30 protein-coding genes are annotated in these 42371 nt (G+C 38.1%); 22 read left to right on the top strand and 8 right to left on the bottom strand.

Annotated features, from left to right (window positions below; genetic code table 11):
• Window positions 1–20: 20 nt before the first annotated feature.
• Window positions 21–1301, bottom strand: a complete 1281-nt coding sequence (gene purD / locus VB797_RS12245) for a phosphoribosylamine--glycine ligase (RefSeq protein WP_323237962.1) — start codon at window positions 1299–1301, stop codon at window positions 21–23.
• Window positions 1302–1786: 485 nt separating this feature from the next.
• Between purD and VB797_RS12240 the strand changes: the two genes are divergently transcribed.
• Together VB797_RS12240 and ilvB are read left to right on the top strand one after the other, a co-directional pair.
• Window positions 1787–2734, top strand: coding sequence for an NAD-dependent epimerase/dehydratase family protein (locus VB797_RS12240; RefSeq protein ID WP_323237961.1), 948 nt, complete (start codon window positions 1787–1789; stop codon window positions 2732–2734).
• 229 nt (window positions 2735–2963) lie between these two features.
• The gene (ilvB, locus tag VB797_RS12235; protein WP_416350860.1) at window positions 2964–4853 is read left to right on the top strand and encodes a biosynthetic-type acetolactate synthase large subunit; all 1890 of its coding nucleotides are present in this window, start codon (window positions 2964–2966) and stop codon (window positions 4851–4853) included.
• Window positions 4854–5083: 230 nt separating this feature from the next.
• Here the strand turns inward: ilvB and VB797_RS12230 are convergent, their stop codons facing one another.
• Window positions 5084–5674: a TetR/AcrR family transcriptional regulator gene (locus VB797_RS12230; RefSeq protein ID WP_323237960.1), complete on the bottom strand. Its 591-nt coding sequence runs from the start codon at window positions 5672–5674 to the stop codon at window positions 5084–5086.
• A gap of 145 nt (window positions 5675–5819) precedes the next feature.
• Between VB797_RS12230 and VB797_RS12225 the strand changes: the two genes are divergently transcribed.
• Complete coding sequence (locus VB797_RS12225; protein WP_323237959.1) at window positions 5820–7283, top strand: amidase; 1464 nt, start codon at window positions 5820–5822, stop codon at window positions 7281–7283.
• 98 nt (window positions 7284–7381) lie between these two features.
• A complete protein-coding gene (locus tag VB797_RS12220; RefSeq protein WP_323237958.1) occupies window positions 7382–8851 on the top strand; it encodes an amidase in 1470 nt (489 codons plus the stop codon).
• A 38-nt stretch (window positions 8852–8889) separates the two neighbouring features.
• Here the strand turns inward: VB797_RS12220 and VB797_RS12215 are convergent, their stop codons facing one another.
• Window positions 8890–9255: a DUF1823 family protein gene (locus tag VB797_RS12215; RefSeq protein ID WP_323237957.1), complete on the bottom strand. Its 366-nt coding sequence runs from the start codon at window positions 9253–9255 to the stop codon at window positions 8890–8892.
• 87 nt (window positions 9256–9342) lie between these two features.
• Between VB797_RS12215 and VB797_RS12210 the strand changes: the two genes are divergently transcribed.
• The gene (locus VB797_RS12210; RefSeq protein ID WP_323237956.1) at window positions 9343–9636 is read left to right on the top strand and encodes an acylphosphatase; all 294 of its coding nucleotides are present in this window, start codon (window positions 9343–9345) and stop codon (window positions 9634–9636) included.
• Between the two features lie 43 nt (window positions 9637–9679).
• On the opposite strand, the gene VB797_RS12205 is transcribed toward VB797_RS12210, so the two are convergent.
• The 3 genes from VB797_RS12205 to VB797_RS12195 all read right to left on the bottom strand — a co-directional run bounded on the left by VB797_RS12205 (window position 9680) and on the right by VB797_RS12195 (window position 15308).
• Window positions 9680–10942: a proton extrusion protein PcxA gene (locus VB797_RS12205; RefSeq protein ID WP_323237955.1), complete on the bottom strand. Its 1263-nt coding sequence runs from the start codon at window positions 10940–10942 to the stop codon at window positions 9680–9682.
• A 503-nt stretch (window positions 10943–11445) separates the two neighbouring features.
• Window positions 11446–12591, bottom strand: a complete 1146-nt coding sequence (locus VB797_RS12200) for a serine/threonine-protein kinase (protein WP_323237954.1) — start codon at window positions 12589–12591, stop codon at window positions 11446–11448.
• 458 nt (window positions 12592–13049) lie between these two features.
• Window positions 13050–15308: a hypothetical protein gene (locus VB797_RS12195; protein WP_323237953.1), complete on the bottom strand. Its 2259-nt coding sequence runs from the start codon at window positions 15306–15308 to the stop codon at window positions 13050–13052.
• Window positions 15309–16061: 753 nt separating this feature from the next.
• On the opposite strand from VB797_RS12195, the gene VB797_RS12190 reads away from it, so the two are divergent.
• From VB797_RS12190 to VB797_RS12135, 12 genes are all read left to right on the top strand, one after another.
• Window positions 16062–16490, top strand: a complete 429-nt coding sequence (locus VB797_RS12190) for a hypothetical protein (RefSeq protein ID WP_323237952.1) — start codon at window positions 16062–16064, stop codon at window positions 16488–16490.
• A gap of 369 nt (window positions 16491–16859) precedes the next feature.
• On the top strand, window positions 16860–17219 hold the full coding sequence (locus tag VB797_RS12185; protein ID WP_323237951.1) for a hypothetical protein: 360 nt from the start codon (window positions 16860–16862) through the stop codon (window positions 17217–17219).
• Window positions 17220–17519: 300 nt separating this feature from the next.
• Window positions 17520–17723 carry a hypothetical protein gene (locus tag VB797_RS12180; protein ID WP_323237950.1) on the top strand — a complete coding sequence of 68 codons (204 nt, stop codon included), beginning with the start codon at window positions 17520–17522 and terminating at the stop codon, window positions 17721–17723.
• 447 nt (window positions 17724–18170) lie between these two features.
• Window positions 18171–18704: a Dps family protein gene (locus tag VB797_RS12175; protein ID WP_323237949.1), complete on the top strand. Its 534-nt coding sequence runs from the start codon at window positions 18171–18173 to the stop codon at window positions 18702–18704.
• Between the two features lie 60 nt (window positions 18705–18764).
• Window positions 18765–19529: a ChaB family protein gene (locus VB797_RS12170; protein ID WP_323237948.1), complete on the top strand. Its 765-nt coding sequence runs from the start codon at window positions 18765–18767 to the stop codon at window positions 19527–19529.
• Between the two features lie 223 nt (window positions 19530–19752).
• Window positions 19753–20625 carry an SDR family oxidoreductase gene (locus VB797_RS12165; RefSeq protein WP_323237947.1) on the top strand — a complete coding sequence of 291 codons (873 nt, stop codon included), beginning with the start codon at window positions 19753–19755 and terminating at the stop codon, window positions 20623–20625.
• A gap of 132 nt (window positions 20626–20757) precedes the next feature.
• Complete coding sequence (locus VB797_RS12160; protein WP_323237946.1) at window positions 20758–22311, top strand: GMC family oxidoreductase; 1554 nt, start codon at window positions 20758–20760, stop codon at window positions 22309–22311.
• 32 nt (window positions 22312–22343) lie between these two features.
• Complete coding sequence (locus VB797_RS12155; protein ID WP_323237945.1) at window positions 22344–23336, top strand: RNA polymerase sigma factor, RpoD/SigA family; 993 nt, start codon at window positions 22344–22346, stop codon at window positions 23334–23336.
• A gap of 172 nt (window positions 23337–23508) precedes the next feature.
• On the top strand, window positions 23509–23973 hold the full coding sequence (locus VB797_RS12150) for a TspO/MBR family protein (protein WP_323237944.1): 465 nt from the start codon (window positions 23509–23511) through the stop codon (window positions 23971–23973).
• Between the two features lie 162 nt (window positions 23974–24135).
• A complete protein-coding gene (locus tag VB797_RS12145) occupies window positions 24136–25179 on the top strand; it encodes a mechanosensitive ion channel family protein (RefSeq protein ID WP_323237943.1) in 1044 nt (347 codons plus the stop codon).
• Complete coding sequence (locus tag VB797_RS12140; protein WP_323237942.1) at window positions 25176–26519, top strand: DUF2254 domain-containing protein; 1344 nt, start codon at window positions 25176–25178, stop codon at window positions 26517–26519. The genes VB797_RS12145 and VB797_RS12140 overlap by 4 nt, the downstream gene beginning before the upstream one ends.
• A 272-nt stretch (window positions 26520–26791) precedes the next feature.
• Entirely contained in the window at window positions 26792–27514 is a 723-nt protein-coding gene (locus VB797_RS12135; protein WP_323237941.1) for a hypothetical protein, read from the top strand.
• On the opposite strand, the gene VB797_RS12130 is transcribed toward VB797_RS12135, so the two are convergent.
• Window positions 27482–28099 carry a 4Fe-4S single cluster domain-containing protein gene (locus VB797_RS12130; RefSeq protein WP_323237940.1) on the bottom strand — a complete coding sequence of 206 codons (618 nt, stop codon included), beginning with the start codon at window positions 28097–28099 and terminating at the stop codon, window positions 27482–27484. The two genes, VB797_RS12135 and VB797_RS12130, sit on opposite strands and share 33 nt — an antisense overlap.
• A gap of 434 nt (window positions 28100–28533) precedes the next feature.
• Here VB797_RS12130 and VB797_RS12125 point away from each other — a divergent pair, with 434 nt between their 5' ends.
• Together VB797_RS12125 and VB797_RS12120 are read left to right on the top strand one after the other, a co-directional pair.
• Complete coding sequence (locus VB797_RS12125; RefSeq protein WP_323237939.1) at window positions 28534–30015, top strand: hybrid sensor histidine kinase/response regulator; 1482 nt, start codon at window positions 28534–28536, stop codon at window positions 30013–30015.
• 70 nt (window positions 30016–30085) lie between these two features.
• Complete coding sequence (locus tag VB797_RS12120; protein WP_323237938.1) at window positions 30086–37801, top strand: PAS domain S-box protein; 7716 nt, start codon at window positions 30086–30088, stop codon at window positions 37799–37801.
• Window positions 37802–37942: 141 nt separating this feature from the next.
• Here the strand turns inward: VB797_RS12120 and VB797_RS12115 are convergent, their stop codons facing one another.
• The gene (locus VB797_RS12115) at window positions 37943–38386 is read right to left on the bottom strand and encodes a hypothetical protein (RefSeq protein WP_323237937.1); all 444 of its coding nucleotides are present in this window, start codon (window positions 38384–38386) and stop codon (window positions 37943–37945) included.
• Window positions 38387–38907: 521 nt separating this feature from the next.
• Here VB797_RS12115 and VB797_RS12110 point away from each other — a divergent pair.
• From VB797_RS12110 to VB797_RS12100, 3 genes are all read left to right on the top strand, one after another.
• The gene (locus VB797_RS12110; RefSeq protein ID WP_323237936.1) at window positions 38908–40653 is read left to right on the top strand and encodes a DUF389 domain-containing protein; all 1746 of its coding nucleotides are present in this window, start codon (window positions 38908–38910) and stop codon (window positions 40651–40653) included.
• 115 nt (window positions 40654–40768) lie between these two features.
• Window positions 40769–41662: a YihY/virulence factor BrkB family protein gene (locus VB797_RS12105; RefSeq protein WP_323237935.1), complete on the top strand. Its 894-nt coding sequence runs from the start codon at window positions 40769–40771 to the stop codon at window positions 41660–41662.
• 94 nt (window positions 41663–41756) lie between these two features.
• Entirely contained in the window at window positions 41757–42263 is a 507-nt protein-coding gene (locus VB797_RS12100; RefSeq protein WP_323237934.1) for a DUF4112 domain-containing protein, read from the top strand.
• The last annotated feature ends 108 nt before the right edge of the window (window positions 42264–42371 follow it).

The raw sequence follows: 42371 nt of genomic DNA, 5'->3' as shown, positions 1-42371 counted from the left end.
TAACTCTTTTAATCCAAAATCTAAAATCTAAAATCTAAAATTCCATGTCCGATATCTCGCCGATAATACATTCCTTCAAAATCAATTTGTTCAATACCGGCGTATGCTAATCGTAATGCTTGCTCGAAGTTTTCTCCGATACCCGTTACATTCAAAACTCTACCTCCATCTGTAATTAATTGTTGGTTTAAGGTCGTCCCGGCATGAAATACGTTTGCTCCTGCTGCTTGGGCTGCGGCGATACCTGTAATAACTTTACCTTTTTCGTAGGTTCCAGGATATCCTCCAGAAGCAGCAACTACGGTAGCACAGGCTCCTTGTTTCCAAGCTATGGGGGGCATTTGTTCTAAACGCTGCTCGACGCAGGCAAGCATTAATTCTTCTAATGGCGTTTCTAATAATGGTAATATTACTTGGGTTTCCGGGTCGCCAAAACGACAGTTAAATTCTAAAACCTTGAATTCACCGTTGGGATTTATCATCAAACCAGCATAAAGTATGCCTCGATAATCAATTTTCTTAGCTCTTAACGCATTTATAGTTCTATTTAGAACTTGTTTTTGGACTCGTTCCATTAAATTAACAGTAGCAATTGGTGTTGGTGCGTAGGCTCCCATCCCACCTGTATTTTCTCCCGTATCACCTTCACCGATGCGTTTATGGTCTTGGGCTGGTAATAAAGGTCTTATGGTTAAACCATCTGTTAATGCTAAAACCGATACTTCCTGTCCGGTCAAGCACTCTTCAATAACTACAAATTCCCCGGCACGACCGAACTGACCGCGAAAAATTGCATCGACTGCCTCCACGGCTTGATTTAGCGTTGTTGCCACCGTAACGCCTTTACCCGCAGCCAAACCGTCAGCCTTGATAACAATAGGTACTCCGTGGCTTTTGATGTAGCTTTTTGCCGGTGCTGCCCGGTTGAATACCGCACTATTAGCAGTCGGAATATTCGCTTCCTGCATCAGGGTTTTTGCCCATACTTTGCTTGCTTCTATTTGCGCTCCGGCTTTATTGGGACCAAATACCTTTAATCCTTGAGATTGTAAATAATCTGTAATTCCTTGCGCTAAAGGCACTTCGGGACCAATTACGACGAGATCGATCCCCTCTTGCAACGCAAAATTACTTATCCCTTCAAAATCATCCACCGACTTGGAGAGATTTTGACAGCGATTCAAACTAGCCGTACCACCATTTCCCGGTACGCAGAAAACTTGTTCAACTTGACTTGATTGAAGAAGTTTCCAAGCCAAAGCGTGTTCTCTTCCTCCACTACCTACAACTAAAATTTTCACTCTTATTCCTCGAAGTCCCTTAATGATGCGCTTTATTTTTTCACCAATTTTAATACTTATCCAGGTTGAAATTTTGGATTTTAGATTTTGGATTTTGGATTGGGAGTTATAGGATTTTGGATTTTAGATTTTAGATTTTGGATTAGGAGTTGGGATTTTAGATTTTGGATTAGAAATCTTTCTCCTTGTCTCCTTGTCTCCCCATCCAATATTCTCTTTGTCTTCAAAAATCATCGGCATTTATACGGTAGTTTTTTCCGAATAAATTAGGTTAGTTAGTAAAAGTATGGAAATAAATTAACTTTTTATCAATATAAATACTGAGTTTTTTTTTACAATTATTTAGCATGATAAATAAAAAATATCAACTAATTGTTTCAAAGTTAATATATGTAAAAATACTTTTAATAGTTTGTGGCAACTACCCGTCTATACGGATTAACCTGTGAATACTGAGTTAAGAAAATATCTAAATAACAAGAAACATGACTAAAAATATTGTTACTGGTGCGGCGGGATTTATTGGTTCTCATTTAGCCGAAACATTGCTAAAAAAGGGAGAAGAAGTAATTGGTATTGATGAATTCAACGATTACTACGACCCTGCATTCAAACGTAAAAATGTTACATCTTTGCAAAGCTATAGCAACTTTAAATTGATTGAAGGAGATATTCAGTCTTTAGATTGGCGATCGCTATTACAGGATATTGACGTTATTTACCATCAAGCAGCACAAGCTGGGGTTAGGGCAAGTTGGGGACAAGGTTTTCGTTTTTACACGGAACGCAATATTAGCGCTACTCAAGTTTTACTCGAAGCAGCCAAAGACGCGAAAAATTTGCAAAGGTTGGTTTACGCTTCGACATCAAGCGTGTACGGTGATGCGGAAACTTTACCAACTAGCGAATTAGTTTGTCCCAAACCAGTTTCACCTTATGGAATCACAAAGTTAGCCGCTGAAAGATTGTGCGGACTTTATCACAAAAACTTTGACGTTCCTTTCGTCGCGCTACGTTACTTTACAGTTTACGGCCCCCGTCAGCGTCCGGATATGGCATTTCACAAATTCTATAAAGCTGTGATCCAAGATGAAGCGATTCCTGTTTACGGTGATGGATTACAAACCCGCGATTTTACCTTTGTGAGCGATGCTGTTGCAGCTAATTTGGCCGCAGCGACTGTAGAAGCTGCTGTGGGAGAAATTTTCAATATCGGTGGTGGTAGTCGGGTAGTTTTAAAAGAAGTTCTCGAAACAATGGAAGAAATTGTTGGCAAACCCATCAAGAGAAACCATATTGAAAAAGCAATGGGAGATGCACGTCATACAGCTGCGGATGTTTCTAAAGCCAAGCAAATTCTAGGCTATGAACCTTCTGTAGGCTTAAGAGAAGGATTAACCAGAGAATGGGAATGGGTTAAGGGGCTGTATTAAGGGGAAATGAGGGGATGGGGGGACAAGGGGACAAGGGGACAAAAAGACAATTTAAATTCTTAACTCCTAATTCCTAACTCCTAACTCCTAACTCCTAACTATTCCCTATGCCCAATTCGCAATTCCTTGATTTAGAGGGAAAATTTTGAGTAGAGTATTAGAATGAAGTTTTAACTACAAAATTTTATTTGCGTTTTTACGTCAAATTAGCCAATCACTGAGGTTTGCCGTGTCAACTCCATCCCAAATCACTGTTCCACAAGTATCTACTTCTTCTCAAGTTTCTATTCCTGAATCAAATATCCCTAAACGTGCTTCGGGCGGTTTTGCGTTAATTGACAGCCTTAAACGACATGGGGTTGAATATATTTTCGGTTATCCGGGTGGCGCTATTTTACCTATTTACGATGATTTATATAAAGATGAAGCTAGTGGTAGTGGTGTTAAGCATATCCTAGTCAGACACGAACAGGGTGCAGCCCATGCGGCTGATGGTTACGCCCGCGCTACTGGTAAGGTTGGTGTTTGTTTTGGTACTTCTGGCCCCGGTGCAACTAATTTAGTTACCGGGATTGCTACGGCTCACATGGATTCGATCCCGATGGTTGTTGTTACGGGACAGGTGACGCGAGCGGCTATTGGTACGGATGCGTTTCAAGAAACTGATATTTACGGAATTACCCTACCGATTGTCAAGCATTCCTATGTAGTGCGTGATTGTAAAGATATGGCGCGAATCGTGGCGGAAGCTTTTCATATCGCTAGTTCGGGCCGTCCGGGTCCTGTTTTAATTGACGTTCCTAAAGATGTAGCTCTTGAGGAGTTCGATTACATTCCTGTAGAACCAGGTTCGGTAAAATTACCTGGATATCGTCCCACGGTAAAGGGAAATCCTCGACAAATTAATGCCGCGATAAAATTGATTCGTGAAAGTCGTCGTCCTTTACTTTATGTAGGTGGTGGTGCAATTAGCTCTGCTGCTCATCCGCAAATTCAAGAATTAGCCGAATTATTCGCGATTCCCGTTACCACTACTTTAATGGGTATCGGTGCCTTTGACGAACATCATCCCCTTGCTTTGGGAATGTTGGGAATGCACGGTACGGCATACGCAAATTTTGCGGTGACTGATTGCGATTTGTTGATTTGCGTTGGGGCAAGATTTGACGATCGCGTTACGGGTAAGTTGGATGAATTCGCTTCCCGCGCTAAGGTAATTCACATCGATATCGATCCGGCGGAAGTAGGTAAAAACCGCATTCCAGAAGTGCCGATTGTTGGAGATGTCAAAAGGGTTTTAACTGAGTTGCTGCGTCGGTGTAAGGAAAGAAGTATCAACCAAGCGCCAAATCAAACTCAAGAATGGTTGAATTTAATCAATCGCTGGAAGGAAGATTATCCTTTGGTAGTACCGCACTATGCGGACAGTATTTCTCCTCAAGAAGTAATTTCCGAAGTCGCTCGTCAAGCACCTTACGCTTTCTACACTACGGATGTCGGACAGCATCAAATGTGGTCGGCGCAATTCCTCAAAAATGGCCCCCGTCGCTGGATTTCTAGCGCTGGTTTGGGGACAATGGGTTTTGGTGTTCCCGCTGCGATGGGCGCAAAAGTGGCGTTTCCGGATGAGGAAGTTATCTGTATCAGCGGCGATGCTAGTTTCCAAATGAATTTGCAGGAGTTGGGAACGCTAGCACAGTACGGAATAAATGTCAAGACCATAATTATAAATAATGGCTGGCAAGGAATGGTGCGTCAGTGGCAGCAAGCGTTTTTCGGGGAACGTTATTCTAGTTCCAATATGGAAGTAGGAATGCCGGATATTGAGTTACTTGCTCAAGCTTACGGTATTAAAGGCATGGTGATTGATAAGCGAGAACAGCTTGAAAGCGCGATCGCCGAAATGATTGCTCATGATGGGCCGGTTGTGGTAAATGCCCGCGTTACTAGGGATGAGAACTGTTATCCGATGGTTGGTCCGGGTAAGAGTAATGCTCAAATGGTTGGTTTGGCTAAGCAGCCTCCGAAAGCTGATTCGGAACCAAGTTATTGCAGTAATTGCGGTGCGAAGAATCTTTCTACAAATAATTTCTGTCCGGAGTGCGGGACGAAGTTGTAGGGTTGACTAACTTATTAGGTTCTTTGTGTCGCTTAATTGTGGGAAAAACCCGGAGTTGGGGGATTCTCCCCCAAACCCCCGATGGGGGGACGGCTGCGTCCCCCAAACCCCCTCCAGAAGGGTTGATCTGTTTTTGTTGTAGGTAATTGATTGTGCTTTATCTCCCCTCTCTTTACCAAGGAGAGGGGCTGGGGGTGAGGTTTTCATAGTTATGCCGTATGCCCAATCCCCTATTCCCTATTCCGAATATGCGCGATCGCAAAGATCAATGCGTCGAGCATAATTTCATAACTTGCGTCGGTTGAACGTTCAAAGGTCATCATTCCTGATTGTTCGATGCTAATAAAACCGTAAGTTGCAGCGTTAACCATTCGCATTGCGTCAATCAGTTGATTTTTACTTAAATCGTAGCCTTGTATTCCCTTTTGAAACAAACTTAAGGCTTCTCGAATCACTGCACTCGCATCTGCATCTGTTGGATGTAATTGGTATTGCATCATGACTTTATAACGTGCTGGGTATAGTTTGGCAAAGTTACGAGCAGCCATTCCCCCTGCTTTGAATAATTGTGGCAATTCGTTGATTTTTTGGGTTTTTTCTCGACAATACGCTAAAAATTGTCGCCAAATTCTTAAAACTACGGCTTTTCTCAATTCTGCGTTTCCATTGAGATGTTTATAAATCGCGGGTGGTTTTATACCTAATTCTCGCGCTACCCGATTCACTCCTAAAGCAGATTCCCCCTCTTTATCTAAACAGGCGATCGCAGCTTCAATTACATCTTGGGGAGTTAGAGAATTTTCTTTTGTCGGACGACCCATATGCTATTGTATAATTTAGTTAACTAAATTAACTAAAAGTGAATATAATTAACTTTAACCGATCTTGTAACAAGATCCGGCACCCTTTTCCTTAATAAGGAGAGGGGAAGGAGGTGAGGTTCCGTCAGTATTGCACCTAAATAGAATGAATAAATTAGTATTTACACCTGCATATCAGTTGGCTCGAATGATAAAGGAAGGTCAAGTTTCTGCTGTTGAAGTTACACAAGCATATTTGAATCAAATTTCTCAATATAATTCTCAACTAAATGCAGTTTGTACTCTTAACCCAGACGCTTTGGAAACTGCAAAACAAGCCGATGCAGCTTTAGCTAAAGGTGAAAATTGGGGAGCGCTGCATGGTGTACCGATAACAATTAAAGATATTTTTGAAACAGCAGGACTGCGTACTACAGCCGGATATAAACCGCTAAAAGATTACATACCAACTAGTGATGCTACGGTGGTGGCGCGTTTGCGTGGTGCGGGGGCGATTATTTTGGGTAAAAGCAATACTGCCGAACTTGCGGGAGATTATCAAAGCGCTAACGAGCTTTTTGCTGCCGTCAATAATCCCTGGAACCTCAACTGCACTGCTGGCGGTAGTTCTGGGGGAAGTGCGGCGGCTGTAGCGGCGGGTTTTTCCAGTTTGGATATCGGGAATGATGTTTCGGGTTCAATTCGTCAACCCGCGCACTTTTGCGGTATTTATGCTTTGAAACCGACGGATCGACGGGTATCTACAGCCGGACAAATTCCGGAAGTTCCGGGACAGCCTAAATGTATTCGTCAAATGCAAACTGTAGGACCTTTGGCGCGGTGTGTAGAAGATTTGCGGTTATGTTTTACACTTGTGGCGGGCGCTGATGTACGACAGCCGGATGTTCCACCAGTTCCCTTTGATACACCTTCGCAGAAGTCCTTGCCAGATTTGCGGGTGGCTTGGATAGATGGTTGGGACGAACTGACGGTAGCTGCGGAGATTAAATCTGCAATGCAAGCTGTAGCAAGTGATTTAACTGAAGCTGGTGTAAGAATTGAAAGTTGGATACCACCACTTGATATAGAAGAAATATTGCAGTTGTGCGATCGCCTAATCGCATATAATTTCGTTTACTCTCAACCTGTGTTTGCGACTGTAAAACAGCGAATTCCGATGATATTTCGAGAAATGACGCAGGGGGAAAAGAAATTAAGAGAAATTAGTAATATGGGACATTATTTACCCCAATTATTCAACCCTACTTTGAAGGGATATTTTGCAGCTTTGACAGAGCGCGATCGCATTATTTCTCAAATGGATCGAGTCATGGATGCGTGGGATGTTTGGTTATGTCCGGTAGCTATGACTTGTGCATTTACACATCGTCCTATGGGTACATTTATAGATGTAGATGGTAGAAAAGTACCTTATTTGTTAGCGAATGGTGCTTATACTTCATTATTTAATCTTACGGGACATCCGGTTGTAGTGATTCCGATTGGTTTTACTAAGGATGTACCCATAGGAATGCAGATTGTCGGTAAAAGATGGAAAGAGATGGAGTTGTTAAGTATTGCGGAGAAATTGGATCGAATTATCGGCGGTTTCCGGCTTATCTCTTTATAAGCTCTGCCTCTAATTATACGGTTGGCAGAGCTTCCCTAAATGGGTTCTTAGCCAGAGATTAGGAACCAGTCAACGGTTATATTTAGCACCTAAATAAAATGAATAAATTAGTATTTACACCCGCATATCAATTGGCTCGAATGATAAAGGAAGGTCAAGTTTCTGCTGTTGAAGTTACACAAGCATACTTAAACCAAATTTCTCAATATAATTCTCAACTAAATGCAGTTTGTACTCTTAACCCAGAGGCTCTGGAAACTGCAAAACAAGCCGATGCAGCTTTAGCTAAAGGTGAAAATTGGGGAGCGCTGCATGGTGTACCGATAACAATTAAAGATACGTTTGAAACAGCAGGGCTGCGTACTACTGCGGGTTATGAACCATTAAAAGATTATATTCCCACCGAAGATGCTACAGCAGTTGCGCGTTTAAGGGCTGCTGGAGCGATTATTCTCGGTAAAACTAGTCCTTCTCAATTAGCGGGTGATTATCAAGGAATAAACGATCTATTCCCCCGTGTAAATAATCCTTGGAATTTAGAATATACCTCTGGTGGTAGTTCTAGCGGGGGAGCAGCAGCAGTTTGTGCAGGTTTGTCACCGCTAGATTTGGCTTCTGATAATGGTGGTTCGATTCGTCAACCCGCTCATTTTTGCGGATTGTACGGACTCAAGCCAACGGATCGGCGGGTTCCGACTACTGGACATATTGGGGATACTACGACTATGGATTTTCGCTGTATCCGCCAAATGTTCACTGTTGGCTGTCTGGCGCGTTCGATTGAAGATTTGAGTTTGTGTATAAAATTGATTGCTGGGGCAGATGCGCGTCAACCGGATATTCCTCCCGTTCCTTTAGATATTGAGGAGAAAAGTTTAGAAAATCTGAGAATTGCTTGGATAGATCAAATTCCGGTGTATCCTGTTGCGGAGGAAATAAAATTTGCAATGCAAGGGGTAAGGAAGAAGCTTGCAGATGCTCTAATTAATGTTGAAAGCTGGGTACCAAAATACGATTTTGCTCATGCTTGGGAGGTTTTTTATGCAGTGGGTACCTATAACCTGATATATACTCAACCCACCGATTTAAAAAGCGTTCGGGAACAGATGGCATTTTTGTGGAGGGAAGCAACGCAAGGTGATAAATCATTGCGAAAAATCAGTAAAGTACCGAATATTTCTCTGCCAATATTTTTACAACCATCTTTGAAAGGTTATTTTGCAGCTTTAACAAAAAGAGATAATTTGATTGCTCAAATGGATCGAGAATTAGAGCAATGGGATGTGTTGTTATGTCCTGTAGCGATGACAACTGCATTTACCCATCGAGCTAAAGGTGCAGCGATTGAAATCGATGGTAAAAAAGTTCCTTATCAAATGGCTAATGGTGCTTACATAGTTCCTTTTAATCTTACGGGACATCCGGTTGTAGTGATTCCAATCGGTTTTACAAAAGATGTACCGATAGGGATGCAAATTGTGGGTAAAAGATGGAAAGAGATGGAGTTGTTGAGTATAGCGGGGAAATTAGATCGAATTATCGGGGGTTTTCGGCTTCCTGATTATTGAAAAGGATTGTTTTACGCTTTTACCATATCTAAATATCCTCAAAGTTGATTAATTTTCATATAGCTTAATAACCAATTTGCAGCCGTTGCTCTCCGTGTTTCCCTGGGTCCAAATTCGCCTATTTTGTAACCTTTAAAACCCAGTTGCTCTTTAGCGATTTGTTTATTTTCTTGGGGAATCGAGCGAGTTAACTTAACTGTTGGGGGACGATTCGCGATAAAATCTGGTGGTTCTGGATATTCTGTACGCCATTCTTCAGATACGTTACTTGCATCCCATTTATTTGTAGATTCGTCGTAGCGATAACCTAAGTAGTACCATACCAAGTTGTTAACTGTGGTATCATCAATCTCTTGTTTGAGAATTGCCCAAATTGTGTCGGTGTTGAGGGGAGGTAATTCCATTTTGGATTTTGGATTTTAGATTTTGGATTATGTTTAAGTGTTGATTTTAATATTCGCATTTGATGGGGCAATATAAAGTAAAAAGTTATGCTAAATTCTACTCTACCAAAACAAGTTCGCGCTCATGCATTTATATCTGGGAAAGTCCAAGGTGTAGGATATCGTTATTCTACGATGAATGCAGCAAAGAATTTGGGTTTAAACGGATGGGTACGAAATCTTGCTGATAATCGTGTAGAAGCAGTATTTGAAGGTGTAACGGAAGTTGTCGAGGAAATGATTCGCTGGTGTCATGGTGGACCAACTAACGCGATCGTTAAAGATGTTCAGGTAGAGTATTCAGAAGTAGAAGGGTTGCAGGGGTTTGAGATAGTCAGTTAAAAGCTAGGAGTGAACAATTACCAATTACTACTCCTCTAACATATTACTCATTCATTTCTTTAAATGTAGCCAATGCTGATGGTGAAATTCGACTTAAGTAACGAAATACCCAGTATTTAGAAATAGTATCTAAGATTACGGGAACGGTGGCAATAAATAGAAATATGATGTTATTAGTTAGTACAATACCCAAATGTTGTGCAAAGCCTTCCAGAAGTACTTCCCATCCTTCGGGTGAATGGTACCCGACAAACATATCTGTTAATAATATAATTAAGAAGGCTTTGGCACTGTCGCTAAGTCCGTAGACTGTATCATCAAGAAATAACTTAACTATTGCTATTTCTCTTTTACTCGTAGCAACTATTAATACAAATACGGTGAATGAAATTAGATCGGCAAATATATTTGCGATCGCACTGTTGTTTTGACGATGAAATTCTTCTGCTATTTCAATTGCTTTCTGTTTTTGTTTTTGCTGTATGACTTCCGATGATAATAGTGGAGCTTGCAAAATTAGTTTCTCAAATCTTAGTTCTTGCTGATAAATTCTGAATTCATCCAGCACTTTCTCTTCAATCTCATTATTTATAAAAGTATCGGTAGTAGCATCGTTTCTAATACTTTCTACTATTGGATAAATTAATAATTGTTTTGATAATAAATAAGCTAAGAATGGTAGTATTATTAAGATTGTTAAAAACTTTAAAGAAATCTTTGTTCTTTTACTTGATACTCGAAAATCTTGAACAGCTTTTTCTTGTGCGTTTGGCGATAATTCTCTAATAATCTTTTGGAAACTTCTAGTAATAGACCCTGGAAATAAACCTGTTTTTTCAGATATAGGTCTAACTTTCATTTTACCTACATCCGAATCATCGGATTGAGCATTTACCTTCAGATTTTGAAAATTAGATTCTGGATTAACTGCTAATCTGCGTGAAGGAAATTCTTTATCAAGAGCATATTTCGCTGTCACTTGATCGATAAACTTTAATCTATCTAAAAAAGTTTGATCGTATACAGTTAATAAAGAGCGGCTCTGTTGAAATTCTGCTAACCTCAAGTTGATACTCTTAAGGTTTTTTTCAAGTTCTGCTTGCCAATAAGATGAAACATTTGTGGTAAGCTCGCTTGAATCAGAAATTTTTTGACCATTAAAATGTTTTTCTTCAATATCTCGAATTTTTAAAGCTGCTTCATAAGCTAATAACAGCGCTCTTTCGGGAGTCTTTAAGAACCATTTGTTTACAAAACCCCAATTCTGTTGAAGTTTCTGAAAAAGTGATTTTCTAGGTTTACTCATACAAATTAATCTCTTTCTCTTAAATTGGATAAATGACTGTGAGAGGGGATAAACTTTATTTTCTAATAGATTTAACTTTTTTTCAGCAGTTATATGTTCTTGACTTCATATTTTTTTCATAATATGAAATTTTATCCTACATCTGTTTGCTACTCAGTAATACTGATAGACTAACTTCTATTTTAATATTTTTATACAAAAAAAATAGGTTTAATTTAAGGTACAATAAAAATATAAAATTAAGCTCTTAATAATATCTAAATTCCTAAATGTAGTTATAAAACTATTTGGTTCTTCAGTACATAGTATGCTAAAAGTATCGGTCAAAAGCTTACTGGATAAAGGAAACAAGCTGTATAAATTGAGATTAATAGTTAATACTAAATTTTATTCCCTATTCCCTATTTTGATTATTTTTCTAGCATACTAAATACGGATGAGCCAACTATTTCTATAAATAAAAACTTATGATATTTCACTATTAATAACTAATACTCAATACCCTAAGAATTATTCCCGTATTTCTTTCTCAATTCTTCCAACTCATCATCTATCTTGCTATTCTTAGCTGATTGTTGCGTATTTTGAGCAGATGAAGTGGAATTTTTATTCTGGGACTTTTTATTTGTAAATATCGTCTTCATCTCTTCTAATTCCTTTTCTATTTGACTCGGAGAAGATGAAACAATAGTTGGTGGAACTGGTTTTGATGGTGTTGGAACTGGTTTTACAAAATTTCCAGTTTGGGCAATTAAAGTCGGTAAAGAATTCAAATCTTTTAATACTTCATCCGCAGTTTGATAACGACGTGCGGGAGTAGTTGCCAGCATTTTATCTAAAATACGGCTCAAATCTCGATCTACATTAGCTTGGAGATAATCTCTCCACAGCCAAACATCATTATTGACATCATACAAATCAAATGGTGATCGCGCTGTCAACAAATGAATGCAGGTAACTCCTAAACTGTAAATATCGCTAGCAAACAGCGCTTTACCTCTAATTTGTTCTGGAGCGACATATTCAGGACTACCGATACTCGTACCCGTCTGATGCATGGAAGCTTGAGTCACAACTTTGGAAGCACCAAAATCAACTAATACAATTTGTCCCCTCAACTTGGGGGGATTGTAACGACGAATAATATTTTCGGGTTTAATATCGCGGTGAATAACTTGTTTCTGATGACAAAACTGTAAGATTCTTAACAATTCATTGAGAAATTGCTGAATTTGAGCTTGATTGTAAACCCCATTTTGCTTTAATTCCTGAGCTAAATTCAAGCCATCGATAAATTCTTGCAGCAAATATTGGCGATCGTCTTGAGTAAAATACGCTAAAAGTTCGGGTATTTGTCGATGCTTTCCCAACTCATCCAAACGCATCGCTTCCTGGTTAAACAATTCAATCGCTTTAGCTAAAGTACTCGTACCTTGAGCTTGCGGATAAAACTGTTTAATTACACACTCAGGTAAAGACGGTTTATCCTCATCTCTAGCTAAAAAAGTCCTACTAAAACCACCTTGTCCGATAGGTCTGATTGCACGATAGCGTTGTTTGAGAAGTAACTTAGAACCACAACTCAAACAAAACTTTTCACTATTAGTATTCTGTGGATTCGGACAACTAGGATTAAGGCAGTAGCTCATTTTATAAAGGCATCGAATGCTCAGACATATCTCTAATTGTGCCTTGTCTGAGATATATGGTGTTTTCTTAAGATTTGTCAAGGATAAAACGATTTTGGATTTTAATTAACACCCTCAGCCTAGAAGGCTGGGGCTACAATTACAAAGCCTGCCTCCGCAGGCTAAAAATACCTAGTTTCTTACAGCCCACGCAGGTGGGCTTCGTTTGTGTAGCCGCACCCTTCTAGGGTGACGGTTGTTAGCGTAGCGTGTCCGTAGGACATAGACATAGTGCATAGTGTAGGGAAGCATTTCAATAACACCCTCAGCCTAGAAGGCTGGGGCTACAATTACAAAGCCTGCCTCCGCAGGCTAAAAATACCTAACTCCTTACAGCCCACGCAGGTGGGCTTCGTTTGTGTAGCCGCACCCTTCTAGGGTGACGGCGATTTTGATAACAAACCTGATAAATTCCAGAATTACCCAACTTCTACCAAAGCTTTAGTACTGTAATATTCAACCTTCTCATAAACCCCAATTAAACTATCACCAACTTCAAAAAATAACCCTTCTCCCTCATCCTTAGAAAAATGCAAATTGGGATATTTCGCAGCAAGTTGAATTGCACTCATCGCTTTCCCTTCCATACAATCAGGTAAAAGTCCGGTGGAACCAATATAAAATACCAAAGGTGAAATTCTATCTTGATAAATCTTCTCTACATATTCTTCTAATTTGATTTTTGCTGCGGTTAATGCTGCAATTCTTTCTTGTTTCTTTAATTTCGTAGTGCGAGCATCTTGCTCGCTAAAGATTCCCTTATATTGCTCGCTAGAGATTCCCTTATATTGCTCGCTAGAGATTCCCTTATCTTGCTCGCTAAAGATTCCCTTATCTTGCTCGCTAAAGATTCCCTTATCTTGCTCGCTAGAGATTCCCTTATCTTGCTCGCTAGAGATTCCCTTATATTGCTCGCTAGAGATTTCCTTATCTTGCTCGCTAAAGATTCCCTTATCTTGCTCGCTAGAGATTCCCTTATATTGCTCGCTAGAGATTCCCTTATATTGCTCGCTAGAGATTCCCTTATATTGCTCGCTAGAGATTCCCTTATATTGCTCGCTTTGATTAAATCTAGGGAGCAAGATGCTCCCACTACTAGTATTTTCAAGATTTTGGGATGCTTTATCTTGCAATATCTTTAATAAGCTTTCATCCCCAACCTTTGCTAAAATCCCCGCAACCTTACCGTTAATTTCAATTCCTAAAAAGTCATCAAAAATCGGTTTCATCAGTTCATCAACCTTAGTTATTTTCATCCTCGATGATAGTGACTTTTGACGAACGGCTATATTTTCTCTCAAAGTCATTTCCAAGGTAGGTTTACCGAATATTTCGCCGGTTTCGGTGTCGTAAAGCTCGTATCTTCTTTCCAGGAATCTATTTGCAGAATATAGTTTACCTAAGTTGAGAATATCTTTACTACCGATATCTATTTTATAGCTAATTCGCGTATCAACCGTACCTTCAGCTTTAGTTGTCGGAAAATTCAGGTAAAGATGTTGAGATAAATAATGTTTTTTCAATTCATCTAACTGTTCGGGTACAAAAGTGTCCGATTCCTGTTTTAAATGCGCGGAAATAATGCTCGCAAGAATTTTTACTTCTGCAATTTGATTAAATAAACCGTCAATATTGCTGTATTCTCTATCTAGGGGTACTAACGGTAAGTTTAAATCAACTGTATAACAACAACGAAAATCAAATGTTTCGGCATCAATTACGCCTTTTTGTCGCAACACATCAAAGGTTTTTTTGCTGCTAATTTTCACCTTGAGCGATTTTATATTTATTTCACCGTCGCCAACTATTGTATAGTTGTTATAACTGGTCAAATCATTAGCCAATAAACCCGCGATTTCGATTATGGGGGTCTTATCTGACGCTTTCACAAGTTTTACTTTACGAGTTACCAGCATATTTATTGTGGCAGTGTTGCGGTTCATTTCAAAGCTACCCATTCCCACATATTCACCATCATCAATATATTCTGTCGTCAGCCAAGGTTTAACTAAATTACCGTTTGCATCTCTAATTCCTTTTAACATTTGAACGCTTTTGTATCGGTAATTATCCCGTAAATGCTTCAAGTTAACTATAATATTATGACGATGTTCTTCTAAAATTTTAATTAGTTCTAACAGAGAAATTTTGGCGTTTTTTTCCATGTCGATAAGTTGCGATCGCCGTATTTCTTCTGGCTCAAATATTGCAATTTCAACATCGCTTGCAAAGTTCGCTAGCTGTTGATTTGTCAAGGCTTTACTATGTCTTGCTATTAAATTCGCGTTACCAGTACTGAATAAAGCATATTTAGCAAAATTCAAATTACCTTCTACCAAATTAGCTTTTACAAAAGCATAAACTGCTTGATGATTTTGCACTACGGGTATTTCTAATTGCCTATAAGTTTCTTGGCTAATTTGCTTATATTTATAGATAATAGCCGTATCTTTCCGCTTCAAATTGTCAATCTTTAATATTCCCGCAGTACACTTAATTTCCCTTGCACTTTCTGATATAAAAATTTGATAGCTGTAATCTATCGCTAAAGGTTCTGCTATTTTTGTCGCAGAATTAGTTAAAAATTTAAAACCCAAGTTCATATCTACAACATAATAAGCTTTCTCTTGACCTAAAAAGTTGTAAATAGTAAACTTAATTCTTTTTTCAATTTTCATCTTCATACCTACCTTGAGTATGTACAAATTCAATTATTTTGATGAGTTTGGTTATGAGACAATGCTTCACAATTACAAAATTAAATACAAAATTAAAAAAATTTTGCGATCGCAAACGCTTCCGTAATATCAGATAACTAAATACACTTTTGAAGAATTGATATTACAGTAAATCGCAATCAAACTAACTGGTGTAGCTTGCGTAAACACGCTATTTAATTTTATTTTCTATCCCAGCATATACCAGCTATAAACTTTCCATATCTCTATAGTACATTTGAACTACGAAGATGTCAACCTATATCTTGGTAATCTGACACTATTAAGCTTACTTTCTCGACTTCGGTAATATAATATTGGGATACAAGTAATATAAATTTAAGTAAACTAAAATATTGATTTATTAAGAAAATGCAATCGTAAAATTATTGATTTATTTACTGCTCAGTTATACAACCGTTTGCTCGACCTTATAAAAACGAAATGTTCAATTGAATTTTGACAATAAGCACTTAAAATTGGACAATTAAATTTGTTGATAACTATATAATCAATTAATTATTAACTTATGGACATCCATCAATGTTGTTATTAGTTCTTCTATCAAAAGTATGATTAACAATTGTTAAAAAACTATCTAAAGGGTAGTATTATTTCAATTAATCAACTAATAACTTTGTTCTGAAGATTGATGTAACTGTTAGCTTGATTGCATTACAACTGTATTGTTCAAGTTAATAGGCAAGACATATTGTGGTTAAATTCGATAAAAGTAAAAATAAAATAAACATAGTAAAGCATTACTGGGTATCAGTTTTTAGCTGTGTATTATTGTTTACCACTGTATGGTTAGGAGTATGGTTTGATGCATCTCAATCCGCAATGGCTACCATTATGGATGAATATCCAATGGCGATCGCGGCGAATCCTTTAGCAGGTGCTGGTGATAAACTTGAAGGTGAAGCGGAACAAGCGTTAGGTAAAGCTCAACGCAATTTAGGAAAAGTTTCCGGACAAACAGAAGGTATGGGTAAGGAAGTTGAAGGTTTCGGAAAGCAAGTTAAAGGTAACGTCAAACAAGGAATCGAAAAAACTAAATCTGGTGCTGATAATGCTTCTGACAAAGTAGAAAAAGGAAGCAATAACCTAATTGATGCTATCAAAAACTTTTTTGGTAACTAAAGGTAAACAATATCATTATTAGCTAACTTCAGACTAGTTGTCTGATATAGTTAATAAAGGTCTAAAATAACGTAAACCAAGCTTTGTAAAAAAACAAGACAACTCGAAATATTTAAATATAAAGTAGATGAGTTGAAAGTAGAAACAGCGCACGTCATTGGTAAATATGGATTATTCAGTATTAAGTGTATAAAGGTACTTAGCCTTAATTGAGATAATTCCATATCAATGTTTGAATGTTTGGGAAAAGTTAAAATTATATTAATATATTTGATATTTCCCACTCGTCTTGATAATAATGCTGTTTCTAATGTTTACAAAAACGACTTGGTTTTCTAAATCAAATTCCGTAACCGAAGAGGAGATACCATGAATTGTAATCGTTTTAAATTACCATCAGTGCGTCCGTTGCGTTTTGTAGTTGCAGCTTTAATGTGCGTAATGCTGTTATTATCTACTGCGCTTCCTGCTTCTGCAATTGGTTCTTCTAAAAGTTCTCCTAACAAAGGAGCAGAGCAGTTAAATGAGATTCAACAAAAAACTCAAGAGTTAACTGAGAACAACGCTCCTTCAAAGGAAAGAGTTATCAACGAATCCAATAGAGGATTGAATGAAGTTCAGGGTGCTGCTAACGCTGAGAACATGAATCGTCCATCTAATAGTCAAGAAGCTGTAACTGTAGAAGACAAGGTAGAAAGTTTTCTCGAAAAAATCACAGGTGATAAGTAGTAATCTACTTAAGTACTTGGATAAATAACACATAAATTTTGGTTAAGCGTGGATTTCTACCTTGACCAAAATTTATTTTTATTTATAGTTAAATTAGGCAATTGATTTGATATTTTAAATTACATAACAAGAAAAACTTTTTACACATCCCCTTTTCGGATGATTTCTGAATGAAAATCCCAAAATTAAATTATTCTGTAGATATAAATCGAAATTATACCGTAAGAATAGTTAAAAAGGTACGGAATTTTTTGTATGATTAAATTTGTGGAATAAAATTAATAAAATAGGGGATTTAAAATGGCAGAAGCAAAAGTTCCTAAGACCGATAGTGAACCAAATCAAGATGCTGAGTTGACAAAAGACGCTATTAGTGAAGAGCAAGAAAAAGCTACTAATGTTGATGTTGGTAAAGATTATGCAGCCGCTGAGCAATATAAAACTGGTAAATTGAGTAAAGATACAGAGGGAGACGAAGACAGCGAAGTTACTCCTTCACTGTAAACGAGAATATTTTATCCGAGCCTTACTTTAAATCTCTAAAAATATGAGTTAAAAATTAAGGCTCGTAATATTTTGGGATTTTTTATTGAATTTTTACATATTTATTTAAATTATTTTCGATTAGCTGAGGACTTATCTTCAGGATTTTCAAGTTATAAAATATTCAATATTACGTAGTGCTGGGTATACTTGTCCGTGTAATTTTATTCTACCAAAATTAAATATGCTCTACTATTTCCTACTATAGAGATATTTTTCTATACATTTTAACATGAAGTCTAAGTATTTTAGAGTATTTTATTAGGTTATAAGTTTGTAACACAACTATATAAAAAGTATTAGGTATTTATAATTAACCTCTAACCTGAGATTATCTCCTTTGATTGATTTTTTGAAAAAAGAAGTATGTTCAAATTGAAGGAGAGTTGAATTTAGAGAAAGTAAATTATGCGTAGCATTAATATTGGATTGAGTGAAGAGCAACGCAAAGGCGTTTGTGAGTTGTTGAACAACGATTTGGCAGATGCTTACTTACTGCTAGTTAAAACCAAAAAGTACCATTGGGATGTTGTCGGACCTCAATTCCGCAGTTTGCATACTTTATGGGAAGAACACTATCAAACCTTAACCATGAGCATCGACGCGATCGCAGAGCGGGTTCGTGCTTTGGGTAATTTTCCTGTAAGTACTATGGAAGGATTTTTGAAACTAACATCTTTAAAGGAAAATCCAGAAAAACTACCTTTAGCTACTCAAATGGTATCTAGTTTGGTAGACGACCACGAACAAGTTATTCGTAACTTGCGCGAACATATTGATATGTGTGGCGATAAGTTCCATGATGAAGGAACCGCTGATTTCCTCACCGGATTAATGGAAGGACACGAAGAAATGGCTTGGATGCTGCGCTCCTTTATCGAAGGAGAATCTCTCCATGCAGACGGTCAACCATCTGGAAAAACCGCTGTAGGTGTTAACTAGAATTATCTACTTCTTCACTCATACATACTCGTGAATCGCATTTAAGCCAGGGGAATCAAAATGTCCGAATATAAAGCAGAACGTACTATTTCAGCCGTATTTAAAGAACAAGAGCAAGTAGATAAAGTCGTCCGTCGTTTATTAGATAGAGGTGTATCCCGTGACCACATTTCGGTCATGGGAAACAACTTTCAATCCGAAACCAGAATTTCAGGTTTTATTACTAAAAAAGACGTAATTTTCGGTGGATTGCGATCGGGTGCAATTTTTGGTTCTTTGTTCGGTTCGTTGTTAGGTTTGCTTTCCGGTGTGGGAGTGCTATTTATTCCCTTCGTCGGTCCGGTAGTAGCAGCAGGTCCCATCGGTGCAGCACTTTTAGGAGCCGCTAGCGGTGCGTTAGCAGGTAGTGCTGGTGCAGGTTTAGCATCAGTATTAATGACTTTGGGTATGCCTAAAGAGAAAGCTGCTGTTTACGAAACTCGCTTGAAAGCTGGTGAGTTTATCGTGATGGCAGAAGTACCCGCAGATAAGTCTGGAGAAATATCACTTCTTCTAGAAAGTGCTGGTGGTGAAGAAACCCATACTAGTGAAGTGGCTTTACCTCGTGCTTGTTCGGGTAACTGTAACGGTGCGGAAGATTTAGCCCCTGAAGTACGTTCTCATTTATCGGAAGCCGCTCAAAAAACTTTCATCGAACGCTACAACTCCGTGTTTGATGAAACTAAAGATGAAAGTAAAGCGGAAGAAGCTGCTTGGAATGCAATTCACCAACAGTATGAGGAAGATGAAAATGGAGTTTGGTCTAAACAGAAAGTAAATGTTTAGAAAAAAAAATAAAGGGTGAAGTATTAAATGTAAATACTTTGTCCTTTATTGGAAATAATAATCCCAAAATATGAAGTATATACGATAACTTGTACTTCATATTTTCTTCTTGCTTTTAATATCTTCTCGAAGAGATTTTTCCTATTACTTAATTAAGTATAGAACTAAATACTTTTCACGAACTAAAATCTTAAAAAATCTCATAAATAGTTGACAACAGAAAATGACACAAAGTAAAGAATTTCGACCAACTCCAGACCAAATACCAGGACAAAAGTTAAATTATCCTGCTAAGCAATCGGATATGACACCGCAACCAGATAGCGATTTGTCTAACTATCGACCTGCTGGTAAATTGCAAGATCAAGTGGCATTAATTACGGGTGGTGATTCCGGTATTGGTAGGGCTGTAGCTATTGCCTATGCTATGGAAGGTGCGGATGTCGCGATTATTTATAACCAAAATGATGAAGATGCCGAAACTACTCGTAAGGCTGTAGAAAAAAAACAGCGTAATTGTTTGAATATCAAAGCAGATGTCCGCGATTTTGCAGCTTGCAGTCAAGCAGTAGAGCAAACAATAGCTAAATATGGTAAATTAAATATCCTAGTTAATAATGCTGCTTACCAAATGGTACAAGAACGTTTCGAGGATTTAAGTATCGAACAATTTCAACGTACCATAGAAACCAATGTTTACGGCTATTTCTATATGGTAAAAGCAGCGTTACCTCATCTTCAGGAAGGTGATGCTATTATTAATACAGGTAGCATTGTCGGCAAAATTGGTAAGGAATTTTTAATCGATTACTCTGCTAGTAAAGGTGCAGTGCATTCTTTTACTAAGTCATTGGCATTAAATTTAGCAGAACGCAAAATAAGAGTAAATGCAGTAGTTCCTGGTCCGGTATGGACACCAAATATTCCGGCAACTATGCCGAAAGAAATGGTAGATAACTTTGATAAGGATGCGGCGCTAAAACGAGCCGGACAACCAGAAGAACTCGCACCAGCTTACGTGTTTTTGGCATCACAAGATGGTAGCTTTGTAACTGGTTCTCTTCTTGATGTTACTGGGGGACAACTTTCTAGCTAAAGGCTTCAATCTTGCTAGTTAACGTGTCTTTATGATCAATTGTTTTTTAGTCATAAAGACATGAAATATAAATAATAACTAAGAACTAAGAACGAATAATTATTAACTAATAACTAATAAAGTATCAAATTAATGCAGAAACATTACGACATAATTATTATAGGAACTGGGGCTGGTGGAGGAACTCTTGCTTATGCTTTAGCATCAACTGGTAAACGTATTTTGTTGTTAGAACGAGGTGATTATATACCCAGAGAAAAGCAAAATTGGGATATGAAAGCTGTCTATGGAAATGCACTTTATCGTACAGACCAGCGGTGGTTAAATTCACAAGAAAAGAGTTTTCAACCTACTCTCTACCATCGAGTCGGCGGCAGTACGAAGGTTTACGGTGCGGCTTTGTTGCGAATGCGACAAGAAGACTTTGAAGAAATGCAGCATTATGAAGGTGTATCACCTGCATGGGATTTGAAATACGAAGATTTTGAACCCTATTATAATCAAGCCGAAAAGCTGTATAAAGTTCATGGCAAACGAGGAGAAGACCCCTGCGAACCACCTACAGTAAAAGAATATGATTATCCCGCTTTACCCCACGAACCGCGAATTAAACAAGTTGTTCAAAGTTTAGAGATATTGGGTCTAAAACCGTTTTCTATACCAATGGGAATTGATCGCGATGTTAATAATGCGGCTCAAAGTCCCTGTATTCGCTGCGATACTTGCGACGGATATCCTTGCTTAGTTGATGCTAAAGCTGATGCTCAGGTTTGCTGTGTAGACAAAGCAATCAAATATGAAAATGTGACTTTAATGACGAATGCTCACGTTGAGCGTCTAGTAACAAACAATTCTGGTACTGAAATAAGGGGTGTGGAAGCAACTGTTGCTGGAGTTAAAGAGTTTTTTAATGGTGATATTGTTGTTGTTGCTTGCGGTGCGATTAATTCTGCGGCTTTGTTATTGCGTTCAGCATCCGATAGTCATCCTAACGGTTTAGCAAATTCTTCGGGAATGGTAGGGCGTAATTTTGTCAAGCATAATACCACCAAACTTTATGCTATTTCTACAGTTCCCAACGAAACAGTTTTTCAAAAAACACTAGCAATTAACGACTTTTACTTTGGTTCATCAGAAGATACAAAACCGTTAGGTCACATTCATTTGATGGGTAAGCATAAATGGGAAATGATGCAGCCAGATTTTCCTCGATGGGTACCTAGTAGTCTATTAAAAGTTTTTGCAAATCATTCTGTAGATTGGTGGATGCAAAGCGAGGACTTACCTAATGTTGAAAATCGTGTCGAAATAGCAAAAAACGGACAGATAAAAGTTTATTATCGTCAAAACAACCGAAAAGCTCATCAGCGTCTACAGCATCAATTTAAAAAGATTCTCCGAAAAGCTGGGTTTCCGATAATTTTCAGCGTACCAATGCCGTTAAAAGTTATGAACCATCAGGGAGGAACTTGCCGATTTGGTAAAGACTCAAAACTTAACGTTCTTGATTTAAATTGTCGCACCCATGATATCGATAATTTGTATGTGGTAGATTCGGGTTTCTTTCCTTCTATGGGAGCAATGAATCCGACATTGACAATAGTTGCTAATGCTTTAAGAGTAGCCGAACATCTTAAACAAAGATTAAATGTAAGTTTGGATGGTTTAGTAAGCAAAACAAAATAAGTTTAATAAAGTTTTCAGGAGTTTTGATTAATATGCAACCCGCAACCATTAATAATAAAGAAAACATCGCATCCGCCAAGCAAAGGCTAAGTACAGATACCGTGCGTGCTTTTTTAGTTCAAATTGGGCGTGTGCCATTGTTAACTCGCGAACAAGAAATATTTTATGCTCAGGGGGTTAAGCAGTTAACACAATTACTGCAAACTAAAGAGGAATTAACAACTAAATTAGACTCAGAACCGGAATTTTCTGTATGGGCCCAAGCAGTAGAAATGAGCGAATCACAACTGCAAGAAACCCTTGATAAAGGTGAATTTGCCCGACAAAAAATGATTGAGGCAAACTTACGATTAGTAGTTGCGATCGCCAAAAAATATCAGCATCATAATTTGGAGTTTGTTGATTTAATTCAAGAAGGAACTTTGGGTTTACAAAGAGGAGTAGAAAAGTTTGACCCGGATAAAGGTTATAAATTTTCTACCTACGCTTATTGGTGGATTAGACAAGCAATTACACGAGCTTTAGACCAAAAAAGTCGTTCGATTCGTTTACCTATTCACGTATGTCAAACCCTGAAAAAAATTAAGAAAGCACGGCGAGATTTAACCCAAGAATTAGGACGTACACCGACCATAGCTGATATTGGCGATCGCGTTTCTTTAAAACCATCGCAAATTCAAGATTATTTACATATGTCGCGTCAACCCGTATCCTTAGATTTACGAGTTGGTGAAGGACAAGACACTGAATTACAAGATTTACTTGAAGATACAAGTTCCTCTATAGATGATTATGTCAACCATCAATCACTACGGGAATGCCTTGATGAAATGCTTGTTGAATTGACCCCCCAACAAAGAGAAGTCGTAAACTTACATTTTGGTTTAAGCGACGGACGCGAATTAACATTAACTGAAGTCGCAAAACGTATGGATATTTCTCATACCAGAGTCCGACAATTACAGCGTCAAGCAATTGCTCGTTTGCGTCGAAAAAAAATGAAAGTTAAAAGTTTTATTGCATGATTTGGGAATGGGAGAAAGGTTAAAGGTTAAAGGTCAAAGGTCAAAGGTAATTAATTACGAGCAAAAAATTCATAACTCCTAACTCCCAACTCCTAACTCCTAACTCCTAACTCCTAACTCCTAACTCCTAACTCCCAACTCCCTCTTCCCCTCCATCTAAAAAAAAAGAGCAATGCTAAAATCCTGGATGGTAATCGGGGCCGTTACCTTTATAGTGGCTCTTGGAAGTAGTATAGTCAGACCCAAAGATGTCAAATGGTTTAAGCGATTGCAAAGACCGCGTTGGTTGACATTTGAAAAACTGATTCCAGTTATTTGGACGGTAATTTTTATTTGCGGTGCTTGGTCTGCTTACATAGTTTGGGAACGCGAACCCCGTAGTTCTCAAACTTGGTTTTTAATGGGTTTATATCTATTACTAGAAATTATTATTGTTGCTTTCACTCCTGTGTCACTTTGGTTACAAAATATGAAAGCTGGGGCAATTGTCGGAGGAATAGGATTTATTATTGGAATCATTGTAACTTTGTTTGTTTTACCAGTTTCTGGTTGGGCAGCTTTATTATTAGTGCCTTATTTAATTTGGAGTCCAATCGGTACTTATACAGCTTGGAAAATATATCAGCTAAATCAATGAACAATTATCAATTATCATTTGCAAGATGCTAGCTTACAATAATTATCTTATTAGTATTATTCGTCTATTTAATAAATAGAATAAAACCTTGTAGTGTTAGCATCTTGCCAGCTATAATAATACAAAATAAATACTTCATAATTAATAATTAGCAAATAAAACATGATAATTGCACAAGTATCAACTCCACCACCAGATACAAAGACGGAAATAATATCGGCTTGGGATAGAACTCAATTATTGATAGATAATACTATTGCTCGGTTGCCAAGTATTCTCTTGGCAATTGTTGTTTTTATCGTCTTTTTCTTTGTTGCTAGGGCTATTAAGCAAACAATCAGAAGATTAACCCGTAATCGTCGCAATGCTCGTAGCTTAGGAATGGTTTTGGGGCGCTTAGCACAAGGTATAACCATATTAGTTGGTTTGTTTGTAGCACTAACAATTCTGATTCCATCATTCAAAGTTTCCGATTTAGTCCAGTTGTTGGGAATAAGTGGGGTAGCAGTTGGTTTTGCTTTCCGCGATATTTTACAAAACTTCCTAGCTGGAATTTTGATTTTACTTACCGAACCTTTTGAAATTAATGACCAAATAGTATTTAAAAACTTTGAAGGTACTGTAGAAAATATTGAAACGCGGGCGACTACAATTAGAACTTATGATGGTCGCCGGATTGTTATTCCTAATGCCGAACTTTTTACTAATTCCGTTACTGTAAATACAGCTTTTGAAAATCGACGCATCGAATATGATTTCGGTATCGGTTATGGGGATGATATTGACGAGGCAAAACAGTTAATTTTAGAAGCTATCAATGAAACTGAAGGTGTCCTTCAAGACCCCGCTGCTGATGTACTTGTAATGGATTTGGCAGACTTTACCGTTAATATTCGCGGTCGCTGGTGGATTAGTCCACCTCGTCGCTCCGATACACTCGATTTTCGCGATCGCGTTCTCACTGCTGTCAAAAACAAGCTTACCGCGAACGGTATTGATATGCCATTCCCAACTCAACAAATTCTATTCCATGACCAAACAGAAGAGACAGACGGTAACAGAAACCGTCAAAGAGAAGGGTGGCCCGCAGGTTCTGGGAAAGTGCCTCAAAGTCGCAGTATCAGCGCTTCTTTAAGCAAATTAATCAAAAGCCAATCGTCAGAAGATCGAGAGGGTAACGGCAAGACTTCGACTATCGATCAATGAAAAATATCAAACTGGGTAAACTGTGGGACTCAATTAATTCCAGCTACTGGTTTGTACCTGCGCTGATGATGGCTGGAAGCGTTGCGATCGCCTTTGGTTTACTCAAAATAGATAGACTCGGTTACTACGGTCCAATAGAAAAATGGGGCTGGATTTATACCGGCGGCTCGGATGGCGCTCGTGCGGTACTTTCAGCGATTGCAGGTTCCATGATTAGCGTTACCGCTACGGCTTTTTCGATCACCATCGTCGCGCTTCAGCTTGCTTCCTCAAATTTCGGGCCTCGTCTCCTACGAAAATTTATGCAGGATGTAGGAAATAAAGTAGTACTTGGTACATTTATTAGTACTTTTATTTATTCCTTGTTAGTATTACGAGCCGTTCATGGAAGTGGTGATGGAAGGGATAAGTTTGTACCTTATCTTTCGGTCACAATCGGGATTGTATTCGCGGTAATTAGTACTGCCGTGCTAATTTATTTTATTCATCATTCATCAACTATTATTCAGGTTTCCTATATAATTTCCCAAGTTAGTAAAGAATTAGATAATGCGATAGAAAGGTTATTCCCTAAAAAAATTGGATATGGTGAACCCGAAGAAAAACATTCACCGGCAGAAATTCCCACTGATTTTGATCGGGAAGCTTTTCCGATTAGATCTTCCAAAAAAGGTTATGTCCAAGCAATTGATACCGACAAATTGATGGATATAGCCTGCAAACATAATTTGATGGTAAAAATATTAACCCGACCGGGAAAATTTGTAATTAAGGGAGGTTCCACGGTAAAAATTCTTTCGATGGGAAACGATCGTGAGAACACACCTCTTAAAGATATTCAAAAGCAAATTCACAAAGCATTTATTTTAGGTAGACAACGTACCGAACAACAAGATATCGAATTTCCCATAAACCAATTAGTTGAAATAGCCTTACGCGCTTTATCTCCTAGCCTTAATGACCCGTTTACCGCTATTCGCTGCATAGACCACCTCAGCGACGCACTTTCCCATTTAGCTCAAAAAGATTTTCCTTCTGCTTATCGTTACGACGCATTTAAAAATCTTCGTGTAATTGCGATACCGAAAACTTTTGCAGAATTAACTGATACTGCTTTTAATCAAATCCGCCAAAATAGTTCTAGCAATGCAGCAGTAACGATTCGTTTATTAGAATCGATCGCCGTAATTGCTGAATATGCAGAAAATTCCCAAACTAAAATAGCTTTGCGTCGTCATGCAGATTTGATATTGCAAGGTAGTCAAGAAGGATTATCTTTCGATCAAGACAAGAAAGATATTGTACAAAGTTATCAAGAAATATTACAGGCGCTAAGTTAAATATACTCATCCTCACAACTTCCTCAAATTGTTGCTGTATAAATAGCTTTATAAATAGAATAATCGCTTAAAAAGATTCCAAAATTGTAAATAAATATGTTTTTGTGACATTTGTAGCTGGTATCTTGCCCGCATTCCTAATACATATAATAAAGAATACTTGTCAAATTAGATATTGCTCAGATAAGATTATATACTTAAGTACTACCACTGAGAATATATATTAGTAATAGAAATAAATATCAATTTTTGAAATAAAAGAGGATACCAAAATGAATACCAAAACGAATCCAAATTCCTTACATAACGTTGAAGAAAAAATAGTTTCAATCGAACTTGATTCTATCCGTTTACAAGCAGAGATAGTTTTACCTAGAAGCTGTCAAGGAATCGTAATATTTGTTCATAGTAGTGGAGTTGGTCGCTACAGTACTCGCAATCGTTATCTCGCTCATATGTTAAGACAGACAGCGGAATTAGGCACCGTACAAATTGATTTATTAACACCTCAAGAAGAAGCGATCGATTTACGTAGCCGACATTGTAGCAGCAACGTTAAACAACTATCGACAAGATTAGTTGGTGCAACAAAGTGGTTGATTAATAATTCTCTCACCAGTGATTTAAAAATTGGCTATTTTGGAGAACAAACGGGTGCAGGTGCAGCTTTACTTGCAGCCGCAGAAAACCCTAACTTAGTGGGGGCTATAGTTTCGTGCAGTGGAGATTGCTTAACACCCTCAGTTTTGTCTAACGTACAAACGCCAACTTTATTGATTGTCGGTGAAAATGACCTGCCTGCGATCGCGACAAATGAAGACACTCTCAAACTAATTAAGGCATCCGAAAAAGAGTTAAGCATTATACAAAATGCCAGCCGTCAATTCAAAGAACCAGGTGCATTTGAAGAAATTGCCCGTTTATCAAGCCATTGGTTTGAACAGCATTTGTCAGTTAATTGTCTATTCCATCCAACCACGGTAGCCAGTAACTAAACGACTACCATCTTTAAAAACGTGTATTTCTATTTGGTCGCTAGCCCAGGTGATCTTATCTTCAAAATCTGGGTTAAATATGCGGACGTGCTGATTACTGGATGATACGGGAGAATTAGGAGAATTTATTGCTAAAGATTCAATAAAAGGTCCATCAATTAAAATATCGAGTTGCTCTAACAGTTCTTTTGCACCTGCAGGTGCTTGTTCTGACTGTAATTTTTCCAAAGTGAAGCCGGTAAAAGCCATAACATTTAACCCGGAAGCTTTGACCTTGCGAGCTAAACTTGCTAATCCTGGAGCTTGCCAAAAAGGTTCTCCTCCAGAAAATGTTACTCCTGTATTACCAGGTTTACTCAGGATTTTTTGAGCGAGGGAATCGATCGATTCAAGCTGATTAATTTCAAACGACCAAGATTCAGGATTGAAACAACCTCCACATTCTCGCTTACAGCCTTGTACCCAAATTACAGCCCGACTTCCAGGACCGTTTACTTCCGATTCATCAACGTAACCCATGATATTTAAATAGCCGGAGGGAACGTTTGCAGGGGAAGAATATGGATTAGTTGACTTTATTTGCATTTTTTGCTCCTTTTAGCCGTCAACTTAATAATGACGGTTTTTAGTAGGAGAGCGCATCCGCAAAGTCTACTTCATAAAATGTTATTCATAATTCAAGTAATTTTAGATTTTACCTGGTTCCCATCTGGCTAGAAATTCTTGTAACTAGATGCATCTTGTAAAATGCATTACAAGGTAGAACCTTATAACGAAAATAACTAGTTAACTGGTTCCCAGACTCTGGCTGGGAATCCTTAATGCAAGGCTCTGCCTTGCTGACAGCTTGAAAGTAAAAATTAGTAAAATACATTACTAAGTATAATCTTATCACGAGAGCTAAAATGATTTAGAAATCAGATGAATATGATAAAGCAGTGATATGTGTCACTGTCGCATAGCGATCGCGACTGGTAGCGTAGAAAGCTATATTCAATTTTAGTTTTTACACGTCAGCAATGGAAAGGGATTTACGTAAAGCAAGTGGAGAAAATATTTTAATCATTGATGATACTTTAGAGAATCTTCAGAACTTATCCGCAACTTTAGCTCAAAACGGATATACCGTGCAGGCAGTAATTTCTGCTTCAATGGCTTTAACGGTTGCACAATTAGCTCGACCAGATTTAATTTTGCTAGATATAAAAATGCCAGGTATAGATAGTTATGAAGTTTGTCAAATATTTAAAGAATCGAAAAAAACTTGTGATATCCCCATAATTTTTTTAAGTAGCTTGCACGATGTTTCACAAAAAATTAAAGCGTTTAATTTAGGCTGCGCGGATTATATAACTAAACCATTTCAAGTTGAAGAAGTGTTAGCCAGAGTTCAATATCAATTAACAATTCAAAGACTTTATCGGCAAATAAAACAGCAAAATCAGCAGCTTGAAGATGAAATTGCCCAAAGACGTAAAGTTGAAGAAAAAGCAGTTGCAGCATCGATCGCGAAAAGTAATTTTCTAGCTAATATGAGTCATGAATTGCGAACACCTTTAAATGCGATTATTGGCTTTTCACAATTAATGAGCAATGATTTATTAAATGCTGAGCAGCAAGAAAATATTCAAATTATAAATCGCAGTGCTGTAAACTTACTTGAATTAATTAATGATATTTTAGAACTTTCTAAAATTGAAGCAGGAGTTATCTCTTTAGATAAAACAAGCTTTGATTTGTATGGCTTACTCGATAATATCGCAGAAATGTTTCAAATCACAGTTAAGCAAAAAAATATCAATCTTAATTTTATAGTTGCTCCCGAACTTCCTCAATATATTCAAACCGACGCAAAAAAATTACGCAGTTGCTTGAGCAATCTGATTGGTAATGCAATGATTGCGATCGCAATGCGAGAACATCAAGAAAATGAATCTCCTCCCCAAGGAAATATTACCTTACAAGTAAGTTTGGTGGAAACAGAATCTCCCCATCTCCTCTTCCAGATAGAAGATAACGGTTGCGGTATTTCCGAGCATGAGTTAGAAAAGTTATTTGACGCATTTAGCCAAGCACAAGTAGGGAAAAAATCTTTACAGGGGACGGGTTTAGGTTTAGCAATTACCCGTAAATTCGTGCAAACGATGGGAGGAGAAATTACGGTAAAAAGTACTTTGGGTGAAGGATCTGTTTTCACGTTCGATATTAAAATTGATGTTATAAAAAATGATCGAGTTGACCGGACAAGTAGTTTGGTCGGTAATTATAAGTCTGATATATTGCTTGAAGAATTGATGACAATGCCTCAAACTTGGTTATCAGATTTAAATCAAGCAGCAAACGAAGTTAATGAAGATTTGTTGCAAAAACTGGTCGAAGAAATACCCTCTCATAAAGCATCGTTATCTCAATATTTAACAGAATTGCTCAAAGATTTTCGTCTTGATATTATTATTGAGTTTATGCAAAAAATTATGGTAGTTGATGTAAGAAGAGAATAGGGAATAGGAAGTAACTAGGGAGTAAGGAATAGGAAGTAGGAAAATAATTAATTATATTGATAATTGGTTTATGAATAATATAAAAATTCTTATAGCTGATGATAGACCAGAAAATTTACATTTGTTATCAAATATTTTAATTGACCGAGGTTATAAGGTTCAAAGAGCAATTTCCGGACAGCTAGCAATAAACGCAGCAACAGCTTCTCCTCCCGATTTAATTTTACTTGATGTTGTGATGCCGGAGATGGATGGCTATGCTGTATGCAAGCATCTTAAAGCAAATCAAATTACTCGCGATATTCCGATAATTTTTCTTAGCGTCATCGATGAAGTTTCGGAGAAAGTAAAAGCTTTTAATTTAGGTGCTTTTGATTATATTACTAAACCGCTACAGGCTGAGGAAGTGTTAGCGCGGGTCAAAAATCAACTCACTATTCAAACATTACAAAAACAGTTAAAAGAACAAAATAATAAATTACAAGATGTTGCTTCCGAGTTGAGCGATCGCCATAAATTGCAAAAGTCTCGCGAACTTTATTTGACTGCTTTGGTAGAGATTCAAAATATTTTACTTAGTTTTGACGGTAGTAATGATTGTTATACTCAAATTATCCGTAGTTTAAAAATCGCTGCTAGAGCCAATAGTGTATGTATCGTTGAAAATTCCGTAAAACCAGCTAGATCTTGTGTTAAGAGCGATCGCCGTTCAAATAATTGCGAACAAATTTTCCCCCGTTGGCAGAATTTACTAAAGAAAGGAAATGCGATCTGTAGCTTGGTTGCAGAGTTACCGTCGGAAGAACGTTTAACGTTAGAACAACAGGATATTCAAGCGATTTTACTCGTACCGATCGCGGTTAAGGGCAATTTTTTCGGGTTTATTCGTTTTGAAAATCGTTCAGAAGCCATTTGGGAAGCCGAGGAAATCGCATTACTACAAGCTGCTGCATCGGCAATATCTTTAGCGCAGGAGCGTTTGCAAGCTGAGGTTAAGTTACAGCAAGAACTTCAACGTAGCAAATTATTGCGTGAAATTACTGCTAGAATTCGTGCAGAATTGGATGCGGATTTAATCATTAAGACTGCAATGCAGCAGATAGGTTTAGCTTTGAATGTAAGTCGAGGAGTGATTTTTAGATACACATCTTCACCAGTTCCGCAAATTACTGCTCAAGCAGAATATCTTGCTCCCGGCTACACTTCAATTATTGACAAAAAAATTCTCTCAGCAGATAATCCCTATTTCAATTTAGTGTTATCCCAAGATAAGGCTGTTGTTACTAATGATGTGGAACACCAACCGCTGTTAAAAGATGCTCTTGCTGGATGCCGCAAACTCGGTATTAAGTCAATGCTGGCGATCAGAACTTCTTACAAAGGGGAAGCAAATGGTATAATTTGTCTGCATCAATCTAACACCAAGCGTCAGTGGACGGCTGCTGAAGTTGAATTTTTGGAATCTATTGCCGCACAGTTAGGCATTGCTTTAGCTCAAGCTCAGCGATTGGAACAAGAAAGTCTGGCACGTCAAAGGCTTGAAGAAGAAGTTAATCATCGTCTGGAAGCAGAAGCAGCTTTAAAGAAAAGTGAAAGTAAATATCGTTTGTTCGTTGAGACATCTCAAGATATTATTTGGTCAATCGATCCAAATGGATATATTACTTTTGTTAATTCTGCGGTTAAGAAGGTTTTAGATTACGAACCTGACGAATTAATTAATCGTCCTTTCACCGATTTTCTGCCAACTTCACAGATGATAAGGGAATCGTCGGCTTTTGAGCGGGTTCTAAATGGTGAACCAATTTTTGAAAGGGAAACAATTTATTTAAGTAAACGCGGTAATTGTGTCGATCTGCTTTACGGTTCTATGCCTCTGTACGACGAGCGAGGTCATGTAACTAAAGTCATCTTTACTTTACATGATATTACGGTAGCAAAAAAAGTCCGCCAAACATTGTTAACCAGTGCTATGAAGTTACGCACCTATAACCTTGTATTAACGCAATTAACTAGAAATCCGGCGATTTACAATGGAGACTTGACGGCAGCGTTAAAAAGCATAACTCAATCCGCTGCAATCAATGTAGAAGTAGAGCGAGCCAGCGTTTGGCTTTATGAGGAAAATAATCAAATAATTCGCTGCGTCAATTTGTTTGATTGGAATCGCAATTGCCATGTTGAAGGTTGTTGTTTCAAGGTCGCAGATTATCCGATCTATTTGCAAATTTTGAATGCCGATGAAATCATTGCTACGAACAATCCTTTGTTGGATATCAGAACCCAAGAGTTGAGAGATTACCTCGAACCTTTAAATATTACTTCTTTATTTTGCGTTCCCGTGCGTTTGGCAGGTGTCACCATTGGTATATTATGTTTGGAAACTGTAGAAAAAGTTCACTCTTGGACGCAGGAAGATCTTAACTTTGGACGTTCTTTAGGCAACTTAATTTCCTTAACATTGGAAGCGCAAGCGCGACAAGCTGCCGAAGCAGCAAGACGTTTGAGCGAGCAGAAGTTGGCTGCGGCTTTCCGTTCTAGTCCCGATCCAATTTGTTTAAGTAGATTCCCTGAAAATATTTGTATTGAAGTTAACGATAGTTTTTGTAGGTTTTTTGGCTATACCCGAGAACAGGTAATTGGATGTCAGCTAAAAAATTCACAATTTTGGCATGATTTAGAGCAATATGACGGTTTGCTCGAACTTTTAGTTTATCAAGGTGCAATTCACAACCAAGAGGTAGATTTTCGCGCTGCTGGGGGAGAATTTAGAACAACGCTGTTGAGCGCGGAGTTAATTGAAATTGACGCACAACAATACGTTTTGGCTACAGCTCGCGATATCACCGAACGCAAACAAGCGCTGCTGGAAACTCGTTTGTTATTACAAGCAACTCAAGCTATCAGCAAGGCAATTAATATTAATAGTGCTTTTAGTTTTGTTCTGCGGTTGATTTGTAGCCATATTAACTGGGATTTTGGAGAAGCGTGGATTCCGAGTAGCGATGGTAGGGTATTGGAATATTGTCGGGGTTGGTACAGTAATCAAAATAGTTTAGATGAAGTTTGCCATTACAGCGAAACTATAACGTTTAGTAAAGGGATGGGATTACCGGGAAGCGTTTGGGAAACCAAGGAAACCTATTGGATAGAAGATATTTCGCAAATTTCGCAGACCAGATATATACGTAAAGAAGTAGCTTTGAAAGTAGGTTTAAAAAGCTGTTTTGCGTTACCGATTTTGAATGGAGGTGAAGTGTTAGCTGTTTTGCTAATTTCCAAATGCAGTACCAACAGTCGCGATCAACGTTTATTGGAATTGGTCAGCGCTGTAGCAGCACAGTTGGGGGGATTAATCAAGCGTAAACAAGCGCAAACAGCCCACAGACAAAGTGAAGAAAGATTGCAATTAGCTTTAAAAGCCAGCGATTTAGGATTGTGGGATTGGAATATTCGTTCTGCTCAAGTTTACCGCGACTCATGCTGGAAGAAAATGCTAGGTTATGAAGATGCAGAAATTGGTGGAGATGCTTTAAATTTACGACGACTAGTGCATCCTGAAGATTGGGATTTTATCCAGCAAGAGTTAAAAGCATATTTACAAGGAAAACGTCCGATTTACGAAGTAGAATTTCGGATGCGCTGTAAAAACCAACAGTGGAAGTGGATTCATTCTCGCGGACAAATCTTCGAGCGCAATTCTGCGGGGATACCTTTACGGATGACAGGTACTCACAAAGATATCACCGAACGCAAGCACGCAGAAGTTGTTTTACTAGAAAGTGAAAGACGTTTTAAAGCGATTTTTAACTCTAGTTTTGGACTGACTGCATTACTACAACCAAATGGCAAAATTATCTCGCTCAATCAAACTGCTGCTGATTTCTTTGGTATAGAGGAAAGCGAAGCTGTAGATTTACCTTTTTGGGAATCTTTAGGAGAAAGAATTTGTTGCGATCGAGATAATCTGCAAGCAATGATTGAACGAGCCGCAAACGGTGAATGTATCCGCGATGAAGTTGATATTATCAATATTCATGGTGTTATATCCACAATTGATTCTTCTGTCAAACCAATATTAGATGAAAATAATCGAGTCGTATTGCTTATAGCAGAAGGACGAGATATCACTCAGCGTAAAATATTAGAAAGGGAAGTCGCTTTGCGAGAAGCTCGTTTAAATGCCTTTTTTAGCAGCGCTCCGGTAGGATTAAGTATTGTAGATAGACAATTAAGATTTATTCAAATTAACGAATTACTCGCTGAAATTAACGGTATATCGGTAGAACAACATCTGGGTAAAACCGTTCGAGAAATTCTCCCAAATATAGCTCTTAGAGTAGAACAACTTTACCACCAAGTTTTAGCAACTAATCAATCAATTCTGAATATTGAAATCAGCGGTGTTTCCGTTACCCAACCTTCAGAGATACGTGACTTTATATTTTCTTGCTTTCCCATTGCAGGTGAAGATAATATCCCCACAGGAGTGGGAGCCGTACTAATAGAAATTACTGCTCTCAAACGCGCCCAAGCAGCTTTACGCGAAAGAGAAGAAGCATTTCGCGCTATCTTTGAAAATGCTGCGGTGGGAATTGCTCAAGTCTCCCCGGATAGCAATTTTATCAACGTTAATCAGCAGTTTTGCCAAATTGTCGGTTATTCCAAATCGCAACTTCTGCAACTCAAATGCCTTGAAATTACTCACTCCGATTCTATTGCCGAATATCTTGATTATTGCGACCAATTAGCGCAAAATCAAATCGATATATTTTCAATGGAGAAAGCCTTTGTTAAAGAAAATGGTGAAGTAATTTGGACAAATTTAACCGCATCGGTAATCCGCGAACCTTCTGGAAAGATAAAATACGTTATCGGCGTAGTTGAAGATATTAGCGCTCGTAAATATGCTGAGAACCAAATGCGTTTGGCAACCGAACGTTTACAATATTTACTGACCTCCTCCCCCGCAGTAATTTTCAGTCGTTTACCTTCAGGCAACTTTGATAATACATTTATCAGTAAAAACGTTGGCGAAATCGCCGGTTATCAAGCACAACAATTTTTATCAGATTCCGGTTTTTGGTTACGTCACGTACATCCAGAAGATGTACCAAAACTCCGAGAGCAGCTATATCAAGCTTTTAGTCAAGAATACGCAACAATAGAATATCGGTTTTTGCATGGTGATGGTACCTATCATTGGTTTCGCGAGCAAATACGGTTGATTTGCAGTCAAAACGGCTACCCTTTAGAATATGTGGGCTACTGGATAGATATCAACGAAGGCAAGCAAACGGAGTTAGAACTACAGCTTAGTCAGCAACGGTATCAAACTTTAGCAGAAGCCTCACCCGTAGCCATTATCAATACTGATGCAAATGGGTTATGTGTATATTTCAATCAACATTGGAACGAAATTACTGGACTTGCTCGCGAAGAATCACTAGAAGATGGTTGGGCAAAAGGATTACATCCCCATGACCGCAAACGAGTTGTAAAAGCATGGCAAGAAGCAGTCACAACTAAAACATCCTTTAGTAGCGACCATCGTTTCATACGTCCAGATGGTCGAGTTGTGTGGGTAATATGTAAAGCATTGCCCGAAATCGACGAAAATGGCGAATTCAAAGGCTATATCGCCACCGTTACCGATATTACAGATATAAAGCTCGCGCAACAAGCATTATTAGATAGTGCTGAAAGAGAAAAAGCGATCGCTCAAACATTGCAAAGAATGCGGCAAACTCTAGATATAGAACAAATTTTCGTTGCTACAACTGAAGAATTGCGTTCTTGTTTAAATTGCGATCGCGTTTTAGTCTACCAATTTAATGCCGATGATTGCGGTAATTTTGTCGCCGAGTCTGTTGCAAATGACTGGATGTCCGTAATGTCCGAAGAAGAATACAGCACAAATTTTACTCAGGTAATTCTAGAGGACGAAGCTATAATCCGCAGTTTAAACCAAAATTTAGACCAAGTACGCGATCGTCTGCAAGATACCTCAAGAAGTAGCTATACCCAAGAAGCAAACTTTCTGTGTGTTTCCAATATTTATCAAGCTGGATTTAGCGAATGTTACATTAACTTATTAGAGCAAATTCAAGCCAAAGCTTATATAACAGTTCCTATATTCTGCGGAAACCAACTTTGGGGATTACTCGCAAGCTACCAAAACTCTGCACCTCGTCAGTGGAAAACCGGAGAAATTGGCATAGCGGTACAAATAGGTAATCAGTTGGGAGTAGCACTGCAACAAGCACAGTTACTTTCGCAGACTAAAAGCCAATCACAAGCCCTACAGCAAGCCGTTATTGCCGCAGACGCAGCTAACCGAGCCAAAAGCGAGTTTTTAGCCAACATGAGTCACGAATTGCGAACCCCTCTCAACGCGATTTTAGGCTTTAGTCAATTGATCGCTCAAGACAAAACTATTCCAGAAGAACATCAAAACTCCTTAGCGATCGTTAACCGTTCGGGAGAGCATTTACTTAACTTAATCAACGACATTCTCGAAATGTCCAAAATCGAAGCAGGTAAAACATCATTAACTATTACTAATTTTGACTTACACACCCTTCTAGATAATCTGCGAGAAATGTTACGTTCCCGCGCTTCTGCTAAAAACTTACAGTTGATATTCCAAACCGCAGCAGACATTCCCCGTTACATCCAAAGCGATGCTATTAAACTGCGGCAAGTTCTGATTAATTTGATCGGAAACGCGATTAAATTTACCACAAAAGGTAGCATTAAGTTAAGCGTGAGAATAGATGGGGAGATGGAGAGATGGGGAGATAAGTTAGAAATTGCTTCCTCCGCTCCCAAAACTCGTCTGATCTTTAAAGTCACGGACACCGGAATCGGTATTTCTTCTGAAGAAACCGAACTTTTATTTGAAGCTTTTAGACAAACCTCTGCTGGAAGACAATCACAGCAAGGAACCGGCTTAGGTTTAGCAATTAGCCGTAAATACGTGCAGTTGATGGGAGGAGATATTACAGTTGAAAGTACTCCCGGAGTTGGTTCAACATTCACTTTTGGTATTCGAGTAAATCTTGCTTCCCCACAAGCAGCCGAAATTAATAAAACCAGTTCTCAAGTAATTGGTTTGGCTGCATCTCAAACACAGTATCGTATTTTAGTCGTTGATGACCGTCCAGAAAGCCGTTTACTAATTATAAAAATGCTTTCCCAGCTTGGGTTTAGCGTCAACGAAGCCGCTAACGGTTTACAAGCAATAACCTTGTGGGAAGAATGGAAACCACACTTGATATTAATGGATATGCGAATGCCAATAATGGACGGATATCAAGCCACAAAAATTATTAAAGCCAGACAAGAAACAATATCTAATAGTTTGATTGCCAACAAAACCATAATTATTGCCTTAACCGCAAACGCTTTTAAAGAACAACGACAAGTAATTTTTGAAGCCGGTTGCGATGATTTAATTAACAAGCCATTCCCGAAAGAAATACTTTTAGAAAAATTAAATAAATACCTCGGAGTAAACTATCTGTATCAAGAATATAGTTCTAATCCACAACAGCCAAAAACCACATCAACAGACATTTTCACATCTACCGATCTACGTAACTTATTGCCGCAAATATCCCCTGAATTAGTAGCACAAATACGTCAAGCCGCAGCCCAATGCAGCGACAACTTAATATTCGAGCTACTAGAACAAATTCCCTCTGAAAACACCGAATTAATAACCGTCTTCAAATATTTCGCCGACAACTTCCAATTTGACAAAATCCTCGAAGCCATTGATTAATTTTAGGAATTGGGAATTGGGAATTGGTAATTGGTAATTGGTAATTGGGAATTGGTAAAAAATTCCTAGCCTTTGACCTTTAACCTTTAACCTTTAACCTTTAACCTTTAACCTTTAACCTTTAACCTTTGACCTTTAACCTTAAGTTTTCTGTCGCTTAAAACCATCGATCGCATCACCTAAAGCGGTAGTTAAACTTTTACGGGTTTGAGAATGGTTATCTTGTTCAGTTTTCAGAGCTTGTAAAAGGCGATCGCGTTCTTTCATAGCTAAGGTTAATTTAGTTTTCAAATCTTCTACAGAGGAAAGTTGGGCTACTTCCTGGTTAATAGCTGTTACAGTCTCACTATCTGGAAGAGTGCCATCCTCGATACCTTTGAGTTTTTGAATTTCTGCTTTCATAGACGCAATCGTTTGTTGAAAAAGTTGAGCATCTGTACGACGTTGCTCAGATTCGGTGTTATAAAGTTTACGCCACTTTTCAACACTTTCCCAAGTTGCGATTCGTTCGGCTTGAAGTTGTGCTATCTGCCGTTTATAGGCTTGAATCTCCGTCAACCATTGTTGGGTTAAATCTTCATTCATAGATTTATAAAATGATATATGTATTTTTACGACAAATTGGCACTTAATATGAATCACTCAATAGGGAATAGGGAAGGGAGCATCCCACTTTTTTGAACGTCATTGCGAGCAGAGCGAAGCATAAGTCCGAAGCGGACACGCTCCGCGTTCACGTAGTGTAGCGAAGCTAACGTCGTTCCTCCTTCCCTAAGAGGGAACACTTCATGAATCTGCGCTTACGCACACGCAATGACAATTATTATCTTATTAAAAAATAAAAACTGGGATGCACCCAATAGGGAATAGGGAAAAGTTAATTAATATCGAATTTATAACCCTAACTCCTAACTCCGGTAGTCCTAACTCATAACTCCTAACTCATAACTTCTAACTCCTAACTCCTAACTCCTAACTCCTAACTCATAACTCCTAACTCCTAACTCATAACTCCTAACTCCTAACTCCTAACTCCTAACTCCGGTGGTCCTAACTCCCCATCTCCCCATCTCCCCATCTCCCCATCCCCCCCATAATCTCTTATCATGAGTCAGCAAAATAAAGAAGATCAATTTGGTATGTTACGAGATTGGCTGTCCGATAATTTGGAAATTGATGCAGTTCGTAAGGAAGAGGTTTATCTGGGAATATGTAATTCTGTAAGCCTCAAAGATATTAGCTATTGGATTGAGGTACTTTTTTCGGCTGGGATTGCGACTCTTGGACTAGTACTAAATAGTCCTGCGGTAATTATTGGAGCAATGTTAATTTCTCCTTTGATGGGCAGTATTTTAGGTAATGGTTTAGCTCTAGCTGCGGGTGATGTAATTTTAGCTATACGGGCAATTATTAAACTTGGACTTTCGTGTATCCTTGCTATTTCATTTGCGGTGCTGCTGGTTTCTGTTTTACCTTTCAAGGAAATGACTGCGGAAATTTTAGCGCGTACTAGACCGAATATTTTAGATTTAGTAGTAGCATTATTTTCCGGTGCTGTGGGTTCGGTGGCAATTTGTAAAAGACCCAAAGGTGTAGTAACTTCTATTCCTGGTGTTGCGATCGCGGTTGCCTTGATGCCACCTTTGTGTGTTGTGGGGTACGGAATTGGTATTGCCCTCAGCGTCAATATGATCAATGGATTGCGGGTTGCTAGAGGTGGTGGATTGCTGTTTTTCACCAATTTGGTAGCAATTACTTTTACCGCAATGATTGTTTTTCTGGCTTTACATATTGATAGTGTTAGGACTAAACAAACAATTAGAGAATGGCGAAGAGAATATAGAGAAAGTCGCTGGGTACGGAATATTTTAGAATTATTTCCTAGTTCAAAATATCTTAAACAAATTGGTAGTTTACCCGGTAGATTTTTATTAATTTTAGTGACTATTTCAACTATTTTAATTCCTCTGGGTCAATCATTTAGTCAACTTAAACAAGAAATTGCCCTTAAACGAGAGGAAAATAATATTAATTCAGCAGTCAGAGATGTTTGGCTGGATAACTTTGCTAACTTACCTAACGGTGAACCGCGCTCTTTCATTAGCCAAGTTTTGACTAGCGATCGCAATCAATTATTAATCATTCAACTTCAAGTTTTTACTAGTAAGTTATATACGCCGCAAGAACAAAGTCAATACGTAAAACTATTAGCTAAACGTTTAGATAAACCCGAAGAATTATTATCTTTAAAATTAATTGAAATTCCTACAGCTTCTAACGAACTATCACAAGCAGCACCAGAAGAAAAAACGCCGGAGCCAATCGTTACTATCGCTCAATTGCAATCAGATTTTCTGCAAGAGGTCAAGTCAGCTTTAACTAACTTAAAGTTGCCACCACCCGCAAAAATGCTTGATTATCAGTTAGTTACCAGCCCAGTACAACCGATGGCTATCCGGATCGTATATTTAAGCGATCGCGAAATTGACCGGGATGCTCAAGTTTTACTTGCCGAGGAAATTAGACAAAGGTTGAATTACCCATCGACTAAAGTCAGCATGAAGAGGATTGCTGCAACTCAAGGAAATATTACTTTTGATGAAAAATCAGCAGTAATTACACCCCAAAGCTTCAAAGTTCTAGACAGTATTGCTTCTACCTTGGAGCAACAGCCTAATTTAAATCTAGAAATAATTGGCAATCAAAAACAAGACGAACCGATAGAAACTAATAAAAAACGGGCAAAAGTTATTCAAGAGTATCTAGAATTGAAATGGAAAATCGATAAAAAACGCATAACCCAACAAATCGGAGAAGAACCTCGACCCAAAGCCATACTTAAATTAACTTAAAATTATTTATTTACTGGATTGATTTATCTATAGAATTAATCCAAAATGCATTAATTACAATTGATAATTGGTCGGTATTAATTGATAATTGATCGTTGATTATTGATATCCTGCCATGCTCAAACCTCGTTTTGTAAGATTTTTTCGTCATTTGACTTTCAAAACGCTGAGAAAAATTGTAAACAACATAGGCAAAAGGCGACTTTTAGGATTAGCTTCCGAAATTGCCTTCAACGCCATGTTATCTCTGTTTCCGGCAATTATCGCCATTTTAACGGCTATTGGCTTGTTAGAAAAAGGTTTGCAAAGTATCTTTAATGAATTAGCCCACCTACTTAGCAGAGTTGCACCTGAAGACGCTTTAAATTTAATTTCGACGTTTGCTAGAAATGAGATTGCTAACTCAAAAAATGGCGGTTTATTCTCCGTGAGTTTTGTTGCTGCACTGTGGACTTCTTCTGGTGCAATTAGTACTGCAATGACAGCTTTAGATCAAATACAACAAGTATCTCCAGATAAAATACGTCCGTTTTGGAAAGCGAAACTAGTATCTTTAGGATTAACAATTGGTACTATCATCCTTTTACTAATAGCCTGTATTTTAGTATTTATCAGTGGAGAAGTTTTAAAATTTATAGTTGATAATTCTGCTGGTTATTTAAATTTTTTATCTCACTTGTGGAATTTGATGCGTTACCCTTTAGCATTAATAATTGTAGCTTCTGCTTTCGGTTTTATTTATCGTTATGGTCCGAGCCGTTGGAAACCAGGAACCCCAGTGATGCCGGGGGCAATAGTCGCAGCTATTTGCTGGGCATTTGTCTCAAATTTATTCAGGATTTATGTAGCGAACTTTGGCAATTACAACAAAGCATATGGAGCGATCGGGACTTTTATTATACTCATGCTATGGCTTTACATGACCGCCGCTGTAATATTAATAGGCAATCAATTAAATGTTACTGTTGGAGAAGATATGCACTCCAATTCATCTCGAAAAATCAAATAGTATTTCAAGCTACATATCAAATGTTATATAGCATAATATTCAACTATAACAGGAATAGAATCAACGATTTCATCCTATAAAAGCCATTCTTCCTATGTCTTTGCCACCTTCTCAGTTTTATTCTCTCGATCCCGATGTTAAAGCACCAACTTTAAAGCGTTTGCGTACTCTGAGCCGCATATTGGATAAAGCTATTACTATTCCCGGAACTGGAATTGGTGTAGGTTTAGATCCAATACTCGGATTGATACCCGCTGGTGGTGATTTTTTAGGTGTTCTGCTTTCGGCTTATATTATTTTAGAATCCGCACGCTTAGGTGCGTCTAAAGCAACTTTGGGCAGAATGACTGTAAATATTATTCTTGATGCCTTAATCGGTGTAGTACCTGTAATCGGAGACTTCTTTGATTTTGCCTGGAAAGCTAATGTCCACAACATTAATTTATTAGAAGAACATTTGAAGTTTCCCAGCCAAAAGAAAAGGGCTGATACTTGGTTTGTATTTGTACTTTTAGGCGTATTATTATTGCTTGCTATTGGTTTAGTTACATTTTCCGTGGTTATTACACGTTTTATTTGGGGACTTTTTACAGGAAGTTAGTGATAGCAGGTTAAAGGTTAAAGGTTAAAGGTTAAAGGTTAAAGGTTAAAGGTTAAAGGTCAAAGGTCAAAGGTTAAAGGTCAAAGGTTAAAGGTCAAAGGTTAAAGG

The sequence above is a fragment of the Rivularia sp. UHCC 0363 genome (assembly GCF_034931125.1).
Classification (GTDB): Bacteria; Cyanobacteriota; Cyanobacteriia; order Cyanobacteriales; family Nostocaceae; genus Rivularia.
Note: the sequence above shows the minus strand (reverse complement) of the source record. Positions and strands in the feature narration are given on the sequence as shown.

Excerpts from the sequence above, each read along its gene's own strand:
- VB797_RS12125 (WP_323237939.1), top strand. The coding sequence starts at position 28,534 with ATGGAAAGGGATTTACGTAAAGCAAGTGGAGAAAATATTTTAATCATT.
- VB797_RS12200 (WP_323237954.1), bottom strand. The coding sequence starts at position 12,591 with ATGAGCTACTGCCTTAATCCTAGTTGTCCGAATCCACAGAATACTAAT.
- VB797_RS12135 (WP_323237941.1), top strand. The coding sequence starts at position 26,792 with ATGAATACCAAAACGAATCCAAATTCCTTACATAACGTTGAAGAAAAA.
- VB797_RS12195 (WP_323237953.1), bottom strand. The coding sequence starts at position 15,308 with ATGAAAATTGAAAAAAGAATTAAGTTTACTATTTACAACTTTTTAGGT.
- VB797_RS12115 (WP_323237937.1), bottom strand. The coding sequence starts at position 38,386 with ATGAATGAAGATTTAACCCAACAATGGTTGACGGAGATTCAAGCCTAT.
- VB797_RS12215 (WP_323237957.1), bottom strand. The coding sequence starts at position 9,255 with ATGGAATTACCTCCCCTCAACACCGACACAATTTGGGCAATTCTCAAA.
- VB797_RS12175 (WP_323237949.1), top strand. The coding sequence starts at position 18,171 with ATGCGTAGCATTAATATTGGATTGAGTGAAGAGCAACGCAAAGGCGTT.
- VB797_RS12105 (WP_323237935.1), top strand. The coding sequence starts at position 40,769 with ATGCTCAAACCTCGTTTTGTAAGATTTTTTCGTCATTTGACTTTCAAA.
- VB797_RS12210 (WP_323237956.1), top strand. The coding sequence starts at position 9,343 with ATGCTAAATTCTACTCTACCAAAACAAGTTCGCGCTCATGCATTTATA.
- VB797_RS12100 (WP_323237934.1), top strand. The coding sequence starts at position 41,757 with ATGTCTTTGCCACCTTCTCAGTTTTATTCTCTCGATCCCGATGTTAAA.
- VB797_RS12130 (WP_323237940.1), bottom strand. The coding sequence starts at position 28,099 with ATGCAAATAAAGTCAACTAATCCATATTCTTCCCCTGCAAACGTTCCC.
- VB797_RS12170 (WP_323237948.1), top strand. The coding sequence starts at position 18,765 with ATGTCCGAATATAAAGCAGAACGTACTATTTCAGCCGTATTTAAAGAA.
- VB797_RS12155 (WP_323237945.1), top strand. The coding sequence starts at position 22,344 with ATGCAACCCGCAACCATTAATAATAAAGAAAACATCGCATCCGCCAAG.
- VB797_RS12145 (WP_323237943.1), top strand. The coding sequence starts at position 24,136 with ATGATAATTGCACAAGTATCAACTCCACCACCAGATACAAAGACGGAA.
- VB797_RS12140 (WP_323237942.1), top strand. The coding sequence starts at position 25,176 with ATGAAAAATATCAAACTGGGTAAACTGTGGGACTCAATTAATTCCAGC.
- VB797_RS12120 (WP_323237938.1), top strand. The coding sequence starts at position 30,086 with ATGAATAATATAAAAATTCTTATAGCTGATGATAGACCAGAAAATTTA.
- VB797_RS12150 (WP_323237944.1), top strand. The coding sequence starts at position 23,509 with ATGCTAAAATCCTGGATGGTAATCGGGGCCGTTACCTTTATAGTGGCT.
- VB797_RS12240 (WP_323237961.1), top strand. The coding sequence starts at position 1,787 with ATGACTAAAAATATTGTTACTGGTGCGGCGGGATTTATTGGTTCTCAT.
- VB797_RS12220 (WP_323237958.1), top strand. The coding sequence starts at position 7,382 with ATGAATAAATTAGTATTTACACCCGCATATCAATTGGCTCGAATGATA.
- VB797_RS12110 (WP_323237936.1), top strand. The coding sequence starts at position 38,908 with ATGAGTCAGCAAAATAAAGAAGATCAATTTGGTATGTTACGAGATTGG.
- VB797_RS12205 (WP_323237955.1), bottom strand. The coding sequence starts at position 10,942 with ATGAGTAAACCTAGAAAATCACTTTTTCAGAAACTTCAACAGAATTGG.
- VB797_RS12185 (WP_323237951.1), top strand. The coding sequence starts at position 16,860 with ATGAATTGTAATCGTTTTAAATTACCATCAGTGCGTCCGTTGCGTTTT.
- VB797_RS12230 (WP_323237960.1), bottom strand. The coding sequence starts at position 5,674 with ATGGGTCGTCCGACAAAAGAAAATTCTCTAACTCCCCAAGATGTAATT.
- VB797_RS12225 (WP_323237959.1), top strand. The coding sequence starts at position 5,820 with ATGAATAAATTAGTATTTACACCTGCATATCAGTTGGCTCGAATGATA.
- VB797_RS12160 (WP_323237946.1), top strand. The coding sequence starts at position 20,758 with ATGCAGAAACATTACGACATAATTATTATAGGAACTGGGGCTGGTGGA.
- VB797_RS12180 (WP_323237950.1), top strand. The coding sequence starts at position 17,520 with ATGGCAGAAGCAAAAGTTCCTAAGACCGATAGTGAACCAAATCAAGAT.
- VB797_RS12165 (WP_323237947.1), top strand. The coding sequence starts at position 19,753 with ATGACACAAAGTAAAGAATTTCGACCAACTCCAGACCAAATACCAGGA.